Source organism: Paenibacillus timonensis (assembly GCF_022427145.1).
Classification (GTDB): Bacteria; Bacillota; Bacilli; order Paenibacillales; family Paenibacillaceae; genus Fontibacillus; species Fontibacillus timonensis.
This window is the reverse complement of the sequence record NZ_JAKSXN010000021.1, coordinates 1-57,671: the sequence shown is the minus strand read 5'-3', so window position 1 is coordinate 57,671 and position 57,671 is coordinate 1. Positions and strand designations below refer to the sequence as shown.

General features: G+C 52.5%; 48 protein-coding genes (1 of these 48 running past the window's edge). 42 read left to right on the top strand and 6 right to left on the bottom strand.

The annotated features are described in order from the left end of the window. The 22 genes from MJ257_RS10315 to tnpA form a co-directional block, all read left to right on the top strand. A protein-coding gene (locus MJ257_RS10315; RefSeq protein ID WP_240269174.1) for a glycosyltransferase crosses the window boundary here: on the top strand, window positions 1–665 show its 3' portion. 649 nt of this gene lie to the left of the window's left edge; the window shows 665 of its 1,314 coding nt (coding positions 650–1,314); its start codon lies beyond the left edge, outside the window; the stop codon is at window positions 663–665. Between the two features lie 17 nt (window positions 666–682). Beyond that, complete coding sequence (locus MJ257_RS10310; RefSeq protein WP_240269173.1) at window positions 683–1,948, top strand: glycosyltransferase; 1,266 nt, start codon at window positions 683–685, stop codon at window positions 1,946–1,948. Window positions 1,949–1,960: 12 nt separating this feature from the next. Next, window positions 1,961–3,100: a glycosyltransferase gene (locus tag MJ257_RS10305; protein WP_275693769.1), complete on the top strand. Its 1,140-nt coding sequence runs from the start codon at window positions 1,961–1,963 to the stop codon at window positions 3,098–3,100. Window positions 3,101–3,200: 100 nt separating this feature from the next. After that, entirely contained in the window at window positions 3,201–4,538 is a 1,338-nt protein-coding gene (locus tag MJ257_RS10300) for a UDP-glucose dehydrogenase family protein (RefSeq protein WP_240269171.1), read from the top strand. A 2-nt stretch (window positions 4,539–4,540) separates the two neighbouring features. Beyond that, window positions 4,541–5,110: a GNAT family N-acetyltransferase gene (locus MJ257_RS10295; RefSeq protein ID WP_240269170.1), complete on the top strand. Its 570-nt coding sequence runs from the start codon at window positions 4,541–4,543 to the stop codon at window positions 5,108–5,110. Window positions 5,111–5,190: 80 nt separating this feature from the next. Further along, window positions 5,191–7,110: an NAD-dependent epimerase/dehydratase family protein gene (locus MJ257_RS10290; protein WP_240269169.1), complete on the top strand. Its 1,920-nt coding sequence runs from the start codon at window positions 5,191–5,193 to the stop codon at window positions 7,108–7,110. Then, entirely contained in the window at window positions 7,107–7,784 is a 678-nt protein-coding gene (locus MJ257_RS10285; protein ID WP_240269168.1) for an HAD family hydrolase, read from the top strand. Before MJ257_RS10290 ends, MJ257_RS10285 begins: the two co-directional genes overlap by 4 nt. Window positions 7,785–7,806: 22 nt before the next feature. Beyond that, window positions 7,807–8,727, top strand: coding sequence for an aldo/keto reductase (locus MJ257_RS10280; RefSeq protein ID WP_240269167.1), 921 nt, complete (start codon window positions 7,807–7,809; stop codon window positions 8,725–8,727). After that, a complete protein-coding gene (locus MJ257_RS10275) occupies window positions 8,724–9,509 on the top strand; it encodes an SDR family oxidoreductase (protein WP_240269166.1) in 786 nt (261 codons plus the stop codon). The genes MJ257_RS10280 and MJ257_RS10275 overlap by 4 nt, the downstream gene beginning before the upstream one ends. Then, window positions 9,503–10,195, top strand: coding sequence for a cytidylyltransferase domain-containing protein (locus MJ257_RS10270; protein WP_240269165.1), 693 nt, complete (start codon window positions 9,503–9,505; stop codon window positions 10,193–10,195). Before MJ257_RS10275 ends, MJ257_RS10270 begins: the two co-directional genes overlap by 7 nt. A gap of 14 nt (window positions 10,196–10,209) precedes the next feature. Next, complete coding sequence (locus MJ257_RS10265) at window positions 10,210–11,181, top strand: class I SAM-dependent methyltransferase (RefSeq protein ID WP_240269164.1); 972 nt, start codon at window positions 10,210–10,212, stop codon at window positions 11,179–11,181. Between the two features lie 34 nt (window positions 11,182–11,215). Next, window positions 11,216–12,262 carry a pseudaminic acid synthase gene (gene pseI, locus MJ257_RS10260; protein WP_240269163.1) on the top strand — a complete coding sequence of 349 codons (1,047 nt, stop codon included), beginning with the start codon at window positions 11,216–11,218 and terminating at the stop codon, window positions 12,260–12,262. 37 nt (window positions 12,263–12,299) lie between these two features. Continuing rightward, window positions 12,300–13,247 carry a dTDP-glucose 4,6-dehydratase gene (locus tag MJ257_RS10255; RefSeq protein ID WP_240269162.1) on the top strand — a complete coding sequence of 316 codons (948 nt, stop codon included), beginning with the start codon at window positions 12,300–12,302 and terminating at the stop codon, window positions 13,245–13,247. Window positions 13,248–13,283: 36 nt separating this feature from the next. Next, on the top strand, window positions 13,284–14,483 hold the full coding sequence (gene pseC, locus MJ257_RS10250) for a UDP-4-amino-4,6-dideoxy-N-acetyl-beta-L-altrosamine transaminase (protein WP_240269161.1): 1,200 nt from the start codon (window positions 13,284–13,286) through the stop codon (window positions 14,481–14,483). A gap of 54 nt (window positions 14,484–14,537) precedes the next feature. Next, complete coding sequence (locus MJ257_RS10245) at window positions 14,538–15,710, top strand: glycosyltransferase family protein (RefSeq protein WP_240269160.1); 1,173 nt, start codon at window positions 14,538–14,540, stop codon at window positions 15,708–15,710. Between the two features lie 250 nt (window positions 15,711–15,960). Continuing rightward, entirely contained in the window at window positions 15,961–16,158 is a 198-nt protein-coding gene (locus tag MJ257_RS10240) for a cold-shock protein (RefSeq protein ID WP_007132290.1), read from the top strand. Between the two features lie 128 nt (window positions 16,159–16,286). Beyond that, the gene (locus tag MJ257_RS10235) at window positions 16,287–16,796 is read left to right on the top strand and encodes a VanZ family protein (RefSeq protein ID WP_240269159.1); all 510 of its coding nucleotides are present in this window, start codon (window positions 16,287–16,289) and stop codon (window positions 16,794–16,796) included. 128 nt (window positions 16,797–16,924) lie between these two features. Continuing rightward, window positions 16,925–17,476: a ribosome hibernation-promoting factor, HPF/YfiA family gene (gene hpf, locus MJ257_RS10230; RefSeq protein ID WP_240269158.1), complete on the top strand. Its 552-nt coding sequence runs from the start codon at window positions 16,925–16,927 to the stop codon at window positions 17,474–17,476. Between the two features lie 222 nt (window positions 17,477–17,698). Next, window positions 17,699–20,206 carry a preprotein translocase subunit SecA gene (secA, locus tag MJ257_RS10225; protein WP_240269157.1) on the top strand — a complete coding sequence of 836 codons (2,508 nt, stop codon included), beginning with the start codon at window positions 17,699–17,701 and terminating at the stop codon, window positions 20,204–20,206. A 275-nt stretch (window positions 20,207–20,481) separates the two neighbouring features. Next, window positions 20,482–21,592, top strand: a protein-coding gene (prfB, locus tag MJ257_RS10220; protein WP_240269196.1) for a peptide chain release factor 2 whose coding sequence is annotated in 2 segments (ribosomal slippage) — window positions 20,482–20,553 and window positions 20,555–21,592 — 1,110 coding nt in all. Because the reading frame shifts where the segments join, the coding sequence is not laid out codon by codon here. A 125-nt stretch (window positions 21,593–21,717) separates the two neighbouring features. Further along, window positions 21,718–22,611: a YitT family protein gene (locus tag MJ257_RS10215; protein WP_240269156.1), complete on the top strand. Its 894-nt coding sequence runs from the start codon at window positions 21,718–21,720 to the stop codon at window positions 22,609–22,611. Between the two features lie 323 nt (window positions 22,612–22,934). Next, entirely contained in the window at window positions 22,935–23,408 is a 474-nt protein-coding gene (gene tnpA, locus MJ257_RS10210; protein WP_240269155.1) for an IS200/IS605 family transposase, read from the top strand. A 140-nt stretch (window positions 23,409–23,548) separates the two neighbouring features. Here tnpA and MJ257_RS10205 read toward each other — a convergent pair whose 3' ends face one another. Continuing rightward, entirely contained in the window at window positions 23,549–24,250 is a 702-nt protein-coding gene (locus MJ257_RS10205) for a PIG-L deacetylase family protein (protein ID WP_240269154.1), read from the bottom strand. A 233-nt stretch (window positions 24,251–24,483) separates the two neighbouring features. Here MJ257_RS10205 and argC point away from each other — a divergent pair, with 233 nt between their 5' ends. From argC to MJ257_RS10140, 13 genes are all read left to right on the top strand, one after another. Then, complete coding sequence (argC, locus tag MJ257_RS10200; RefSeq protein WP_372489769.1) at window positions 24,484–25,536, top strand: N-acetyl-gamma-glutamyl-phosphate reductase; 1,053 nt, start codon at window positions 24,484–24,486, stop codon at window positions 25,534–25,536. A gap of 39 nt (window positions 25,537–25,575) precedes the next feature. Next, entirely contained in the window at window positions 25,576–26,811 is a 1,236-nt protein-coding gene (gene argJ, locus MJ257_RS10195; RefSeq protein WP_240269153.1) for a bifunctional glutamate N-acetyltransferase/amino-acid acetyltransferase ArgJ, read from the top strand. Between the two features lie 67 nt (window positions 26,812–26,878). After that, window positions 26,879–27,664 carry an acetylglutamate kinase gene (gene argB / locus MJ257_RS10190; protein WP_240269152.1) on the top strand — a complete coding sequence of 262 codons (786 nt, stop codon included), beginning with the start codon at window positions 26,879–26,881 and terminating at the stop codon, window positions 27,662–27,664. 57 nt (window positions 27,665–27,721) lie between these two features. After that, a complete protein-coding gene (argD, locus tag MJ257_RS10185) occupies window positions 27,722–28,984 on the top strand; it encodes an acetylornithine transaminase (RefSeq protein ID WP_372489771.1) in 1,263 nt (420 codons plus the stop codon). A gap of 4 nt (window positions 28,985–28,988) precedes the next feature. Further along, complete coding sequence (argF, locus tag MJ257_RS10180; RefSeq protein ID WP_240269151.1) at window positions 28,989–29,951, top strand: ornithine carbamoyltransferase; 963 nt, start codon at window positions 28,989–28,991, stop codon at window positions 29,949–29,951. A 23-nt stretch (window positions 29,952–29,974) separates the two neighbouring features. Next, a complete protein-coding gene (locus MJ257_RS10175; RefSeq protein WP_240269150.1) occupies window positions 29,975–31,213 on the top strand; it encodes an argininosuccinate synthase in 1,239 nt (412 codons plus the stop codon). Window positions 31,214–31,475: 262 nt separating this feature from the next. After that, window positions 31,476–32,891 carry an argininosuccinate lyase gene (gene argH / locus MJ257_RS10170; protein WP_240269149.1) on the top strand — a complete coding sequence of 472 codons (1,416 nt, stop codon included), beginning with the start codon at window positions 31,476–31,478 and terminating at the stop codon, window positions 32,889–32,891. Between the two features lie 284 nt (window positions 32,892–33,175). Further along, the gene (locus tag MJ257_RS10165; protein ID WP_240269148.1) at window positions 33,176–35,173 is read left to right on the top strand and encodes a methyl-accepting chemotaxis protein; all 1,998 of its coding nucleotides are present in this window, start codon (window positions 33,176–33,178) and stop codon (window positions 35,171–35,173) included. A gap of 234 nt (window positions 35,174–35,407) precedes the next feature. Then, window positions 35,408–36,058: a YhbD family protein gene (locus tag MJ257_RS10160; RefSeq protein ID WP_240269147.1), complete on the top strand. Its 651-nt coding sequence runs from the start codon at window positions 35,408–35,410 to the stop codon at window positions 36,056–36,058. Next, window positions 36,058–36,780, top strand: coding sequence for a bactofilin (locus MJ257_RS10155; RefSeq protein WP_240269146.1), 723 nt, complete (start codon window positions 36,058–36,060; stop codon window positions 36,778–36,780). Before MJ257_RS10160 ends, MJ257_RS10155 begins: the two co-directional genes overlap by 1 nt. Window positions 36,781–36,807: 27 nt before the next feature. Further along, a complete protein-coding gene (locus MJ257_RS10150) occupies window positions 36,808–37,557 on the top strand; it encodes a hypothetical protein (protein WP_240269145.1) in 750 nt (249 codons plus the stop codon). Further along, window positions 37,554–39,104: an MDR family MFS transporter gene (locus MJ257_RS10145; protein WP_240269144.1), complete on the top strand. Its 1,551-nt coding sequence runs from the start codon at window positions 37,554–37,556 to the stop codon at window positions 39,102–39,104. Before MJ257_RS10150 ends, MJ257_RS10145 begins: the two co-directional genes overlap by 4 nt. Before the next feature lie 105 nt (window positions 39,105–39,209). Continuing rightward, entirely contained in the window at window positions 39,210–40,478 is a 1,269-nt protein-coding gene (locus MJ257_RS10140; protein WP_240269143.1) for an MFS transporter, read from the top strand. A 156-nt stretch (window positions 40,479–40,634) separates the two neighbouring features. Here the strand turns inward: MJ257_RS10140 and MJ257_RS10135 are convergent, their stop codons facing one another. Further along, window positions 40,635–41,927, bottom strand: a complete 1,293-nt coding sequence (locus tag MJ257_RS10135; protein WP_240269142.1) for a CynX/NimT family MFS transporter — start codon at window positions 41,925–41,927, stop codon at window positions 40,635–40,637. Window positions 41,928–42,332: 405 nt separating this feature from the next. Between MJ257_RS10135 and MJ257_RS10130 the strand changes: the two genes are divergently transcribed. Continuing rightward, window positions 42,333–42,998: a putative endonuclease domain-containing protein gene (locus MJ257_RS10130; RefSeq protein WP_240269141.1), complete on the top strand. Its 666-nt coding sequence runs from the start codon at window positions 42,333–42,335 to the stop codon at window positions 42,996–42,998. A gap of 249 nt (window positions 42,999–43,247) precedes the next feature. Here the strand turns inward: MJ257_RS10130 and MJ257_RS10125 are convergent, their stop codons facing one another. Next, a complete protein-coding gene (locus MJ257_RS10125) occupies window positions 43,248–44,819 on the bottom strand; it encodes a VanW family protein (RefSeq protein WP_240269140.1) in 1,572 nt (523 codons plus the stop codon). Window positions 44,820–45,051: 232 nt separating this feature from the next. Here MJ257_RS10125 and ftsE point away from each other — a divergent pair, with 232 nt between their 5' ends. From ftsE to MJ257_RS10100, 5 genes are all read left to right on the top strand, one after another. Further along, window positions 45,052–45,738, top strand: coding sequence for a cell division ATP-binding protein FtsE (ftsE, locus tag MJ257_RS10120; RefSeq protein WP_240269139.1), 687 nt, complete (start codon window positions 45,052–45,054; stop codon window positions 45,736–45,738). Continuing rightward, on the top strand, window positions 45,728–46,642 hold the full coding sequence (gene ftsX, locus MJ257_RS10115) for a permease-like cell division protein FtsX (protein ID WP_240269138.1): 915 nt from the start codon (window positions 45,728–45,730) through the stop codon (window positions 46,640–46,642). Before ftsE ends, ftsX begins: the two co-directional genes overlap by 11 nt. A gap of 673 nt (window positions 46,643–47,315) precedes the next feature. Next, a complete protein-coding gene (locus tag MJ257_RS10110; protein ID WP_372489768.1) occupies window positions 47,316–48,533 on the top strand; it encodes a murein hydrolase activator EnvC family protein in 1,218 nt (405 codons plus the stop codon). Window positions 48,534–49,097: 564 nt separating this feature from the next. Continuing rightward, complete coding sequence (locus MJ257_RS10105; protein ID WP_240269136.1) at window positions 49,098–50,549, top strand: S41 family peptidase; 1,452 nt, start codon at window positions 49,098–49,100, stop codon at window positions 50,547–50,549. A gap of 130 nt (window positions 50,550–50,679) precedes the next feature. Further along, complete coding sequence (locus tag MJ257_RS10100; RefSeq protein ID WP_240269135.1) at window positions 50,680–52,035, top strand: PDZ domain-containing protein; 1,356 nt, start codon at window positions 50,680–50,682, stop codon at window positions 52,033–52,035. Between the two features lie 309 nt (window positions 52,036–52,344). Here the strand turns inward: MJ257_RS10100 and MJ257_RS10095 are convergent, their stop codons facing one another. The 3 genes from MJ257_RS10095 to MJ257_RS10085 form a co-directional block, all read right to left on the bottom strand. After that, the gene (locus MJ257_RS10095) at window positions 52,345–52,995 is read right to left on the bottom strand and encodes a transcriptional regulator (protein ID WP_240269134.1); all 651 of its coding nucleotides are present in this window, start codon (window positions 52,993–52,995) and stop codon (window positions 52,345–52,347) included. A 430-nt stretch (window positions 52,996–53,425) separates the two neighbouring features. Then, window positions 53,426–54,262 (bottom strand): OmpA/MotB family protein, encoded by an 837-nt coding sequence (locus MJ257_RS10090; RefSeq protein WP_240269193.1) that lies wholly within the window; start codon window positions 54,260–54,262, stop codon window positions 53,426–53,428. 41 nt (window positions 54,263–54,303) lie between these two features. After that, the gene (locus tag MJ257_RS10085; RefSeq protein WP_240269133.1) at window positions 54,304–55,137 is read right to left on the bottom strand and encodes a flagellar motor protein; all 834 of its coding nucleotides are present in this window, start codon (window positions 55,135–55,137) and stop codon (window positions 54,304–54,306) included. A 261-nt stretch (window positions 55,138–55,398) separates the two neighbouring features. On the opposite strand from MJ257_RS10085, the gene uvrB reads away from it, so the two are divergent. After that, a complete protein-coding gene (uvrB, locus tag MJ257_RS10080) occupies window positions 55,399–57,390 on the top strand; it encodes an excinuclease ABC subunit UvrB (protein ID WP_240269132.1) in 1,992 nt (663 codons plus the stop codon). Window positions 57,391–57,671 lie beyond the last annotated feature (281 nt).

The following is a 57,671-nucleotide window of genomic DNA, read 5'->3' as shown; positions in this document are numbered from 1 at the left end:
GTGGAAAGGAGCTCGCAATTAGACTTTACTGGTTTTCAAGGGATTTTTCAAAGCAGGTATATTCACCATTAAGCATTATATACCATGATTATGCTTTGAACGAGGAACACCTAAAAAAGAAAAATGAGAAACAAAAGAGATCATATGCGCGATTAGAGAAAAAATATCGAGAATGGTCCTCATTTAGAGACCAGTGGATTCCGTTTTGGGGGAGGGAAAATTTTTTAATTGAGTCCGAACAGTGGAAAGATAATTCAAACAACATACAAAACCAGTTTATGGAAATTCAAACTCGGGTAAAAGAGAGAAATGAGATGGATATAAAGAAGTACATGAGAGGGAAAATATTTCTTACAGATAGTAAAGCTTTTTTGAACTTAGCTATAAATCATCATTCTGAGATTAAGTATACTATTTTTGGAGCAGGATCTTATGGTAGTGTTGTTATGCATAAACTGCAAGACTATGGAATAAGAATAGATAGTTTTGTAGATAATAACCCTTCAATATGGGGAACGACAATTGAGGGATTACCGGTAATTCCTCCTCAAAAGATATCTTCAGATACCTTCCTTTTCGTAGCTTCAAATTGGCACTATGAAATAAAAAAACAACTATTGGAGATGGGCCTGAGAGAAGACGTAAATTTCAAGATTATCATTTAATTAAAGAGGGTTGCTAAATGGATACATTTTCAGGACTATACGATAAGTTAATGAAAATAAATTGGGATTATAAATCTTCTTTATACGAAAGCTATTATGATTATTCTGAAGTTGTAAATATTGAGAGGAACCCAAGTATTTCAATTATTATCATTTCATGGCGTAAACATCCAGATACTCTTGTGAATTTAAAGATATTAGAGCAACTCCGTTTAGAACAATCTTTGGAAATTATTTTTGTCGATAATGGTGGAACTCCTGGTGAATTTGAGAGTTTTAAGTCCTATGTAAATACTTATATTAGATTAAGTCAAAATACTGGGGCATACCTTGCTAGAAATATTGGTGCTGCTTTTGCAAATGCGCCTGTATTATTATTTTTAGAAGATGACGGAATACCGGATATTGATATAGTTCGGGCTCATCTAACGGTACATGAAAATTATGAAGCAATTTCTGTACGCGGGGTATACTTATGTAAAACAGATAACCCGCTTAATGAGCGCCAAACCGTGTACTATTGGGGCCAACGCTCTTTCCCTGCTTTTGCAAATTTAGAAGGTAATGCTTCATATAAAGCTGATTTATTTTATCAAGTTGGCGGTTGGGATGATAAGATCGTTTATGGGCACGGTGGGTTAGAGCTTGCAATACGGCTTCTAGATATCGAACCAGATAAAAGAAAACAAATCTACTCCCCGTTACCTGTAATTTATCACGATTTAGTTGATAATGAAGAACAGTTCTTGAAAAAACGGAAACAACATGTCATAGCCTTTGAATATTTAAAGAATAAACACCCCAATGTTGAACAGCATCGTGAGGAATGGCAAGCTTTGTTTTTAGAGGAAGGTGCTCTTTTACCCAAGGGGACAGAAGAACAAAGAAATGCTATGCTGCAGCTGCAAGCTCGTATAGCCAATAGAAATCAGGAAAAAGTAAATATGATGAACCGACTGTTTATTCCTTCTTACGATGACGATTTGTTAAAGCAAACAGTCAATGAGCTTATAGTTGGGAAGAAGTGTAAAGTATTCGGTGCAGGTTTTTTGGGAGAGCATATCATAAAAACATTGCGTAAACACGGTATTGAACCTGTATGTTTTTTGGACAATGATTCGAAGAAATGGGGGACTCGCTTTGTGGGGTTAGAAGTTCAATCCCCGGACTCTCTGACAACCAATGATTTTATTATTATTGCCTCCATCTATTCCTATGAAATAGCAGAGCAACTTCAGAATAAAGGGCTTCATAAGAATAGAGATTTTATCATTATGAAATAGTGAGGGATTCAGATGCCCCAAGTATCCGTAATAATGCCAGTTTTTAATTGTCAAGACTTTGTGACACAAGGCATTGAGAGTGTATTAAATCAGACGTATCAGGACTTTGAACTGATTATTGTAGATGATGGCAGTGCGGATGATACAAAAACGATAGTTAGCCGGATTGCAAACGAGCATCCGGCTAAAATTATTTTCCTTTCTCATGAGCATAACAAGGGAGCAGCCGCAGCCAGAAACACTGCAATTCGAAAATCGAAGGCTGAGATATTAATGTTTTGTGATGCAGATGATATTCAACACCCGCAAAGGCTCGAAACTACTCTACAAACGATGTTGGAAACGGGTGTCGACATGGTATTTCATGATTGCGAGATGATAGATTCAAATGGTGAATCGCTGCACAGAAGAAAGGGGTACCCCGACGATTTATCAAATGAGAATGGAGTGCTTCATCTTCTAAAGCGAAATCATTTTTGGACGAGTTTGGTTTTAATTCGTAAAAATCAAGATCTCATCTTAGACGAGTCACTTCCAAATGCAGAAGATTTTGAATTGTTTCTGAGACTTGTTTTAAAAGGTTATTCGTTCCAAATTATTAGAGATCCATTAACGAAATACCGTATTCATGTGAACAACATTTCGAATGACGGAGTCTTATCCAATCAATCTGTGAGAACCGTATTGAGTAGGTTGCCTCTTCCAGACATCTATCAAATGCTTAAAGATCGGCATGGAGATCTTCAAGCCAGCATTTCAGTTGCTGCAGCTTATTTATGGAGAGATGAGGTGCAAGAAGCGATACAACTGCTTGAAGGGAAACCTTTTTCAATTGATGGCTTTTTTGCTTTGGCAGTGAGCTACTATAAATTGGGGGAATATAAAAAAAGTTTGAATGTGTTTGAAAATATGAAAGACAAGGTTCAAAACGCAGCAGTTTTAAATAATATTGGTGTACTCCGGTATATTCTATATGGAAAAGGGGAAGACGCAGAGTGTTATTTGATGCAAGCACTAGAATTACAAAAGGGCTATATTGATGCTCAAAGAAATTTGTCTAATTTGGGCAGTGGCAACATCAAGATGCTGAAATTAACAGAAAGACCATTAAGGGACCAACTTGTCCATACCATCAACTACCAGGTGAATTGAGTATGGAAGAAAAAGGTAGTGAGCATAGGCGAAAATAACTAAACTTATTATATCTTTGACCGAAAAATACAATAGAATACTTCAACAAAGGGAGAAGCCTATGAAGATAACGGTGCTGGGTACCGGCTACGTTGGACTCGTCTCTGGAGTGTGTTATGCAGAGCTTGGTCATGATGTGACTTGTATTGATAATGATATAGACAAAATCGAGATGTTGCAAAATGGCAGAATTCCTATTTACGAACCTGGTCTTGACGTATTGGTGAAGAAGAACTTACAAAATGGTCGTCTTACTTTTTCCGACAGGTTCAATCATTACACTACCGATGGAGACATCGTAATTATAGCTGTTGGTACCCCATCTCTACCTAATGGAGAAGCGGATTTGCGATATATTGAGCAGGCGGTACGTGAAATAGCTCATAAGATTAAAGAATATACAATTGTGGTCATTAAAAGTACGGTTCCCGTGGGGACCAACCATAAAATGATGCAAATTATCAAAGGTATAACCTCCGCTGATTTCGATATTGCTTCTGTACCTGAGTTTCTTAGAGAAGGGACAGCCATAAAAGATACACTTCATCCTGATCGGATCGTGATAGGGGCTGAAAATAAACGGGCTGCTGATGTATTGGCTAAACTTCACGAACCGCTCGGAGCCCCGATTATTATCACTGATTTAAGAAGTGCAGAAATGATTAAGTACGCATCAAATGCTTTCTTGGCCACCAAGATCTCATTCATCAATGAAATTGCCAATATTTGCGAAAAGGTAGGGGCTAATGTTAAAGAAGTCGCCCAGGGAATGGGATTAGATCATCGAATTGGACAGGAGTTTTTAAAGGCAGGCATTGGTTATGGAGGATCCTGTTTTCCGAAGGACACCCGTGCATTAATTCAAATTGCAGGAAATGCCGATTATGACTTCAAGTTACTCAAATCCGTCGTCGAGGTAAATCAGATGCAACGTTATAGTGTAATCCATAAGTTGCATGACGCTTTAGGCGAACTTTCCGGGAGAAGAATTGCTCTATGGGGGTTATCCTTCAAACCAGGCACAGATGACGTTCGAGAGTCTCCGGCTATTGTCATTGCTAATGAATTACTAGAGCTTGGTGCTGAACTGCGAGTTTATGATCCTGTGGCTTCGGATAATTTCCGTAAGCATATTCAAGAGAATCATCATATTACCTACTTTAATAATGAGTGGGATGCTGTAGCAGATAGTGATGCCCTATGTTTATTAACCGATTGGGAGCAGTTTAAACAGATCAAATTATCAAGGCTAAGGGAAGTAATGAATTCTCCTATACTTATAGATGGAAGGAATCTATATAATATCGAGGAAGCTGTTGCTGCCGGATTGGTTTATTATCCAGTAGGTCAACAACCAGTACATCGAAATCTAGTAAACGAAGGTGTCAAGGTGGTTTGATCATGAAATACTTACAATTACAGCAAGATTGCTACAGTCTGCTCGAATACGAAATTCGTTCCCTCCGCGAACACGAGATGCAAGCTATCAAGCAGTGGCGGAATGAACAGATGGCGGTGCTGCGGCAATCTCGGATCTTGACCGATGAGGATCAGCGCAGTTATTATCACGAAATCGTGCTCCCGTCCTATAACGTAGAACACCCAAAATTGATGCTCTTCAGTTATTATTATGATGGCAGGCACATTGGCTATGGCGGTTTAACCAATCTAGATTGGGTGAATCGACGGGCGGAAATTTCGTATTTGGTGGAAACGGAGCGGAGCAGCGAGGAAGATGTGGCGCAGTACACCAGCGATTTTTCAACCTTTCTTAACCTGATGAAGCATATCGCGTTCGAGGAGTTAGATCTCCATCGTTTGTTTACGGAAACCTTTGACATTCGTCCTCTCCACATTCAGATATTGGAGTCGAGTGGCTTCCAGTTCGAAGGGCGTATGAAGGAACATGTCAGAATAGATGATCGCTACGTAGATTCGTTACTACACGGTTGTTTGACACCTGTGAGATGAGTAACGAAAATGACCAATATTGAAGAAAATGAGGATTTAGTGACAGGAAGTTAACTACGGTGCATAAAAGGAGCTTTACGATGCTAAAAGGAAAAAAAGTGTTTGTTAGCGGTGGTGCCGGTGTAATCGGAACGGAATTGGTTCATAAGCTCGTCAATGCGGGAGCCGATGTATTCATCGGCGATTTGAAACCAAGACCTCCGCATTTGCCGGCTTCGGTTCGTTATCGCCAAGGAGATTTGAACGAAATCTCGAAAGAGGAGTTGGCGGAGTTCTCCCCGGAATATTTTTTTCATTTAGCGGCTACCTTTGAGCGCTCGGAGGAAACGTATGAGTTTTGGGAAGAAAATTATCGCCACAACCTTAAGCTAAGCCATCACCTGATGGACTTGTTGAAGGATATCAGCTCTTTGCAAAGGGTTGTTTTTGCATCCAGTTACTTAATTTATAACCCGGATCAGTATCAATTCGAACAGCCGGCGAAGGAAGCTACTCCACTTACGGAAAGCTCACCCATTCACCCGCGCAATTTGTGCGGAGCGGCCAAACTGATGCATGAAATTGAGCTGAGATTCCTGCAACATTTTGCCGGGGAGCGGCTAAAGACAGTCTCCGCTCGGATTTACCGTGTCTATGGGAAGAACTCCCGCGATATCGTCTCCCGTTGGATCCGTGCTCTGCTGAATCAGGAGACGATTCAAGTCTATCGTAAGGAAGGCATGTTTGATTACATTTATGCCGGGGATGTGGCTGAAGGACTGTTGCGCCTCGCCCTAAGCGACGCTACCGGGATTGTGAATCTAGGTAATGGGCGTTCGCGACGGGTAGAAGATGTGCTAAATATTTTGAAGCGTCATTTTCCGGATATGCAACATGTTGAGATGGACAGCGATATTCCCTTCGAGGCCTCGGAAGCCGATATGTCTTCCTTTAAGGCTTGGACAGGATGGCATCCGAACCGGCAGTTGGAAGACACGATTCCTGAACTCATCAGCCATTATAAAGCGCTCATGTCTTCCAGCTCTGTAGGACCGGAACAAGCCGATCGCAGGAACGCCGTTCTGGTTACAAGCGTGGCTCGGAAGGTTCCGCTGCTTAAGTGTGTTTCCAGCGGTATTACCAAACTGGGGAAACCTCTGCAACTCATTGGCGGAGATGTGAATGAGCAGGCTATCGGACGTTATTTTGTAGATCGCTTTTGGACCATGCCTTATCTGAAAAATCTATCTACGGAACAGTTGCTTAAAGAGTGCCAACAACAAGGCATTCGTTATATTATTCCTACCCGGGACGGTGAACTGTTTTATTTCGCCGAGGCGAAGCAAGATCTGGCACGTCACGGCGTGCATGTGATGGTATCTGATTCGGAAGCTGTTCAGATTTGCTTAGATAAAAAACTGTTCTATCAAAAGGGAGCCGAGTGGGGGTTCCCAGTTATCGCCACCGACGAGCAAATTGAAAAACTACAGTCGGCAAATTCGACGTATGTCGTCAAAGAACGGTTTGGGGCGGGTTCGCAATCGATCGGAATTCAGCTTTCCTTGGATGACGCTATGAAGCATGCCCAAGGTTTAGAACAGCCCATCTTTCAACCTTATGTTTCCGGCTTTGAAGTTAGTGTCGATGTTTATGTGCAACAAAACGGGAAGTGCAAGGGAGTTGTAGCACGCAAGCGAGAGCTTGTCATCGACGGTGAATCGCAGATCACTACCACTTTCCGGCATGAGGAGCTGGAACAAATGTGTGCAGCGTTCGCCGAAAAGCTAGGTTTGTACGGACATGCGGTATTCCAAGCGATTATTGACGAGCAAGGCGAAATTCATTTTATTGAATGTAACAGCCGGTTTGGAGGAGCTTCCAGACTCAGCGTGGCTGCCGGTTTAGATACGTTTTACTGGTTCTTGCTTGAGTCGGAAGGAGCCAATGTAGACGAATATCCGTTTATTCGCAGTAAACATGAAAAACGGTTGGTGCGTTATGCGGAGGATCTGATTCAGTGAAAGTAAAGGCACTTGTTTTTGACCTGGACGATACGCTTTACGAAGAACTCACCTATGTGAACAGCGGATTTCGCGCTGTGGCGGATTATGTAGAACAACAGTTTCAATATCCGGCTGAGCAAGCGATGACAATCATGCTTCGTGAACTTGAACAGAACGGACGCGGGCGAGTTTTTGATGTCCTGCTTGATTACTTAGGGAAACGAACAGAAAAGGCCGTCAAAACATGTCTGGGAGTATACCGGAGCCATGCGCCGCGAATTGAACTATATGAGGATGCACGCAGACTATTGGACAAGGCAGGGAACAGCTTCCCCATTTACATCGTGACTGACGGAAATAAACTTGTTCAGCTACGCAAGCTGCAAGCTTTAGGGCTTTATGATCACCCGAATATACGGAAGTGTTACATTACAAGGCGGTATGGCATCGCTAATGAGAAGCCATCCCCTCTTTGTTTTATGCATATTTGTCGGCGGGAGAAATTGCAGCCAAATGAGATTGTTTACGTAGGCGACAATCCCAACAAGGACTTTGTTGGAATTAAGCCATTAGGTTTCCGAACAGTCAGAATCATGCGCGGGAACTTCGCTGCTATCAACCTTCCTGACAATTACGAAGCGGAATGTCGAATCCATCACTTTGATGAGTTATGGACCATGCTGCACAGGTAGAATAGAAGGGAAGTCTTAAAATATGAAATTGGCGCTCGGCACAGCACAACTAGGAATGAACTACGGTATTGCCAACAAAACGGGCCAACCTTCCCCTAGTTCAGCAAGGCGCATCCTTGAACTGGCGAACCAAAGCGGTGTAGAAATGCTCGATACGGCCTCCGGCTATGGGGAAAGCGAAACGATTATCGGCCAGTATATAAGAACATTTAGGGAAGCAGGACAAAATCAGCCGTTTCAGATCGTGACAAAAATACCGGATCCTTTCGAAGGAGAGGTTCAGTCCGCTGCTGATGCGAGAACGAGGATGAGAGAGCAAGTCCTGCTGTCCATGGAACGATTAAGCCTTTCTCGTCTAGATTACTGTTTGCTTCATTCCTCTAAAAGCATGTTTTCGCATGATGGACTCGCAGTGGAGTGGTTAAGGGAGTTCAAGCAAAATGGGCTGATTGGCAAAGTGGGGATTTCGGTATATACGCCTGAGGATGTGGAGCGTTATTTGGAACTAGATGGGTTAGACGTCATTCAGGTTCCGCTAAACATCATGGATACCCGACTGCTTCGAAGTGGCTTGCTAACGGAACTAGGTGCCCGGAAGATTGAGATCCATGTCAGAAGTGTTTTTTTGCAGGGGTTGCTGCTGATGTCGCCTGATGAGATTCCAGCTTATTTGCAGAAGGCAGTACCTTATATCAAACAACTGCATGCTTTAGCATCCGAGCTTCAACTTACATATGCCGAATTATGTTTGGTCTATGTTCGGGATCTGAAGGAAGTTGGGAGGATCGTTGTTGGTTGTGAAACCGAAAATCAGCTTCGTGAACATATCGAAGCGATGCGTCTGCCCAAGCTTCCGCAGGGAGTAAGAGATGACATTCAGCGCATGTTCAGCCAGATTTCTGACGATATCCTAAATCCGAGCAGTTGGAGGAAACCAAAGTGAGCGATCTATTCGATTTGAGCGGCCAAGCCATACTGGTGACAGGCGGTACCAGTTATCTGGGGACGGCGATGTGTCATGCTTTGGCCGAATATGGTGCCAATGTTGTGATCGCCAGCCGAAATCTTGATAAATGCACTTCCTTGGCCGAAACGCTAACACAAACTTACTCCGGCAAGCATTCTGCCATACAACTAGACGTATTGGGTGGCCAATCGGTAACAGCTGGAGTAGAGCGGGCGATTCAGCAGTATGGCCGTATTGACGCCTTAATCAATAATGCGAATGTAAGCTCGCCGGGCTTCGTCGAGAGTTTCACGGAGGAACAGTGGGAAAAGGGGATCGACGGAACCATCAACGCTGTGTTCCGTTGTACAAGAGCAGTTCTTCCTTATATGCTGGAAAAGAGGAAGGGTACCATTCTCAATATCGCTTCCATGTACGGTGTCGTCTCGCCTAATCCTGAAATCTACGGGACTTCCGGCCAGAACAACCCGGCCAATTATGGCGCAGGTAAAGCGGCGATCATCCAATTTACCCGATACCTAGCTTGCCACTATGGCCGAAAAGGGATCCGGGCGAATTCGATTTCTCCAGGCCCTTTTCCAAATGATCAAACACAGCTGAACAAGGAGTTTATCGCTCAATTAAGTAACAAAACTGCACTGGGGAGAATCGGCCTTCCCGATGAGCTCAAAGGGGCAGTCCTTCTTCTTGTATCTTCTGCCGGCTCTTATATTACAGGACAAAATCTCGCTGTGGACGGCGGGTGGACGGCATGGTAAAAGTTGCAGCTATCATTCAAGCCCGATTGTCATCGCAACGATTGCCGGGGAAAGTGCTAAAAGATCTTCATGGGAAAACTTTGCTTGAACGGGTCATCGGACAAGCCCAAAAGTCATCGAGCGTGGATGAAATCTGGTTGGCCACGTCTGCTGAACCCGAGGATGACTTGCTGGAGATTGCTGGACGTAGATTAGGAGTTTCTGTTTACCGGGGCCCGTTAGACAACGTCCTTCAACGATTTTACGAGACAGCTGAACAGTCAAACGCAGACATCCTTGTAAGAATTACTGCGGACAATCCTTTAGTTGAACCGAGTTTTGTGGATCAAGGGATAGCTGCATTACGAACCCATGTGTTGGATTACGTCGGCATGGAACACGTTCCGTACGGGACGGGAATTGAAGTGTTTACCCGCCAAGCCTTGATACAAGCAGCTCAGGATGCCATATCGGATTACGAGCGGGAACACGTGACACCGTATATCCTGAATCACCCTGAGAAATTCAACATGATCAAACTCCAGCCCGAGCTTAAGCATTTGCGCCGTGAAGACGTACGTCTAACAATCGATACGATGGAAGATTACGTGAAAATGTACAAGCTGTTTTACCACTTGGAAAATCAGAAGATTGAGGTTACGCTGGAACAGGCAATTCAATATATTGACTTAAGAAGTAATAAGTAAGGATGTCGAGAAGCTTGGAAGAAAAGACTTATAAGGAAGGGGCATCCTCGTTGAATAATAAAGTTCACGATTATGATCAGTGCTGGGAAAAGGGGACGATACGAGTTATCAATTGCCGTAGCTGTGGATTCAAACATTTGGATCCTATTCCTACAGATCAGGAGATCGCAGAATTCTATCAAAGAGACTACTATAAGAAGACGTTCCCCTTTAATTATGATCAAGTAAATGATGAGTACATTAATGCTAAAACTGAGAGCATTTCTAATAACCAAAAATATTCCGATATATTACAAAAGGTCAATGAACTGATTCGACCTCTACACAATCAAACTTCAAAGCGTATGCTAGATATCGGCTGTGGAAATGATCTTCTTTCCAAGTTTTTTCAAATCAAAGGCTGGGAATCGTATGCAGTGGAGCCAAGCTTCTCCGCTTCACAAATGCTTCAAAAGTTTGGAGTCCCTGTATATAACTCTTTTATAGATGAGAAGCTTTCACTACCGATCAAAGACGTTTCTTTCGTGAATCTGCAGCATGTTTTAGAGCATGTTCGCACTCCTAACGAGGTGTTGAAGAAGATTGGTTCTTCGATGCACTCTGGGGCGATACTCCGAGTTTTAGTGCCCAATGACTTCAGTGAAATTCAACTAGCATACAAGGAGTTTTATAATGAGGAGATGCACTGGATCCAGTATCCTGATCATATCAACTATTTTACCTTTTCAGATTTAAGTGAACTCTTGTCACGTACCGGGTTTCGGGTGGTATACAAGACAGCCACTTTTCCAGTAGATTTCCTTTTATTACACGGAATAAACTATTATAGAGATGAGGAAGACCGGAAAAAGGTCCAACCTTTTATTAGTAACTTCCAGAACTCTTTCATCAAGACGGGGCGTAAAGAACTGCTCGACCAGTTCCATGAATCCCTGGCTGAACTAGGGTTCGGCCGTTCAATTGTTATATTTGCTCAAAAAGAGTAGTTTTCATGACTTCAGCAGAAATGAGGACGTATCAATGGATTTTCAAATTGCTCATCGCTGGATTGGCAAAAATCACAAGCCGTTTATTATCGCAGAAATGTCGGGAAACCACAATCAATCCCTGGATCGTGCATTGGCCATTGTTGAGGCTGCAGCCAAAGCGGGAGCCGATGCCTTGAAGCTGCAGACATATACCGCAGATACAATGACACTGGACATACACGATGGTGAATTTTTTATCGAGGATCCTAATAGCTTGTGGAAAGGCAGCTCTCTATACAATTTGTATCAGGAGGCGTATACGCCTTGGGAGTGGCATGAGCCAATCTTTAAGCGTTGTAAGGAGCTTGGACTAATTGCCTTCAGTACTCCCTTCGACGAAACCGCCGTTGATTTCCTTGAATCGCTCGATGTCCCGGCTTACAAGATTGCTTCATTCGAAAACACAGACATCCAATTGATTCGTAAAGCGGCAGCAACGGGGAAACCGTTAATTATTTCGACGGGGATGGCCTCGATCGCTGAGCTGGATGAAACTGTGCGAGCGGCCCGAGAAGCGGGGGCTAAGAACATCGTATTGCTAAAATGTACAAGCACTTATCCGGCTTCACCGGAGAATACCAATATCGTAACGATTCCTCATATGGAGCAGTTGTTCCAATGTCAGGTTGGAATTTCCGACCATACAATGGGAGTTGGTGTTTCTGTGGCGAGCGTCGCATTAGGAGCGACGGTAATTGAGAAGCATTTTACCCTGCGGCGTGCAGATGGCGGCGTGGATTCCGCTTTTTCGCTGGAACCTGAAGAGTTGTCGGCGCTTGTGGTCGAGACAGAACGCGCCTGGCAGTCACTAGGTAAAGTGTCGTATGGTCCTACAGATCGGGAAAAAGAGTCTATGAAACATCGGCGCTCTTTATATATTTCACAGGATATGAAGCAGGGCGATGTATTTACCCGTGAAAATATAAAAGCCATCCGTCCCGGGTTAGGTCTTCCGACCAAATATCTAGACCAACTGCTTGGCCGAAAGATTCGCAAAGATGCGTCAAAGGGAACTCCTATCACTTGGGAATTGTTTTAATATAATAGAAGATATTTATAGAAGGAGCTGCATTCCCTTGAAGATTTTACTTACCGGCGGGGCCGGATTTATCGGCCGATGGGTTGCCAAGAAGCTGTTAGAAGATGGGCATCAATTATGGATTTTGGACGATCTGTCAAACGGACGGGAGGCCAATCTCCAAGAGTTTCAGGGCCATCCGGGGTTTAAACAGTTTATAAAGGGAACGATTCTGGACGAGCCTCTTTTAGAGGAGCTGTTCGCTGCCCATCGTTTCGACATCTGTTATCATCTTGGCGCTTCAATTAATGTTCAAGACTCTATCGACGATCCACTAACTACGTTTAATAATGATACGGTCGGGACTTTTTATATCTTAGAGCAGTGTCGCAGATACAATACAAAAGTGGTGTTTATGAGCACCTGCATGGTCTATGACCGCTGCACGGATGAGACTGGAATCACGGAACTGCATCCGACAAAACCTGCTTCCCCTTATGCCGGAGCCAAAGTGGCAGCGGAAAATATGGTCCTATCCTACTACTATGCCTACGGGTTGCCTACTGTGGTCATTCGCCCGTTTAATACCTATGGTCCATTTCAGAAGACTGGCGGTGAGGGCGGAGTCGTTGCGATTTTCCTTAAAAATGATTTGGATGGAAAAGAGCTCCGCATTTATGGAGAGGGCACCCAAACTCGCGACTTGCTCTATGTTGAAGATTGCGCCAACTTTGTTGTGTCTGCCGGTTATTCCGATGCCGTTAACGGCGAGATTGTAAACGCAGGATTGGGGCGAGATATTGCCATCAACGATTTGGCATTGCTGATTACGAGAGACCCTTCACGGATCCGGCATGTAGAGCATATTCATCCGCAGAGTGAAATTCAGAAGCTGTTGTGCAATTCGGAGAAAGCGAAACGATTGCTAGGTTGGGAGCCGCGTGTAACATTGGAGGAAGGTATCGCCCGAACTTGTGAATGGATTCAGGCCGGGGGCTTGGAATAGGTGAAGCAACCATGAAGGAAGAAGGGAACTTTAGAAATGACTAAGGAACATGAATCCGACCGCCCGGTTCGTGAAACGCTGCTGCCTTACGGTCAACAATGGCTGGATGAGCAAGATATTGAAGCTGTCGTGAAGGTGTTGCGGGGGGCGTTCATCACCCAAGGGCCGGCGATCGAACAGTTTGAACGCAAAGTCGCTGATGCTGTAGGTGCCAAATATGCCGTGGCTTTTGCGAATGGTACAGCTGCACTTCATGGAGCTTGCTTCGCGGCAGAGATCGGTCAAGGCGATGAAGTGATAACGACACCGATCACTTTTCTGGCCAGCAGCAACTGCGTCCTTTACCAAGGGGGAACGCCGGTTTTTGCGGATATCGACATGGATACCTACAATGTCGCTCCTTCAGAGATTGAGTCGAAAATCACCGAAAGAACCAAAGCGATCATCGCGGTGGACTTTACAGGACAGCCTGTGGAAGTGGACCGAATCTCGATGCTGGCGCGGGATCGAAACCTCGTTTTGATCCAAGATGCAGCGCATTCGCTGGGAGCTTCCTATGCTGGGCAGAAAATAGGCTCTTGGGCCGATATGACGATGTTCAGCTTTCACCCGGTTAAGCATGTTACAACCGGTGAAGGCGGGGTCATTACGACGAACGATGAGCGTTACTACGAGCGGTTGCTGTTGTTCCGCAATCATGGGATGACGCGAAATCCGAATCGTCTCATCCAAAATGACGGGCCATGGTATTACGAAATGCAGGAGCTTGGCTACAATTACAGAATGACTGATATGCAAGCGGCACTGGGAGCGAGCCAAATGGACAAGCTTCACGATTTTGTCGCGAGAAGACGGGAGATCGCTTCAGTGTACAATGAGTGTTTCTCCACGTTGCCTGGTTTGGTCGTTCCGAAGCAGCATCCGATGGCCGAATCATCCTGGCACCTTTACGTCATTCGTTGGTTGCCTGAATATTTTACTGCAAGCCGGAAAGAGATCTTTGAAGCACTTCGCGCGGAGAATATCGGTGTCAACGTTCACTATATCCCGGTATATTTGCAGCCGTACTATCAATCATTGGGTTACCGTCCCGGCTTGTGCCCTAATGCAGAAAGTTATTACCATACCGCCATTACCTTGCCGCTATTTCCGAAAATGACAAATGAGGATATATCCGATGTACAGACTGCTGTCAAAAAAGTGTATGACAAGTACTTGAAAAAGGCTAGTACATAAAAAATTCTTGTAAAGATTTCGCATCTATAGATTGCAGAAAAGAGGAGACTACTTATGGAACAGCCGATCATTGTTATCTTCAAAGGCCAAAGTCAATATGATGTAATGCGATACTTTGCTGATTACATCGCTGCTGCATTTGAACAGTACGGCTATCCTGTCAAAATCATTGATTTTTTAGAGAATGATGCAGTGAACCATTTAAATGCGACAATACAAAAACAGGAAATCTTTTTTTTCTTCTCTTTTAACGGCATTGGCATTGATATCGCAGTGCAAGGAAAATCACTATATGATCAGCTTCAAGTGCCTCTTGTGACCTTTTTTGTGGATGACCCTATTTATCATATAGATAGGATTAACCATAAAGCCGAAAATGTGATTTTTTCCTTTGTTGATCGAAATCACATGGATTTTACAACAACTCAATTATCTAAAAAAAATACTAAAGTTTTCATACCTCATGCCACAAATATGGATGAACGACAGCAGGTCTTACCTATCCGCGATAGGAAAGTGGATATTTTTTTACCGGGTTCATACGCCGACCCCGAAGTGTATCGGAGTCAATGGAAACAATGTGGTCCAGTTATTTCTAGTTTGATGGATGATATTATGGAGTATGCATACAGTTATTGGGGGATACCACTGCACCAAGCTTTTCAAAAAATATTAAGCGATAAAGGCATGGAGTATAGTAATTACGGAGCTCGACTATTTTACTTTTTGCAATTAATTGATAAGTATCTAAGACAACGTCGAAGAAGAGATCTTGTTTTGTCACTCAAAGATTTCAATTTACATTTATGCGGTAACGGATGGGGGCGCATCAAGAACTTGCCAGAGGCAATTAGAATCGACGCGAATATACCTTATCCAGCAGTAATCGACAAAATGGAGCAATCCAAATTGGTCGTGACGGTACTTCCGTTATTCTTTAATGGATCACATGAAAGAGTGTTTGATGCCGCAAGAATGGGGGCTGTACCAGTTACGGATTCAAACCAATACTTGAGTGAAAATTTCACGAACGGAAAAGATATTATTTTCTTTGAGGGCAATAAGCCTGATATTTCGGAGATTATGGCGAATGCACTTCTGAACGAGGATAAACTAAATTTGATAGCTACTGAAAGCCGATCCAAAATTCTAAAAGAACATCTGTGGGTTCACAGAGCGGCTAAAGTACTTGAAACTGTTATTGTCCATAGAAATCTAAGAAATTAATGCATCTTAGAAGGCGCTGTTTATAAGTGTTTTCTAAATTTGATTCATGATTACTGATTGAGGTTAGATGATATTTCATGGGTTGCATATAATGTTGATGATCACTAATCTCCAAATTTCTACAAATTCCTTACAATAAAACCTTTTCCTTGGTAATTGACACTGGATAAGTTCGGGTGGTATAGTCAGACATGTGGGGCTTGGTTACAAGGATCACACTCTTATTTGATAACGAAGGGAATGTTAGTGCATGCAAGGTAAAGTAAAATGGTTCAACGCAGAAAAAGGCTACGGTTTCATCGAAACTGAAGAAGGCGGCGACGTATTCGTACACTTCTCCGCGATCCAATCCGAAGGCTTCAAAACGCTGGAAGAAGGCCAATCCGTCGAGTTCGAAATCGTTGAAGGCGCTCGTGGTCCACAAGCCGCTAACGTAATCAAACTGTAATCATCCCGGCACAGCCGACCTACATATGAACGGTACGATGGTTAACAATTGAAGATTCGCTAGCAACCCCCGGGGAAACCCGGGGTTTTCTTATGTTATCACTTAATAAACAATCGAGGTGACCTCCTATGCACAACCTTCGGCCTTGGCTTCGCTGGCTGCCGGCGATCGCGATGATGGCGATCCTGTTCGGGTTCTCTTCGCAATCGTATCAGGAGCAGTCTCTGGTACCGGATATCGAAAAAAATACCTCGGACCAATCGATCACCGACTGGTTCGGCGGGATCCGGTTCAGCTACGGCGGGCATGAGATCAGCGTGGAGAGCGTGGGCGGGGCGAGCTTTATCGAGTTCTTCATCCGTAAGGCGGCGCATTTCGGAAGTTATGCCTTGTTGGCGGCTTTCCTCGTATACGCTTTAGGTGGACGAGGACGATCCAACCGTCGGCGTCTCCTCTTCGCGATCCTGGGCGCGTTCCTCTATGCTTGCTCGGACGAGGTGCACCAGAGCCTTACCCCGGGGCGGACGGCCTTGGTACAGGACGTGGTGCTGGATACGATCGGAGCAACCTGCGGCGCGGCGTTCACGATTTTGTTGAATCGCTGGCGAGGAGGCGGGAAACAACGTCGTCCCATATAGGACGGGAGATTTGCCGGACTCGAAGCCTCTTTTTATCGGTGACGGCATGTTTTACGGCCCTTTAACACTTTTTACTTTGCCTTTACGCCATGGTATAATGAAGGTGCAAAGCAAAGGAGGAGTGCCCTATGAATTTTAGTATTCGAGGACAGCAGATTGAAGTGACTGAGGCCTTGCGTGACTACGTAGACAAGAAACTCAGCCGGCTTGACAAGTACTTTGATGCACCCCCCACCTCAGACGGTACTGTCACGTTAAGTGTGGTACGAGGTTTGCACGCGGTCGAGGTAACGATTCCTCTGATCGGCGTTGTGCTTCGCGCGGAAGACCGCAGCGACGACATGTACGCATCCATTGATGCGGTTGTGGACAAGCTTGAGCGTCAAATCCGCAAGCACAAAACGAAAATCAACCGTAAGCTGCGCCAGAAAGGCGCGAAGAACAGCCTCTTTGTAGAGGGCGCAACCGCAGGCTCCGTGGCGCTGGATGAAAGCGATGAAGAGCTGGAAGTGGTCCGCACGAAACGCTTCACCTTGAAGCCGATGGACGTAGAGGAAGCGATTTTGCAAATGAATATGGTAGGACACAACTTCTTCGTTTTCTCGAACATCGACACCAAGGAAGTCAACGTCGTCTACAAACGCAATGACGGCAAATACGGTTTGATCGAGCAGGACTAACTCCCAACGGATCGTGCATTTATGACGATTGGTTGAACCAGATGGTAATTCCTGTGATCCTAACGCAAAGGAAACGAGCCTTATCCGCCCGCGGATAGGGCTCTTTATTCGTATACAAAGGCGCTTTACCGCAGTGCAGACGTGACGGGGCGTGTTGCGGCGTGCCTTACAAACTGTTACAATTTAGGCAAATCATCTGTTTATGCGTGAAAGGGGTAAATCATGCTGGGATTAGTAAAGAAGATTTTTGGCGACACGAACGAACGTGATGTCAAACGTCTGATGAAGACGGTAGATCATATTAATTCATTGGAGCCGCAATTTGAGGCACTTTCGGACGAGCAGTTGCAGGCGAAAACCGCCGAGTTCCGGGAACGGATCGAAAAAGGCGAAACGCTGGACGAACTGCTTCCGGAAGCTTTTGCCACGGTACGGGAAGCTTCCAAGCGTACGCTGGGCATGCGTCACTTCGACGTGCAATTGGTCGGCGGCATGGCGCTTCACGAAGGTAGAATCGCGGAGATGAAAACCGGTGAAGGGAAAACGCTGGTCGGAACCCTGCCGGTTTATTTGAATGCGCTTCTGGGGAAAGGCGTGCACGTCGTTACCGTCAACGACTATTTGGCACAACGCGACAGCCAGCAGATGGGGCAGATTTACAACTTCCTCGGCATGACGGTTGGGGTGAACCTGAACGGCATGGAGCATGAGCAGAAACAGGAAGCGTATGCTTGCGATATTACGTACGGAACGAACAACGAATTCGGGTTCGATTACCTGCGCGACAATATGGTGCTTTATAAAGAACAGATGGTACAGCGGCCGCTGTATTTTTGTATCATTGACGAAGTGGACTCCATTCTCATCGATGAAGCGCGGACCCCGCTCATTATTTCCGGTCAAGCTCAGAAATCGACCGAGCTGTATTATGCAGCGGACCGGTTTGTGAAGACGCTGACGCCGGAAGAAGACTATACGGTAGACATTAAAGTCAAGGCCGTTTCGCTGACCGAAAAAGGGGTCGCCAAAGCGGAGCGCCTCTTCGGCATTGATAACTTGTACGATCATAAACACGTTACGCTGAACCACCACGTGGTGCAGGCGCTCAAAGCGAACGTCATCATGCGCCGCGACGTGGATTACGTCGTGACCGAGGACGAAGTGCTGATCGTCGACGAATTCACAGGCCGGATCATGCAAGGCCGCCGTTACAGCGATGGACTGCACCAGGCGATCGAAGCCAAAGAAGGCATCGAGGTTCAGAACGAAAGCATGACGCTGGCGACGATCACGTTCCAGAATTACTTCCGGATGTACCGCAAGCTGGCCGGGATGACCGGTACGGCGAAGACGGAGGAAGAGGAGTTCAAGAAAATCTACGGCCTCGAAGTGCTGCAGGTGCCGACCAACCGTCCGAACCAGCGCCAGGATATGCCGGACGTCGTTTATAAGAGCGTCGACGGCAAGTTCAAGGCGGTTGTGGATGAAATCGTTGAACGTCATAAGAAAAATCAACCGGTGCTCGTCGGCACGATCTCGATCGAGAACTCCGAACGCGTATCCGAGATGCTGAAGCGTAAAGGCGTACCGCATAAGGTGCTGAACGCGAAATACCATGCGGAGGAAGCGGAAATCATCTCCCGCGCCGGGGAACCAGGCTCCGTGACGATCGCCACTAACATGGCGGGCCGCGGTACCGACATTTTGCTTGGCGAAGGCGTGGCCGATTTAGGCGGCCTGCATATCATAGGTACCGAGCGCCATGAATCGCGCCGGATCGATAACCAGCTGCGCGGCCGTGCCGGTCGTCAGGGCGACCCGGGCTCCACGCAGTTCTACCTGTCGCTGGGCGACGAGTTGATGAAGCGGTTCGGTGCGGATAACGTGCTGAACATGATGGATCGCCTCGGCTTCGAGGAAGACCAGCCGATCGAGAGCAAGATGATCACCCGTGCCATCGAGTCCGCACAAAAACGCGTCGAAGGCAACAACTTCGACGTGCGCAAAGTCGTCCTGCAATATGACGACGTGATGAACCAACAGCGCGAGATCATCTACAAACAACGCCGCGAGCTGCTGGAATCGGAGAATATTAAGCAGATCATTCTCGATATGATCAAACCGGTCATCGAACGGGTCGTTGAAGCCCATACCGCCGACGAGCTGCCGGAGAACTGGGAGCTGCAGGAGGTTGCTGATTACATCAACAGCAAGCTGCTGGACGAAGACGCCGTATCCAAAGACGACCTGTGGGGCAAAGAGCCAAGCGAGATGGTCGAATATATTTTCGAACGCGTCCTGACGAAATACGATGCGCGCGAAGAAGCAATCGGTCCGGAAATGGTCCGCGAGTTCGAGAAGGTCATCGCCCTTCGCTCCGTAGACAGCAAGTGGATGGACCATATCGACGCGATGGATCAGCTGCGTCAAGGGATTCATCTGCGGGCTTACGGCGGTACCGATCCGCTGCGCGAATATCAATTCGAAGGCTACGAGATGTTTAACGCGATGATCGCCAGCATCCAGGAAGAGGTTGCGACCTACATCATGAAGGCACAGGTCGAATCGAACCAGGAACGTCAAGCGGTTGTGGACGAGGACAAAATCTCCACCAGCGGCGAGCCGGCCGAGAAACGCCCGGTGAAGCGCGGCGATACCGTCGGACGCAACGACCTGTGTCCTTGCGGAAGCGGGAAGAAATATAAACACTGCCACGGCCAAAACGCTTAAAGGTCATGTCATCTTTTGATCACGAAGTAAATTCAAGAAGGGGATTCGACATCGAATCTTGAATTCAGCCGGGCCTTCCGTTGCTCACGTAGCCTCCAGCTACGCTGCGCTACTCAGTCCCTAGCTTCATCCAACCTTCTCGGTGCTCAAAACCTGACAAGTTAGCAAGTCATGGAATGAAGGAAGCAAGATTCAACGGGTGGCCTGGGAATCCCCGGGCCGCCCGTTTTTGCCCGTGGGGCAGCAAATAAGGAGAAAGAAAGGTGATTCAACGTATGATCGATGCGAACGTGAAACAAGACATGCGCGAAATCGCGAAGAAATTAACCAACCTTAGGGGGTCTCTTTGACTTAGATCTGAAGCAAGAGATGATCGCCAACTATGAGGAAAAAATGGCGGCGCCGGATTTCTGGGACGACAACGAGAAAGCCCAGGGGATCATCGCCGAGATGAACGCGGTGAAGTCCTCCGTGGACCAGTACACGGCACTGCAGAACGAATATGACGAGCTGGAAATGATGGCCGAGCTCGCCGAGGAGGAAGGCGACGAGTCCTTGGCCGGAGAGGTTGCCGATTCCGTCGCCTCGCTTGTGAAGAAGCTGGAGGAGTTCGAGCTTCAGCTGCTGCTCAACCAGCCGTACGACAAAATGAACGCGATTCTCGAACTGCATCCCGGCGCCGGCGGCACCGAGTCCCAGGACTGGGGCCAAATGCTGCTGCGGATGTACACCCGCTGGGCGGAGAAGCGCGGCTTCAAGGTCGAGACGCTGGACTATCTCCCGGGCGACGAAGCCGGGATCAAGAGCGTCACGCTATTGATCAAGGGCTACAACGCCTACGGCTACCTGAAGGCGGAGAAAGGCGTGCACCGGTTGGTGCGGATCTCGCCGTTCGACGCTTCCGGACGCCGGCATACGTCCTTCGTCTCCTGCGACGTCGTGCCGGAAATCAGCGATGACGTGGAGATCGAAGTCCGTACCGAGGATTTGAAAATCGATACGTACCGCGCCAGCGGTGCCGGCGGTCAGCACATCAATACGACCGATTCGGCGGTGCGGATCACCCACATCCCGACCGGGATCGTGGTGACGTGCCAGAACGAACGCTCGCAGATCAAGAACCGCGAACGGGCGATGACGATGCTCCGCTCCAAGCTGTATGAGCGCAAGATCGAGGAGCAGCAACGCGAGCTGGACGAAATCCGCGGAGAGCAATCGGATATCGCCTGGGGCAGCCAGATCCGCTCGTACGTGTTCCACCCGTACAGCATGGTGAAGGATCACCGGACTTCCGTGGAGACGGGCAACGTCGGCGCGGTGATGGACGGGGATCTGGACGCCTTTATCGACGGGTATCTGCGCAGCCAGATTAAGACGGAGAGCTGATCGGCGGGAGCGCCTGGCGCATCCCGCCTGACCGAGCCTTTGTTCATATAACCCACCTTGGCCACGCTTGGTACGGGTGGGTTTTTCTTTTTTACATATTGAAATGCAAATAAGGAGGGGCAGGAATGCCGCCGAAGGTCCGCAAACGCAGATTCCAAGATTATATCCCGGTCACCGGGCCGGTTCGCCACACCCTGGACACGGTCATGATTATTATAGGTTCGTTGATCACCGCTTTGGCGTTCAACTTGTTTCTGGTTCCCAGCAATATCGCTTCGGGCGGAGTGTCGGGGATCTCGATTATCGTCCAGTCGCTAATCGGGATCGAGCCGGCTTACACCCAATGGGCCCTAAATATTCCGCTGTTTATCGCAGGTTACCTGCTGCTTGGACGCGATTATTCCATCCGTTCGCTGCTCGGCACCGTGGTGCTGCCGTTCTTCGTCTTCTTGACGCGGGACATGCCCGTCCCAACGACGGACCCGCTGTTGGCTTCCTTATATGGAGGCATCGGCGTAGGGGTTGGGTTGGGCATCGTGTTTCGGGGCCGGGGCTCAACCGGGGGATTGTCCAACTTGGCGCAAATTATCCAGAAATACAGCGGCCTGAGCCTCTCCGTCTGTGTGGTCATGATGGACGGGATCGTGATTGCATTGGCAGGGTTTTTGCTGTCCCCGGAAAAAGCGCTGTACGCCTTGATCGGCTTATACATCACCGGCAAGATCATCGATGCCATCGAGCTTGGCTTCAATTATACGAAGGTGGCTTACATTATTGCCGAGCGGACGGAGGAGATCTCGCAGGCGGTGCTCCATCACCTGGATCGGGGGCTGACCAAGCTGGACGGCCGCGGCGGTTACACCGGCGATGCGCGGACCGTGCTGATGGTCGTCGTAGGGCAAAGCGAAGTGACGCGGCTGAAGACGTTGGTGCAAACGCTGGATCCGAACGCTTTTGTGATCATTACGAATGCGCATGAAGTATTAGGCGAAGGGTTCAAGAGAGTGCAGGGCGAGTAGTAGATGTGTTGGTGTGTCAGGGGACCCGAACGGAAGATATAACAAGTCATGCGGGTCGGTTACTCCCGGAACTGAGCGAACGGGATAATCGTGGTAAAAGCGTCCGCACAGCAAGCCCTGAGGCCTCATCTAAGGCCATACGAAATAAAAACGTCCGAAGAAATTCGGACGTTTTTTGTTACGGCTTTAGCCAGTTGAGCTCGCGAAGCGTGCGAAACAAAAAACCACCCGCTATGCGGGTGGAGGGATCTAGGGTTTGACCAACAAGACCATTCCAATAAAATTGAGATGTTCAGGCTCAATAATGAAAGGAATGGTCTTAGATGGCAAACAAGAGCTATAGTCTAGCTCACACGAAGTGGATGTGCAAATACCACATTGTGTTCACCCCGAAGTATAGACGGAAAGAGATCTACAATCAAGTGAGGAAAGACTTGATCGAGATCTTCAAGCGTTTATGTAAATACAAGGGAGTGGAGATCATTGAAGGTCACATGATGCCAGATCATGTACATATGCTGGTGGCAATACCTCCAAAAATCTCAGTATCATCATTCATGGGATATCTAAAGGGAAAGAGTTCCCTCATGATATTTGAGAAGCATGCCAGCCTGAAGTATAAATATGGCAATCGAAAATTTTGGGCAGAGGGGTACTACGTAAGCACGGTGGGCTTGAATGAAGCCACCGTCGCTAAATATATACGTGAGCAGGAAGCACATGACCAAGCCATTGATAAACTGAGTGTGAAAGAGTATGAAGATCCATTCAGCAGAAACGGTGGCAAGAAGAAGTAAACCAGTTTAACTGGTAAGTGAAGGTGACAAATTACACTGAGCCTGAACAATTTAGTTGTCAGGCTAGCGTCTTTAGGCGCAGTTTGGCAACAAGGGGTTATACCCCAAGAGCAAACCACCCGTTGGACGGGTGGTTATGATTAGAGCAAGCCGTCGTAAATGGTTTGCTCGTTTTTGCGCGGATATCGCTCGCCCCGTTCCCAGACCAACTCGAACGACTCGAACTGGTGGCCGGGCGGCACCTTCGGCCCCAAAACGCCGAACACCCGCTCCACGCTCCAAATTTGCGATTCATGGGCGGCTAGCGCCTGGCGTTTGGCTTCCCAGCGATCGCCGGCTGCCACGCGCAGCACGCTGGAATGATCCGAAGCATACGATCCGAATTGGTTATAATACAACTTCTGTACGGAAGGCGCTTGGCCGCCAAACACCACCTCGTTCACGGCATGATGGATCACGATATGGTCCGGATGTCCGGATAGGCCGTCCTCCGGGAACGTGACCACCACTTCAGCCTGATGGCGCTGCAAAAAGTCGGCGATTTTCTCCCGAAGCAATACCGGGTTCGCTTCCTTCAGCTTGCCGTCCGGCAATCCCAGCTGCTCCACGACGGAGATGCCCAGGATCTCGGCGGCTTTGTCCAATTCCTTGTCTCTGCGGGCGGCCAGCTGCTCGCGCGTCATCTCTCCCAAATGGCCGGTTTTGCCGGCGTCTCCCCGCGTGGCCGTCAACAGGACGGCGCGGCCCCCTTCATCGGCGATTTGCCGGATCAGATAAGAACAGCCAAACGTCTCATCATCGGGATGAGCGTATACGAATGCGATCGTTTTTCCGGTCGACATGTTGCATCTCCTCCTTTATCTGCGGTAGAAATGGACTCCTTCTAACTATACTCGATTCGGGGCCAGCAATAAAAGCCGGCTTTGGGAAGCCTGACATGCAAGGGGAAATTTTTTGCGAGAGTTATTGTATTTATATAAGTTCGGCCGTATAATAATACATATTTACAACGGAATATTGCATATTGTTGATTTCATAGGCTTATACATCGGGAGAGGAAAGCGAGGTAAGCATCGTGAACGGGGAGAAGATTAAAGTAGCCATCGTCGGTTCCACGGGATATGGGGGCGTGGAGCTGATTCGTTTTTTATGGGGACATCCGCAGGCCGAGATCGTTTCGGTCATTTCCGTCTCCAGCGCCGGAGAGCCTTTGACGGACGGATTCCCGCATTTGTCGGAGATTATCGTTCAGCCGCTGGACGGCTTGAATCCAGAGGACCTCGCGGCAAAGGTTGACGTCGTGTTCACGGCAACCCCGTCCGGGGTAAGCGCGAAGCTGGTGCCGCAGCTGCTCGAAGCCGGGCTCAAGGTCATCGACTTGTCCGGCGATTTTCGGATTAAAGACGGCCGTGAATACGAAGCTTGGTATAAGCATGAGGCTCCGGCGGCAGAGTGGCTTGAGCAGGCCGTGTACGGCTTAGCCGAAATCTACGGCGACGAAGTCAAAGGCAAGGAGCTCGTCTCCAACCCGGGCTGCTATCCGACCGCTACCCTGCTCGGCCTGATCCCGGCACTGAGCGCAGGCTGGATCGATCCGGCCAGCATCATCATCGACGCCAAGTCGGGCGTGTCCGGCGCGGGCCGGGGCATGAACCTGACGAACCATTACGCGGAAATCAATGAAAATATGAAAGTGTATAAAGTCAACAAGCATCAGCATATCCCCGAGATCGAGCAAACCCTGGGTCAAATCGCCGGCGAACCGGTGACGGTGACGTTTACGACGCACCTGGCACCGATGACACGGGGGATTATGTGCACGATGTACGCCCAACTTAAGGGCGCATATACGGAGGAAGATTTGGTCCAACTGTACCGCCAATATTACGAGGGGCGTCCGTTCGTCCGCATCCGGGATAACGGTAAATGGCCAGCCACCAAGGAAGTGTTCGGCTCCAACTACTGCGACATCGGTTTTGCGGCGGATACGAGGACGGGCCGGCTGACGATCGTGTCCGTCATTGATAACTTGGTCAAAGGCGCAGCCGGGCAAGCGATTCAGAACCTGAATCTGATGATGGGCTGGGAGGAGACGACCGGTTTGAAGCTGACGCCGGTTTACCCATAGGGTTTTATCTACTTACTTAGGTTGTGAAAGGAGCACGTCATGGGAGTGGTTACTTTATTTCGTACAGCGCCGGAGGGGAGCATTACTTCACCTAAGGGATTTCGGGCCGGCGGGCTGCATTGCGGTCTGAAAAAGACGACGCGCAACGATCTCGGCGCGATCCTCTGCGAGGTACCGGCGGTGGCCGCGGCCGTTTATACGACGAACGTATTCCAGGCCGCGCCGCTGAAAGTGACGCGCGAGAGCGTCGCGTCCAGCGGACGGCGGCTGCGGGCCGTCGTCGTGAACAGCGGCAACGCCAACGCGTGCACCGGCGCGCAAGGCGAAGCCGACGCGTACGCGATGCGCGCCGCGGCGGCGGAGGCGTTGGGGCTCGGCGAAGACGAAGTCGCCGTAGCCTCCACCGGCGTCATCGGCGAACTGCTGCCGATGGACCGCGTCCACGCCGGCATCGCAGGATTGCCGGCGGCTTTAGCGGCGAACGGCGAGGGGGCCGAGCAGTTCTGCCAGGCGATCCTGACCACGGACCTCGTGAAGAAAGAGGTATGCGTGAAGCTCGACGTCGACGGCCGCGAGGTGACGATTGCCGGGGCCGCCAAAGGCTCGGGCATGATCCATCCGAACATGGCCACGATGCTGGCGTTCGTCACGACCGACGCTGCCGTCGAGCCGCAGGCGCTGCAAGGCCTGCTCGGGCAAACGACCGACGTGACGTTTAACATGATCACCGTCGATGGCGATACGAGCACGAACGACATGCTGCTGGCGATGGCCAGCGGGTTGGCCGGCAACCGGGAGCTGTCGCCCGGGCACGCCGATTGGGATGCGTTCGCCGCGGCGTTCCGCCACGTGTGCGAGACGCTGGCCAAGGCGATCGCCCGCGACGGCGAAGGCGCAACGCGCCTTGTGGAAGTGACGGTCCGCGGCGCGGTGACCGACAACTCCGCCCGCGCGATCGCCAAGACCATCGTTGGCTCGAGCCTCGTCAAATCGGCGGTGTTTGGCGCCGACGCCAACTGGGGCCGCATCATCGCCGCGGTCGGCCGTGCCGGCGAGCCGGTCAACCCGGAAACGGTAGACATCAAGCTGGGCGATATCGTCGTGTTGGAAGGCTCGCGTCCGATTCGTTTCGATGAGGAAGAGGCGCTCGCCTATCTGAAAGGCGACACCGTGGCGATCTCCGTCGATTTGCATAACGGCAAAGGCGAAGCAACCGCCTGGGGATGCGATCTGACCTATGACTATGTCCGCATTAACGCTGCGTATCGAACCTAAAGACTTTATAAGATAAATCATTAACCAGATGAGATAAACTCCGACTCCGGAAAGGAGACCATAAGCAATGTTTGTGATGAAATGTGGCGGCAGCACGCTCGCGGAGCTGCCGGATTCTTTTTTTGCCGACCTGGTGCAGTTGCAGAAGGACGGGGTAAAACCGGTCATCGTGCACGGCGGCGGCCCGGCCATTTCGGATAATTTGGGCAAGCTGGGAATCGAGAGCAAGTTCGTCGGCGGGTTGCGCTATACGACGGAGGAGGTGCTGGACGTTGTGGAAATGGTGCTGGCGGGCAGCATCAACAAGATGATCGTGCGCCGCATCAACCAAAACGGCGGGAAAGCGTTAGGGTTGTCCGGCGTGGACGGCGGCCTGTTGCAGGCGAAGCCGGTTGTCAACAGCCAAGAGGTGGGGCTGGTTGGCGATGTAACGGACGTCAACGCGGATCTGATCGGCGGGGTGCTGGACCTCGGGTACATCCCGGTGATCGCTCCCGTCGGCATCGACGCGAACGGCGGGCAGCGTTATAACATCAACGCGGACACGGCCGCCGGTGCCGTCGCTTCCGCGCTGGGCGTTTCGCGAATGATCGTTGTGACCGATGTGCCGGGGATATTGAAAATGACCGGGACCGAAAAAAAAGTGCTGGATTCCATTACCGTGCAGCAAATTGAGGATATGATTTCGACCGGAGAAATCTACGGCGGCATGATTCCGAAGGTGCGCGCCGCAGTGGCTTGCATCAGCGGCAGCGTGAAGGAAGCCGTCATCGTAGGCGGCAGTGAGCCGGGCGTGCTCGGCAAGGTGTTGTCCGGCGAACGCATCGGCACTCGAATCGTACGGATGGCGTAGCGAATCGATTCGTACAGGGTTATATTAGTAATGAAGAAGATGGGAGTGGAAGAAACGATGGCGCAAAGCGATCTGAAAGAAGCAACAACGGTTCCGGCGACCGGAGCCGGCGCCGCTGCAGCCGCAGCGGAAGGGAACAGCCCAAGTGCGATATTCCCAAGCTATTCCCGATACCCGATTCAGTTGGTCAAAGGGAAGGGCAGCTGGTTATGGGACGACAAAGGCAACCGTTACCTCGATTTCATGAGCGGCCTCGCGGTTGTCAATCTGGGGCATGCTCCGGAGAAGGTGGCGGCCACGGTGAAGGCCCAATTGGATGAGCTATGGCATGTGAGCAACCTGTTCCACATTCCTCAGCAGGAAGCCGCGGCCCGGAAGCTGACGGAGATCAGCTGCGCGGACGTCGTTTTCTTCTGCAACAGCGGCGCCGAAGCGAACGAAGCGGCGATCAAGCTGGCGCGGCGCTACCACCAGAAGATCAAAGGGACGAACCGCTACGAGATCATTACGTTCGAGCAGTCCTTTCACGGCCGGACGCTGGCCACGCTGACCGCCACCGGCCAGCAGAAGGTGAAGGAGGGCTATCTGCCGCTCCCCGAGGGTTTCAAGACCGTGCCTCTGCATGACATCCCCGCGCTGAAAGCGGCGATCGGCCCGCAAACGGCGGCGGTCATGCTGGAGATGGTGCAAGCCGAAGGCGGCGTCTATCCGGTAGAGCCGGCGTTCGTGCAGGAGCTGGCCGAGCTGTGCAAGGCGCAGGGGCTGCTGTTGATCATCGACGAGGTGCAAACCGGCATGGGGCGCACGGGCAAATGGTTTGCGCATCAGCATTACGGTATCGAGCCGGATATTTTCACATCCGCCAAAGGAATTGCCAGCGGCTTGCCGGCTGGCGCGATGCTGGCCAAGGAATATTTGCGCGAAGCTTTTTCTCCGGGCAGCCACGCTTCTACGTTCGGCGGCAACCCGGTCGTGACGTCGGCGATCATCGCGACGCTCGAGACGATGCAGGAGGAGCGCATTCCGGAGCATGCCGCGGAGATGGGCGATTACTTAGTAAGCCTCCTGAAGGAGACGTTCAAAGAAGAGCCGTTCGTCAAAGAAGTACGCGGCAAAGGCCTATTGATCGGCATCGAATGCGCCGGCCCGGTTGGCGACATTGTTTTACTCGGCCAGAAACACGGACTGCTGTTCGTCACCGCCGGTCCTGTGGTGATCCGCCTGCTGCCGAACCTCAAGGTGTCGAAGGAGGAGATCGACCAGGCCGTGGCGATTTTGGCCAAGGTCGTCGCCGCCCATACTTCCAAGGAGGGAAACTGAACCCATGACTTTGCTGGAACCATCGAAACGCAGCAGCATGAACTTAAGCGGCCGCGATTTTATTGAACTGACTGACTATACGACGGAAGAAATTCATTATTTGATCGATTTGGCCATTGAGCTGAAGCGCAAGCAGAAGAACGGCGAGGAATACCAGCCTCTGAAGGGGAAAACCGTCGGCCTGATTTTCGAAAAATCGTCGACGCGGACGCGGGTGTCTTTTGAAGTGGGGACGTACCAGCTCGGGGGCCACGCGCTTTTTCTCAGCAAAAACGACATCCAGCTCGGACGCGGCGAAACGATCGCCGATACGGCGGGGGTCATGTCGCGCTATCTCGACGGCATCATGATCCGGACCTTCGGACACGATAAAGTGGTCGATTTGGCCCGGTATGCGACCGTGCCGGTCATCAACGGATTAAGCGATTTGGCCCATCCGTGCCAGGTGCTGGCCGACTACCAGACGCTATTCGAGCATAAAGGCACGCTTAAGGGCCTCAAGCTGGCTTACATCGGCGACGGTAACAATATGGCGCACTCGCTGATGATCGGCGGGGCGAAGCTCGGCGTGCACGTGTCGGTCGCCAGCCCGGAAGGGTATGAGCCGGACCCGCAAATCGTGGCGGACGCGCAGGAAATCGCCAAAGCGACGGGCGCGGTCATCGAGGTGGTTCGCGATCCGAAGGCGGCGGTTCAAAACGCTGACGCGATTTACACCGACGTGTGGGCGAGCATGGGCTTCGAGGCCGAGCAGAAGGCCCGCGAAGCGGCCTTTCGCGATTACCAGGTCGACGAGCAGTTGGCGCGGCACGCGAAGCCGAATTATGTCTTTATGCACTGCCTGCCGGCCCACCGGGGCGAGGAAGTGAGCGAAGGCGTGATCGACGGGGAGCATTCGATTATTTTTGATCAGGCAGAGAACCGGCTGCACGCGCAAAAAGCGCTGATGGCCGCATTGATGGGATAATTACTCGGGGAGGACTAGCAATCATGGCAAAGGAAAAAATCGTACTGGCGTACTCCGGGGGCTTGGATACGTCGGTGATCCTGAAGTGGTTAAAGGAAACGTACGATGCGGAAATCATCGCGTTTACGGCCGACATCGGCCAGAAGGAGGAGCTGGACGGGCTCGAAGCGAAGGCGCTCGCGACCGGGGCTTCCAAAGTATACATCGACGACTTGCGCGACGAATTCGCCAAGGACTTCATTTACCCGATGTTCCAGTCGGGGGCTTTGTATGAAGGGCAATATCTGCTGGGCACCAGCATTGCCCGTCCGCTGATCGCCAAGCGGATGGTGGAGATCGCCCGCGCGGAAGGCGCGACGGCCATCGCCCACGGCGCGACCGGCAAAGGCAACGACCAGGTGCGCTTCGAGCTGGCAGCGGCGGCGTTGGCGCCGGAGATCCGCGTGATCGCCCCTTGGCGGCTCAGCGAGTTCCGCGACCGGTTCCCGGGACGGGCGGAGATGATCGCGTATGCGGAAGCCAACGGCATTCCGGTTACGGCCTCGGCGGCGAAGCCGTATTCGATGGACCGCAACCTGCTGCATATCAGCTATGAAAGCGGCGTGCTGGAGGATCCGTGGTTCGACGCGTCCGCGCCGGAGAACAAAGACATGTTCCTCCTCAGCGCTTCGCCGGAGGATGCGCCGGATCAGCCGGAGTACCTGGAGCTGGAGTTCGAGCAGGGGAACTGCGTGGCGCTGAACGGCGAACGGTTGAATCCGCTCGCGGTGATGGAGAAGCTGAACGAGCTGGGCGGCAAACACGGCATCGGCCGCGTCGACATGGTCGAAAATCGTTTCGTCGGCATGAAGAGCCGCGGAGTTTACGAGACGCCGGGCGGGACGATCCTGTTCACGGCCCACCGCAAAATGGAGTCGCTGACGATGGACCGCGAGGTCATGAACCTGCGCGACAGCCTGATCACCCGTTACAGCACGCTCGTGTACAACGGCTTTTGGTTTGCTCCGGAACGCCTCGCGCTGCAAGCGCTGGTGACGGAAAGCCAGAAGAACGTAACGGGCACGGTGCGCGTGAAGCTGTACAAAGGCAACATCATCGCCGCCGGCGTGAAAAGCCCGGTCAGCCTGTACAACCCGGACATCGCCACGATGGAGGCCGATCCGACGCAGGCGTACGACCAAGGCGACGCCACAGGCTTCATCCATCTGAACGCGCTGCGGTTGAAAGTCGGCACGGGTGTGGCACAGAATAGCGGCAAGTAAGCGAAAGCGGGTTTCGAATTTCGAGTTTCTAAATCTATTCGAAAAATCGAATACAATTCGCCGATTTCCGGCGATTCGACTCCAATATGTATGAAATTTCATATAGAATGGTGCATTTTGTGGGGCTTAAGCGGGAATCTGTATGATTTTTCGAATAGAATCTGCAAATATAGACGTTTACGAGGAAATGTACTCGAAAAATCGAATATATTTCTTCGGGTTGATGCCTAACAAGCAAGTTTTGAGTTAAGGAGTGGGTCAGGTGAGCAAGCTGTGGGGTGGCCGCTTTACGAAGCAGACCAACCGTTTAGTCGAGGAATATACCGCCTCCATCGGGTTTGACAAAGCGCTGGCGGAGGAGGATGTGCAGGGAAGCCTGGCGCATGTCACCATGTTGGGCAAATGCGGCATCTTGCCGGAAGAGGACGTCGAGAAGATCAAGGAAGGCTTGCATCAGGTCCTGCTTAAAATCCGCCGCGGCGAGTTGGAATATTCCGTGTCGGACGAAGACATCCATATGAACATCGAGAAGCAGCTGATCGACGAGGTCGGTTCGGTCGGCGGGAAGCTGCACACCGGGCGCAGCCGCAACGACCAGGTGGCCACGGACATGCACCTCTACTTGCGCAAGCGGGTGGTGGAATTCGTCGGCTTGCTGCAGGAACTGCAAGAGGCGCTATTGGGACAAGCCAAAGCGAATTTGGACACGATCGTGCCGGGGTACACCCATCTGCAGCGGGCGCAGCCGATCCTGTTCGCCCATCATCTGCTGGCGTACGTGTCCATGTTCCAGCGCGACATCGAGCGCCTGCAGGACAGCTACAAGCGGATCAATGTGCTGCCGCTGGGCGCCGGAGCGCTGGCCGGGACAACGTTCCCGATCGATCGCCATTTCGTGGCCGAGCAGCTGCATTTTGACGGCGTGTATGAGAACAGTTTGGATGCGGTCAGCGACCGTGACTTTATCGTTGAGTTTTTGGCCGACGCCTCCATTCTGATGATGCATCTCTCTCGCCTCAGCGAGGAGCTGGTCTTGTGGAGCAGCACGGAGTTCCGCTTCATCGAGCTGGACGACGCGTTCTGCACCGGCAGCAGCATCATGCCGCAGAAGAAAAACCCCGACGTACCGGAGCTGGTCCGCGGCAAGACGGGCCGCGTTTACGGCAACCTGATGGGTCTCCTGACCGTGCTGAAGTCGCTGCCGCTGGCGTACAACAAGGACATGCAGGAAGACAAGGAAGGCATGTTCGATACGGTTGCCACACTGCAGGGCGCATTGCAGCTCTTTGCGCCGATGATCGCTACGATGAAGGTGAACAAGGAGCGGATGCGCGAGGCGGTCAACCAGGACTTCTCCAACGCGACCGACATCGCCGACTTCCTGGCGAACAAAGGCCTGCCGTTCCGCCAGGCGCATGAGGTTATCGGCAAAACCGTACTGTACTGCATCCAGAACGGCAAGTACTTGCTGGATCTGTCGCTGGAGGAATTCAAGCAGTTTTCGCCTTTGTTTGACGACAGTATTTACGACGTGCTGCAGCCGGAGAGTGTCGTGAATGCCCGGAACGTCTACGGCGGGACGGCAACCGCGCAGGTGGCGGCGGCGATCGAACGCGCGGAGAACAAGCTGGAAGCAAGCCGCGAGTGGACCCAAGCGTACGCTGAAAAAAGCAAATAACCGGCAAGCCCCGGCCGGGGTATCGCTGCCAGGAGAAACAGCCTTCGTCATTTCGACGAACGGCTGTTTTTTTATCCAATGGAAGTTACAATTTCATAATATTTTCAGAAAATACTTAAAAAAAGGTCGTAAAATGTCGAAATATAGTTATATCATTCCTTGATATTTTTTGAAAATCGGCATTTTCGAGAATGTACATGAAAGAACGGCAGTTCCGCTGCGTAGCTGTATTGCGGACAGGTTAAGCAACGATACTCGTAATGCACACAAAAGGGGAGAGAATGATGAAAACTTTTTTTGCCCGCCTAAGACGCCTGCTGGAGATTCGCACGCTGCGCAACCGGATGCTTTTGATCTTTGCCGTCATGCTGATCATTCCGAGCATGCTCATCGGTTACTTCAGCTTTCAAAGCGCTGGCGGACAACTGCACGCCAAAATGGATGAAAGCACGGAATCGAGCATTAACTTACTCAACGAAACATTAAACAAGATCGTAGAGGCGGAGGTTCGCAACGTCGAACAATTGGTGATGCAGATCGATTCGGCGCAGGTGGATGCCAAATCGCCGGAAGTGAGGAACCTGATCGAGCTATTTATGGAGAAGCACCCCGAATTAGAGATTTTGACCGTCGGCAATGAGAACGGGGCCTGGATGAAAGCCCCCGATCCGGGACAGCAGGATTACGATCCCCGGACTAGGGATTGGTACAAGGCTGCGCTCGAGCAGCCGGACCAAACGGTGATTATCGATCCATTCAAATCGAGCACAACCGGCCACTATAACTTATTCATTAGCCGTGCGCTAAAGGACGGCGGAGGGGCCATCACGGTATCCCTCGATATGGCTAATCTGAATGAAATCGTTCAGGAAGTGCGCCTGGGGAGCACCGGATATGTCTATCTGATTGACCGGACCAACAAATTCGTCGCCCACCCGACTATTGAAGCCGGAGAGGAAGCGAAAGGGGATTTTCTTCCCAAAATGCAGGCGGAAGATTCGGGATTCCTGCAATACGAGAACCCGGAAACGGGGATTGAGCAGAGCGCTTACTTTACGACGAACAAGCTGACGGGCTTTAAGGTCGTTGGCGTGTTGAACATCAAGGAATTCCGCGACGCTTCCATGCCGATTTTCTGGACGGCCCTGATCGTATTGGGCGTTACCTTGTTAGTTGCCGGCGTCCTGCTGTTTTTCGTGATCCGCAGCATCACGCATCCGATCGAGCAATTGAACCGTTCGGCCAAACGGGTCAGCGAAGGGTACTTGAATGAAGACGTGGCCACGAAACGCAAGGATGAGATCGGTCAGCTGGCCGCGAACTATAACGGGATGCTGGCATCCCTGCGGCATATGGTGCAGGAAATGGCGGAAACGGCGAGCCAGCTGGCCGCCTCCAGCGAGGAGCTGACCGCGGGAACGGAACAGAATGCCAAGGCCGTGGAATACGTCGCCGAGCTCGTCCAAGATGCCTCCGACCATGCGGAGAAGCAAGCCTCCGCTTCAGCGGAAAGCGCCAAAACGATGGATGAAATGTCCCATGGCATCCGGAAGATCGCTGAAGCCTCCGGCACTATCGTCGAGTCCTCCATGCAGACGGTGGCGGATGTCCGGGAGGGAAGCGAGAAAGTAAACCTCGTTGGGATGCAGATGGAGGAGATCCGCCGTTCCACGTTGGAATCGGTGGAGCTCATGCAGCAAATGAACGAGCTCAGCGGGCAGGTTGCCGGGATGAGCAGCGCGATCACGGAGATCGCCAATCAAACCAACCTGCTGGCCCTGAATGCGGCGATCGAAGCGGCACGTGCCGGTGAAGAGGGACGCGGCTTCGCGGTTGTCGCCGGAGAAGTGCGCAAACTCGCGGAGCAGTCGGGAGGCACGGCGGAAATGATCCGTCAGCATATCGGGCAAATGACCGAATTGACGGGTAAAGCATTCGAGATGATGAATCAGAAGGTCAATGCCAATGTCGAGCGAGGGATGTCCGTTACCGAGGAAGCGCAAACGGCCTTCCAAGCGATCGAACGATCGACGCAGCAGATTTCGGAACAAATCCACGAGGTGTCTGCCATTACCGAGCAAATGTCGGCGAGTGCCGATGAAATTGCCGGCTCCGTCGAACAGATCGCGTCGACCTCAGCCAGCAGCATGGAGAGCTTCCAAGGGGTGACGGCCGCGACCGAAGAGCAACTGGCGTCCATGGAGGAGATCTCCTCGGCCTCGGAAGGATTAGCGCGAATGGCAGCGGATATGCATGCACAGATCGACCGGTTTAAGCTATAAGAGAAATTGAACAAGTCAGAGCCCCTTGAGCCGGAATCATTGGCGGAGGGGGCTTTTTCGTTGCCTCAATTCCTCCCTGGGCCGGGCGCATAAATCCGCCCCGAGACGGATGGAGGCGGCGGGGAAGTCGATTAAGATGAATAGCAGCAACGGTCTTGCTCTGGATCCGCTCACGCCCGCTTTACAACGTAACAATGTTATGTTACGCTTTTGAAGCGAGAAAGGAGCATGACAATGAGTGAGGAATTGATCTCCAAGAAGGAATTGCTTGACCTAACGGGCATTTCGTATGGGCAGTTATACCGCTGGAAGCGCAAAAACCTGATCCCGGAGCAATGGTTCATCCGCAAGTCGTCTTTTACGGGGCAGGAAACGTTTTTTCCCAGGGAGAAGATCCTGCAGCGTATCGATCGGATTCTGGGCATGAAGGACGATTTATCGCTGGATGCATTGGCGGACGTCTTCTCGCCCAACCCGGGGGATATGCGTTTGACCGCAGGCGAACTGTTAGAGCGAAACATTGTTACGTCAACGTCTTTGAACTTATATATCGAGACAACGGGAGCGGGGACGACGGAGGGAAGGCTGCAATTTGGCTTCGATCGGATTTTGACCGTTTACGTGCTCGACAAGCTGCTGCAAAGCGGGGATATATCGTTGGAGGAAGGGCGGTTACTCGTTCAGGCCCTGGAGGAATATTTACCGGGCTTGGCCGGTCAGGAATGCGGCGTGCATCTCACCCGTAAAATGGGGGTGGCCGCTTTTATCCTGGTACCGGGGGATGTCGAAATCTATGTGGACCGCAGCGTCAGGACGGTGGCACGTCTATCGCTGGCGCGCTGCACGGAAGAACTGAAACTTTTGGTGAGCGGGAGTGAAGGGTAATGGCGGAACGGAGCACGAAGGATTTGAAAATCAACGGCGTGGGTCAGGCGTCGGGCGGCGCATATCGAAAAATACAGACAGAAGGCATCGCCACGCTGAACGGAGATATTGCCTGTGAGGCGCTGGGGGCTAACGGAACGCTGAAAATCAAGGGGACCATCGACGCGGGCGAGTTCCGCCTGAATGGCACCGGTTCATCGGATGGGGCGCTGCAGGGGGGAAGGTTCGAGCTGGACGGGATGTTTAAAGTCAGTGGAAACGTACGGTTCTCCTCGCTCCACGTCCGGGGGATTCTTAAGTCCGGAGGTTCCGTCACCGGGGAGATAGCCAAGGTGGATGGCGCCTTGAAGCTGGAAGGAAGCGCCGAGTTTGAGGAAGCGGAGATTTACGGTCAGCTTCGGGTTGGCGGCATGCTGAATGCCGGAAAGTTGACGATCGACCTGGAGGGACCCAGCCATGCCAAGGAAATCGGAGGAGAGCATATCGTCGTCCGGCAGCGCAAAGCCAAACGGCTGCTAGACTACCTGTCCCCGATCCGGGTTTCCCGGTTAACGGCAGGCGTGATCGAAGGGGACGACGTTCTGCTGGAAAGCACGAAAGCAGACGTGGTGCGGGGCAAATCGGTCGTGATCGGACCGGGCTGCGAAATTGGCCGCGTGGAATACAAGGAGCGTTATGAGGTTTCGCCGCAGGCTTCGGTCGGGCGCGCGGAGCAGAAATAAACCGACTTATCGAATGGAGGGATTGGGATGGCCGCACAAATCACGGACGACCGCAGCGCGGATTTGAAAATCGTCGGTAACGGGACGTCAAACGGCGGGTCTTATAATAAGGTGAAAATCGTCGGTGAGGGCGAAATCAACGGGGACGTGGATTGCCGCACCCTGACCTGTACGGGAACGCTGGAGGTCGACGGCGGTTTACGAACCGGGATCATGAAGGCCACGGGCACCATTGCGGTGACCGGCTCCCTGAGCGGCCAGGAGCTGAACTTGACCGGCAATCTGAGCGTACGGGGCGGCCTGCAAGCCGGCAAAGCCCGGCTCAACGGGGAGATCCGCATCGACGGCGGCATCTTCGGGGAGGACATCGGCCTGTACGGAAGGTGCGAATGGTCAGGCGAATGCCAAACCGAGCGTTTGCGTGTCAAAGGGTCGGTGCAAACCCAAAGTACGATTAACGCGGAGCGGGTGGAGCTCGCGATGTTCGGCCGCAGCCAAGCCGGCGAAATCGTCGGCGGGCAAATCCGCATCGCCCCGCATCCGACATGGAAATGGGTATCGCTGTTTAATTCCTGGGGCACGCCGGGGTTACAGGCGAACCTCATCGAAGGCGACGTCATTCGCTTGGAAAATACCGTAGCCGATGTCGTGCGCGGCGGGGACGTTTCGATTGGTCCCGGCTGCCGGATCCGGCTCGTGGAATATACAAAACATTATCATCAGGACCCGCACGCGGAAGTGGGGGAACACCTGAATGTCTGGAGGAACGAGGAATGAGCGTGCAACAAAACAGCCGTCTGGGCTTCGTGGTCGCCGGCCTGCTGCTCGGCATCTTAATGGCCGCGATGGACAACACGATCGTGTCCACGGCTATGGCTACTATCGTATCCGAGCTGGGCGGCCTGGATAAATACGTCTGGGTGACCTCGGCCTATATGGTCGCCGAAATGGCGGCGATGCCGATCTTCGGCAAGCTGTCCGACATGTACGGACGCAAACGGTTTTTTGTCTTCGGCATCGCTATGTTTTTGCTGGGGTCCGTGCTTTGCGGCACGGCCGACACCATCGTGCAGCTCAGCATCTACCGCGCGATTCAGGGGATCGGGGGCGGCGCGCTGATGCCGATCGCTTTTGCCATCGTGTTTGACGTGTTCCCGGTGGAAAAACGCGGCGCCATGGGCGGTTTGTTCGGCGCGGTATTTGGAATCTCCAGCCTTGCCGGCCCGTTGCTCGGCGCTTTTATCACCGACCATCTGAACTGGCGCTGGAATTTCTACATCAATATCCCGCTTGGTCTCCTCGCGTTGTTCTTGATCTTGGCCTTTTACCGGGAATCGGCCGTCCATGCCAAACAGCGCATCGATTGGTGGGGGGCATTGACCTTGATCGGTTCGGTCGTCGCCCTAATGTTTGCGCTGGAGCTGGGCGGACAGCTATACGCTTGGGACTCCGGGGAAATACTTGGACTGTTCGCGGCCTTTGCGGTGTTGTTCACCACATTCCTGCTGGTCGAACGTAAAGCGGAGGAGCCGATCATTTCCTTCGGGATGTTCCGCAAGCGTCTGTTTGCCAGCAGCAACCTGGCCGGGTTGTTTTACGGCGCCGCGTTTATCTCCGCGTCGATCTATATTCCTTTGTTCGTGCAAGGGGTAACGGGCGGAACGGCGACCAATTCCGGCTTGATTCTCCTGCCGATGACGCTGAGCTCCGTGGTTGCTTCTCAAGTCGGGGGCTTCCTCGTGCAGCGTACCAGCTTCCGTAACGTGATGGTGTTGTCGGCCGTCATCTTTATGGCAGGGATCGCTTTGCTGGCGACGATTACGCCGGACACGACCAAAACCCTTCTATCGATCTATATGGCAATCGCGGGATTCGGCGTCGGGTTCTCCTTCTCCGTGCTGGGGATGTCGGCGATTCAGGACTTCGGTCCTTCGCAGCGGGGCGCCGCCAGCTCGACGATGTCGTTCATTCGCTCGCTCGGGATGACGGTGGGGATTACCGTGTTCGGGATCGTGCAGCGGAACCTGTTTGCGAACCGGTTAAGCGAATCGCTGTCCGGCATGGGAGGCGGGGCGGAAGGACTGCCATCCATGGACGATCCGCGAACGCTGCTCGCCTCCGAAGCGCGCAAGGCGATTCCGGCTCCGGTTCTGGAACAGATCGTGGGCGGCCTCTCGAAGTCGATCACGACGATGTTTTGGTGGACGCTCGTGCCGGCTGCGCTGGCCTTGATCACGGTGTGCTTTATGGGGAACGCCAAAATGATGGGACACGGTCCGGGGGCCGTCAACCTTCAGGAAGGCAAACCGGCGGCCACTAAGTGATTTTTTCCGGGGAGAAGGTAATAAAAGAAACATTTGACATCGCTCCATGAAATATGGATAATCTATAGTTCATCCTAGCAAGTTATGAGGTAATGAGGTGTTGATATGAATAGGAATGATTCACAGGCTTTGCCCGCTTCCGGGAGCTTGTTCCGGAACCGGTTCTACCAGACGATCCTGATCTCCAATCTGTTCTTGCAGATCGGGATTTGGGTCCGCAACTTTGCGATTCTGATGTTCGTAACGGACCAAACCAACAACGATCCGCTGGCTATCTCGCTGATTTCGGTCGTGGAGTTTGCGCCGATCTTCGTGTTCTCCTTCATCGGCGGGGCATTCGCCGACCGGTGGAAGCCGAAGCGGACGATGATTTGGTGCGACTTCCTTTCCGCCGTTTCGGTGTTCGCCGTGCTGCTGACTTTGTTGTACGGTTCGTGGGAAGCGGTCTATTTCGCGACCTTTATCTCGGCGATTCTGTCGCAGTTCTCGCAACCATCGGTTATGAAGCTGTTCAAGCAACATGTTCATCCGGAGAAGGTACAGCAGGGGATGGCGTTGTTCCAATCGCTGGTGGCCATCTTTATGGTCATCGGTCCGTCCTTGGGGATTTTCTCGTACCACCAATTTGGGATCTATGTGTCGATCGGCGTCATGGGCGTGGCTTTCCTGATCTCCGCCGTCGTGCTGTTCCGGCTTCCGGCGGATGAGGAGCAAGAGACGAAACAGGAGCATGCCGGCAATATCCGCAAGGAATTGGCCGACGGCTTCCGTTATGTTTGGCATAGCCCGGTGTTGAAGGTGCTGGGCGCCACGTTTGCGATCGCCGGCTTCTCCGTCGGGATCATTCAGACGCTGGGTTTGTTCGTCGTGACCGAACGGTTAGGTCAGCCTAAAGAATTCCTGCAATTTTTGCTGGCGGTGAACGGTGTAGCGATGTTGATTGGCGGCGGTGCAATTATGGGCTTGGCCAAAAAAGTTCCCCCCCAAGTCCTGCTTGCCTTCGGGATGGCGATTAGCGCCGTCTGTATCGTGGGCATGGGGTTGTCAACCAGCGTACCGCTGACCTTGGTTCTGCAGTTCCTGAACGGATTAACGTTCCCTTGCATTCAGATCGGGATCAATACGATGATCTTGCAATGGACGGAGCAATCCTATGTGGGCCGCGTCAACGGCGTACTCAGCCCGATGTTCATGGGCATGATGGTCATCATGATGTCGTTGTCCGGCGTGCTGAAAACGATCTTCCCGCTCGTCGGCATTTACGCCGTATCCGGCATCATCATGCTGCTGGGCGCGATGATTCTGGTTCCGATCTTCAAGCATAAGCCGACGCTGCAGCAACAGCCGCAGCTGGGCGAACAGCCAACAAGCTAAGGTTTTATCGTTAAAAAAGCTGTCCCGCGGGTTCTGTGAAGGATCCTTGGGGCAGCTTTTTTGCGTAAGAGTGCTTGGCGTTGAGGTGCGGGTATGGAATGTTGCAGAAGGTGCAACATTTCGGAGCTGCGGCGGAGCATCGGTCCGTCACCGAGTCTACCGCGCGTCGACAAATCCTTTGCGGCCAGCGGCGTAGCCGAACAGGGCGGTTAATACAGAGACCCCGGTGATCACGGCGAGCGGGGTGTCCCAACTGCCGCTGAGGTCGTGGAGATAGCCGAACAGTGTCGGCCCGAACGCGGCGAGCACGTAACCGACCGATTGCGCCATGCCGGACAGGGCGTTGGCCTGTTCCGTCGTTCGCGAGCGCAGCGAGAAGAAGACGATCGCTAAGCCGAAGGTCGAACCGGAGCCGACCCCGAGCAAGAGGATGAAGAGGGCGGCCAACGAGACCGGTCCGGCCCAGATGCCGCCGAAGCCGATGACGCATAAGGCAGCGGTGGCGGCGGTCAGCCATTTCTGGCTGTCGGACCGCGCCGCGAGCAGCGGCATCAGGAACGAGCCGGCCATGCTGATCAGCTGCATGAGCGACAGCATCCAGCCGGCCTGTTCCGCGCTCATCCCGCGTTCCTGCAGGATGTCCGGCAGCCACGAAATGCTAATGTAAAACAGGATCGATTGGAAGCCCATAAAGATCGTCACCAGCCAAGCGACGCGGGAGCGCCAAATGCCGCGGGACGGGCGATTCGCCTCGCCTTGGCCGGGTTGGCGGCCGGTTGGGGCGGCGGGTGCCGCCGCCGTTAGGCTGCTAGAGCGGTTAGTGGCGGTCGCGTCCAGGTCTTTGCTGCCGGAGTCGGCGGTACACCGCGAAAGCAGCGGCAGCCAGACGAGGGTGCCGATGGCCGTCAACACTGCCCAGATGGTCAATGCGCCGCGCCACCCCAGCGGCCCTTGAGACAGCGGAACGCTGATCCCGGAGGAGATCGCGGCCCAGAACGTCAGGCAGGTGGTGAACAGGCTGGTCATCAGCCCGACTTGCTGCGGAAAGTCGCGTTTGATCAGCCCGGGCAGCAGCACATTGCAGACGGCGATGCCGATGCCGATCAGCGCGGTGCCGGCAAAGAGGGCGGCTACCGACGGCAGCGCGCGGACGAGGATGCCTCCTGTCATCAGGAGCATGCTGCAGAACAACGTCCGCTCCATGCCGAGCCTTGTGGACAAGCCTGGCGCAGCCAACGCGAACACTGCGAAGGCGATCAGCGGCAGCGTCGTCAGCATGCCCGACATCGTGTGCGACAGGCCTGTAGACGCCTCGATTTCGCCGATGATGGCGCCTACCCCGGTGATGGGCGACCGCAAGGCGGCGGCGGTCAGGAGAACCGCGGTGACCAACAGCCAGACGGAGGCGCCGCGGGTAGTGTTCAAGGCAGGGGCGATCGATTTATTCATGGGTGAGGAAGCCTCCTTATCATTGGACGATTCAATCCGGTAACCATGGCCGATTAGCCGAAATTAGCCGAAGCTTGTTACCATAGTTTGGAGATCCGGCGGATTATTTTATGCAGTGAATTTATAGCATACATTGCAGTGAGCGATGATCTCTCAGACGCAGTCCAGTATACTTCAAGTTTACATCGTGCGGCAACTTCGGGCGAGGCGTAGGGATCGGCTGGAATGTACCGGTTGTTAACCCTTGAGTGGGGGTAGGACAATTTCCCAGGCTTATGGTAGAATCATAAATAAATGAATATACGGGCCGTGAAGCACACGCCTTTTGTTGTCGGATGAAGAATGTCTAGTCCGTCAATGAAGGGCGTTTTATTTTTTCTAGTTCCAGTGGAGGAGGTTGATGGAATGGGGTTTCGAGAAACACATACGAAGTGGCTTAGTGATCATTTGGAACGTCGGCAAGGGGAGAGGGAACGAAGACTGAAGGAAGGGCACGGACACGCGGAGAAGGCCTTTGTCGAAAAAGTATGGTGGCCCGCCTTCGGACATTTTCGGGAGCTTCACCCCGAATATGAGGTGACCGATTTTAAAGACGGATTCCGCTATCTCGACTTTGCTTATCTTCGCTCCGGATTGCGGTTAGCGATCGAAATCGACGGATACGGCCCGCATCTGCGCAAAATCAGCCGCGATCGTTTCTCGGATCAATGTCGGCGGCAAAACGACTTGATCCTGGACGGCTGGAAGGTGCTGCGCTTTACCTATGATGACGTCAACGACAATCCGCGCTACTGCCAACAAACGTTGCAGCAGTTTATGGGGAGGTGGTTGGGAGAGGGGGAAAACATCGATGCGGTACATTTCATCGAAAGGGAAATTCTTCGCTTGTTTCTACGTGCCGACAAACCGATCACGCCTTCTGATGTTTCTCGTAGTTTAGGGATGAAGAATCAGACCGCCAGAAAGTGGCTCCACCACCTGGCGGACAAACAGTGGATTCAACCAGCGAGCGGGTCAGAACGTGTTCGAACCTACCTATTGGATGAACGAGGGAGGAAGATCGTCGGCTAATTAGGACAATAGAGTGATTTTTTGTCTCTATTTGAGTTGGAAAGACAATTTCCGGGGAAATAAAGTGATAAAATGTCGCTATTACCTTATCTAGCCCAAGATTTTGCTGAAAATCAGTGGAATAGCGTTATTTATTAATGCTATTTGGTGCAAATTTCGCGAGAACGACAAAATAGGGTGATATTTTACCGTTATCACGGGCGCGCGACAAGTGGATTAGGGGAGCAGCGCCACCCCCCCCCCCGAATCTCACCGAAAATTCGGACCCGTTACGCCATCCTCCAAAATTTGTTTGGGTGGACGCTCCGACGGCGCGCCCTCCGGGTGTCCGATCCTATTGCTATTGTTGGAGCTACCGCCACCTGATCCGTCGGCACCATTGCCTCCGCCACTCCCGCCACTAGCCGCGCCGCCCTTGGTATCGCGCACGGCGATCACCGTCGGTTGCGCCGGATACGTGTCCTTGGAAATCAGCGCGCGCTCGACCGTTCGGCCATCCACCTTCTTGATGCGATACGTTTCGACGACATACCCCTGCTTCCCGCGCACCAGCACCTGACGGCTCCCGGCAGGGAGCGAGACGTTCGCTACATATTTGTTTGGCGGAGGGAGGATCTCCGCCGTTCGGGATTCAAGCGAGTAGCTGACATTTTCCGGCATATCACCGAACAGTTTCACGGTGAGCTGGCGGTTTTTCACCTCGGCGCGGATGAGAAGATGGTGGCCGGAGGTGTTTTTGAAGCGAAAATTAATGTAGCCCTTGGCGAACGTGGCATCTTGTCCCTTGGGCAAGTAACTGACCGGCAGCGAGTGATTGCGACGCTCCACGATCGACAGCCCGGCACGGACCGCCGCATTGTAGAGCGTGCTCGACACCTGGCAAATGCCGCCGCCAACTCCGGGCACCAGCTTGCCCCCAAAAATAACGGGCGCCTCCTGGAAGCCAAACGTCTTCTCCGCATATTCGATCGCTTCGCTGTAATCGAAAATCTCCCCGGGAGCCAGCACCCTCCCGTCGATGCTGCGCGCCGCCGAGTCGACGTTATGCACACGCCCGGTTCCGCTCGTCCGCAGGCTCGTGGAAAATTGTACGATTTTGCGGCGGATGCCTTCTTTTTTGAGGAGATCCACGGTGATCTTGGGTTGTACAGTCTTCAGCGGCACGGTAAACCGCAAGGTTGGAAGCTGCTTCGATAACGGCAACGACAACGCCGCCGGTGTCGGGATCGGTTCATGCCATGAATTTTTCTCCAGCCGGCGCACTTCCTCTCCTAGCTGCTTCGGCACCGTCTCCAACAAGCGATCCCAGTCGATCCGCTGCACTGCAGTGCCCGGCAAGTAGCGAATCTGATCGTCGGCCGTAATCGTCCGCACGGCGTTGACCGGGGAGCCAAACAGGGATTTTTCCCATTCAGGAGTGAATACCGCCTGCAGCTTTCGTGGATCAAAGGTGATAGTGAGCATCCACTGTTTATCAAAATTCCTCCTAGCCTGCACCCGTTCCCATAATGTCCCTTCCCCCAGTCGACGTACCTCCTCCCGAAAATGCTCCGCATCAAACGTGACCCCGGCTTCTGTCCAGGTCATGGTTTTCACGTTGCCGTCCACCGTAAACACCACTTGCTTCCGGTTTAACGCGGCGATCTCCTGGTCGAGCAGTTGCAAGGCTTCGTCGCGGTGGCGCCGGCCCAGCTCCAATCCGGCCACGAGTGTACCCGGAGGCAAGGTGTCCTGCGAGACATATAAAGCTAATGCTCCCCAAAACGCCGTGCCGAGGAGCCCGACACAGAGGAGGAACGCTGCCAAATGTTTCTTTTTCATCGCCGTCTCCTTTATTGTGAAGACCTTATTTTTAATAGAAGAGAACCTTGTACAATCATATGTATGATCAAACTGCCGGAAACTTTCGGGTACTCAAGAGGTAACATCTTTGTTACAATAAAAATCGGACTTGAAGGAAATTACTCAGGTTTTAAAGGATTTGGCAGGAACGTGTCGAATGTAAAATAGGGCCATCTATAGAACCGGAATCATAGATTTAGGACGTGATCAAGTGATAGAAATGCAGGATGTCTGGAAGACGTATCCGAATGGAACCCACGCCCTCAGAGGCGTTTCGGTCAAAATCGACCGTAATGAATTCGTGTATTTGGTTGGTCCCTCCGGCGCAGGGAAATCAACGTTCATGAAACTAATTTACCGGGAGGAAGTGCCCACGAAAGGGCAGATTTCCGTCAACGGTTTTAACATTGGCAAACTCAAACCTCGCAAAATCCCCTATGTGCGCCGAAATATCGGGGTTATTTTCCAGGATTTTCGGCTGCTTCCGAAGCTGACGGCTTACGAGAACGTTGCCTTTGCTTTGGAGGTTATCGAAGCCCCCAAGAAGATCATCAAGAAACGCGTGACTGAAGTGCTCGACCTCGTCGGGCTGAAAAATAAAGCCAATCGCGATCCTTCCCAACTTTCCGGCGGTGAGCAGCAACGGGTGGCGATCGCCCGGGCGATCGTCAATAATCCGTCCGTCATCATTGCCGACGAACCCACGGGGAACCTCGATCCCGAGACCTCCTGGGGGATCATGCAGCTGCTGGATGAGATCAATTTCCGCGGCACCACCATCGTTATGGCTACCCACAACAAAGAGATCGTTAATACCATGCGCAAACGCGTCATCGCCATCGAACACGGCAACATCGTGCGAGACCAGCTGAGAGGGGAATACGGTTATGACTATTAGCACCTTCGTGCGGCATTTGCGGGAAGGCGCGAAAAGCGTGTTCCGCAACGGCTGGATGTCGGTAGCGTCCGTGACCTCGATCATCGTCTCGCTGCTGATCTTAGGCGTGTTCACCTTGCTTGTGCTGAACGTCAATTCGTTTGCCGATGAGGCGGACAGCCAGGTACAGATCAAGGCTTATTTGAACTCGGATGTGACCGAAGCCGTACGCGACCAGATTTATAACGAAATCGGATCGATGGAAGAGGTCAGCAAAGTCACGTTGATCCCCAAGGCCGAAGGCTTGAAGGATTTCCGGGAGAAGCTGGGCGAGGAAGGCAAGGACCTGCTGGAGGGATACGACGAGACCACAAACCCGATTCCCGACACGTTCGAGGTTCAGGTGATCGAGCCGACGACCGCGCCTTACGTGGCCAGCAAGATTACCGCGCTGAACGAGAAATACCAAGAGAAGCCGATCTATAAGGTCAATTACGGACAAGGCACGGTGGAAAAATTGTTCAAAATCACCCGGGCGATCCGCAATATCGGATTCGCTTTTGTGGCCGGCCTGGGTCTGATGGCGATGTTCCTCATATCCAATACAATCCGGGTGACGATCTTGGCCCGTCGCCGCGAGATCGGCATCATGAAGCTGGTCGGCGCGACGAACACCTTCATTCGCTGGCCGTTTTTCGTGGAAGGCGCGCTGATTGGCTTCATCGGTTCCGTCATTACCGTAGGCGTGTTGTTCTTCAGTTACAACCAGCTGGTGTCCTCGGTGAAAGCCGACGTTACGCTGGCCCTTCAGTTGGTTCCGTTAAGCGAGGTCGGCATGGAATTGGGCGGATTGCTCATCGGCTTGGGCCTTTTGATCGGGGTTTGGGGAAGCACGATGTCGATCCGGAAGTTTTTGAAGGTGTAGCAGAGCGTAGCTGGAAGCTACGTGAGCAACGGAGCGACCGGGTGAATTCAAGATTCGACGTCGAGATACTCCTTAGAAATAGCATCGCGATCAAAAGCCGAGCTAAGGAAAATTTGATGAGGTTAAAAATCCGGCTTTTCAGCGCCAAGAAGGTTGGATGAAGCTAGGGAGGGAGTAGCAGAGCGTAGCTGGAAGCTACGTGAGCAACGGAGCGACTGGGTGAATTCAAGATTCGACGTCGAGATACTCCTTAGAAATAGCATCGCGATCAAAAGCCGAGCTTAGGAAAATTTGATGAGGTTAAAAATCCGGCTTTTCAGCGCCAAGAAGGTTGGATGAAGCTAGGGAGGGAGTAGCGGAGCGTAGCTGGAAGCTACGTGAGCAACGGAGCGACTGGCTGAATTCAAGATTCGACGTCGAGATACTCCTTAGAAATAGCATCGCGATCAAAAGCCGAGCTTGAGAAAAATTAATGAGGTTAAAAATTCGGCTTTTCAGCGCCAAGAAGGTTGGATGAAGCTAGGGAGTGAGTAGCGGAGCGTAGCTGGAAGCTACGTGAGCAACGGAGCGACTGGCTGAATTCAAGATTCGACGTCGAGATACTCCTTAGAAATAGCATCGCGATCAAAAGCCGTATTTTTAACTACCTTATATGAAGGATGGGGAAACGAAGTTGAAGAAATGGGTAACCACGATCACCATTGTCGCAATAGCCGCTTTGATCTTCCAACCTACCGAAGGCTTCGCCAAAACGAAAACCATCAGCCAGATCGACAAAGAGCTGAAGCAGCTTCAGGAGCAGGCCAAGCAGGCCAAACGGCAACAGGAGAAAGCCGCTAACCAGAAGCAGGAAGCACAGCATTACGTCAATAAGAACACCAATTACCTTAAACAATTGATGGGACAGATTGAGGTTGTTAGCAACGAGTTGACCCAGATTTCGATCAATATCGATAAAACCGAGCAGGACTTGCGCACGACCGCGGAAAAATTGGACGAGACCCAGGCACGGATCGAGGAGCGCTCCCATTTGCTTGATACCCGTGTCCGGTTGATGTATACGGATGGCGTCGTATCCTATTTGGACGTATTGCTTTCCTCCACCAGCTTTACCGACTTCCTGGAGCGGGCGGACTCCTTGCAGGCGATCGCCAACCAGGACCATGTCCTATTGGATGAGCATAAACGGGACAAGGAACTGATCGTGCAGCAGCAACAACAGCTGGAGCAGGATTATGCGAAAGTGAAGCAGCTGTATGCGGATGCTGAGGCTCGCAAAAGCGACTTGGAAGCCAAAGAGAACGAGAAACAGCAGCTGATCGCAAAATATAACGACGACATCGAGCAATCCGAGGACATCAGCGAGGAACAGGAAGCGCTCCTGATCGAGCTGGCAACGAAACGGGCGGCGTTGGAGCAAGAGAAGAACAAGCTGAAAGCCGCTCAAGTTTACAAGTATAAAAAGAGTTCCAACGGATCGGGCGGATTCAAAGGAAACGGCGGTTCGTTCGGGTTGCCGGTGGACGGCGCACGAGTCTCCTCCGGTTACGGTACGCGGATCCATCCGATTACCGGCGTGAAGAAGAAGCATACCGGGGTGGATTTTGCGGCCCCTCAAGGCACGGACATCCATGCAGCGGAAGACGGCGTGGTCATCGTCGCGGAATGGTGGAGCGGTTACGGCAATACGGTGATCATCGACCACGGCGACAACGTATGGACGCTCTACGGTCATATCCGCAACGGCGGGATTAAGGTGGAAAAAGGCCAGCAAGTCAAAAAAGGCGAAAAAATCGCCGAAGTGGGAAGCACCGGCAACTCAACGGGCCCGCACTGCCATTTCGAGGTCCGGATTAACGGGAACCCGGTAGACCCGATGCCGTATTTGTAATAAAATAGCTATAGTGTTCGAGCGAAAACGGATACCGCCCTTTGGGGCCGGGTCCGTTTTCCCCGTTTGAGGTTGTTCGCACCGAGAAGGTTGGGTGAAGCTAGAGACGGAGCAACGGAGCGTAGTCGTAGGCTACGTGAGCAGCTGAAATGTTTCCGTAGGAAACATGCTTCGGAAGCATCCGCTTTGGCTCGGCTGAATTCAAGATTCGACGTCGATTACGCTGCTTGAAAGTGCTTCGTACTAAGAAGCCGATTTTAAAACAACCTAGTTCGGATGAAAGTTTTCAAATGGGGTTTTTAGTACCGAGAAGGTTGGATGAAGCTAGAGACGGAGTAGCGGAGCGTAGTCGTAGGCTACGTGAGCAACGGAAGGCTCGGCTGAATTCAAGATTCGACGTCGATTAAGCTGCTTGAAAGTGCTTCGTACTAAGAAGCCGATTTGAAAACAACCTTTAATTGTAAATATTTCTCATGGGCGGGACATATACTATGGGACGTTCAAATTCGGACGGGCCGGGCAACATTCCCGGGCACGTTCATCATTCAGAGGCGGTGATCTAGGATGTATAAAGGTCGTACGGTAACCCTGCTCGTTATCGCAGCCATGCTGGTCAGCAGCTTGCTGACGTTAACGCTGACGGGGGAATGGAGCTTTGCCGGTACGGGACCGCTGCGCAGCGGAAATTTTGCCGACACGGCCGGCACCGGCTCAAAGCAAGACATCAAAAAAATCGAGACGGCGCTGCAGCTCGTCCAGAAAAACTACGTCGAAGACGTGGATACGAACAAATTGATTGATGGCGCGATTGATGGAATGATGAATGCGTTGGAGGATCCGTTTTCCTCCTATATGGCGCCCGATACGGCGCAGCAATTTTCGGAGCAGATCGAGGGTTCTTTTACCGGAATCGGGGCGGAAGTGTCCATGGAGAACGGCAATGTGGTCGTTGTCTCTCCGATCAAGGGCTCTCCTGCCGAAAAAGCCGGCATTCAGCCAAAGGATATCCTGTTGTCGGTGAACGGTGAATCGTTTGAAGGCCTAAGCCTAAACGAGGCGGTAGCCAAAATCCGCGGTCCTAAAGGCACGACGGCAAAAGTCAAAGTGAAACGGGCCGGATCCGCCAGCACGCTGGAATTTGAAATTGTCCGTGCGGACATCGCGCTGGAAACCGTGTATGCCGAGATGAAGGAAGGTAAAGTTGGGGTCATCGAGGTGACCGAGTTTTCCTTAAATACGGCCGATCGTTTCAAAAAAGAACTGGATGCCTTGGAGAAACAAGGCATGAAAGGTCTGGTCATCGACGTGCGCAACAATCCGGGCGGGGTGCTGGACGTGGTCGAGACGATGGCAGAGATGTTCGTGCCGAAGGGCAAAGCCATTGTTCAGATCGAAGATAAGTACAAACGCCGGCAGCAGTCGGTTTCCAAAGGAACCGGCAAATCCTATCCGATCGTCGTGGTCACGAATAAGGGCAGCGCGAGCGCCTCGGAGATCTTAGCCGGAGCTTTGCAGGAGTCTGCGGGGGCGAAGCTGGTAGGCGAAGCTACGTACGGCAAAGGCACGGTACAAACAAGCTTCAGCCAGGAGATGGGCGACGGCAGCCTGCTGAAAATCACCATTGCCAAATGGCTGACGCCAAACGGCGAATGGATTCATAAGAAGGGGATCAAGCCGGACATTGCGGTGTCCCAGCCGGACTATTTTACGGTAGCCCCGATCAATAAGGAAAAAACCTACAAGTACGATATGCTCGGCGAGGATATCAAAAGCGCCCAAACGATGCTGGACGGACTCGGATACGATCCGGGCCGGAAGGACGGTTACTTCGATAAAAATACCGAGAAGGCGCTGAAGAAGTTCCAGGTCGACCAGAAGCTTACGGCGAATGGCGTACTGGACGCGAAAACCGCCGAGGCCTTGGAGAACAGCGTGATCCAACACATCCGCGATCCGAAAAACGACGCGCAGTTAAATCGCGCGCTGGAGATCGTACGGAAGGAAATCGCCTCGTAGATGTCGAAACCCTTAGAGGGCTGAAATCCGGCCCTCTTTTTTTCTGATTGGCGGAAGTCTATAAGCTAACCATTCATCATTTTCATAGAGCAAGGTTTAACTTACACCGATAAAGGAGCGTGAGTACCTCTTGGATCTCATTCTGGAAGGATTGTGGAGTCTGGCGGAAGCAGGGGCGCAGCTATTGTTGCAGCCGTTCTACTATTTTTCGATCATCGTCGTCCTGCTGATTTATCGCAGGCAGGTGGTGCTGGAGCGCCGCCTGTTTCATGTTCGCCTGCACAGCTGGGGCTTGCAGACCTGGCGTACCGCTCTTGGCGGCTTGCTGGCGGGGCTGACGGTTTCCGTCGTCTTCGTATTCCTTGGAATGAATCTGACGATGGAGGGGATTCTCTGCCTTTGGGCGGTTACGTTGGTGCTGATGCTGTTCCGCATCCGCTATTTATGCTTGGCTTATGCCGTGGGCTTGCTTGGCGTGATCCAGTTCGGGTTGAACTTGTTCCCGGAATTTGCGGGCAGCGGCTTGCTGAGCGACATCGTGCGCATCGTCCGAGAATTGGACATTCCGGCGCTGCTCTGCCTGGTCGGGTTGCTGCATGTGGCCGAAGGCCTGCTGGTACGGTGGCAGGGGGCTTCTTTTGCCGGTCCGTTGTTTTTTGAAGGCAAACGGGGCAGGCTGATCGGCGGGTACCAAATGCAGGGCTTGTGGCCGGTACCGTTGTTCCTGCTTGTACCGGCGCAGACTGCCGGCGGGGTGTTGCCTTGGACGCCTTTGTTCGGCGGGGACGCATGGCAGGGCGGCTTCAGCCTGATGGCGCTGCCGATCGTGCTCGGGTTCTCGGAGATGACGATGGGGCTGCTGCCGAAGGAGAAAGCCCGGATCTCGTCGGGCCGGCTACTGGGCTACGGCGCGGTCATCACCGTGCTGGCATTGCTGACGGCCTGGTGGAGTCCACTCCTGCCGGTGGCCGCGCTCGCGGCGTTCGTGCTGCACGAAGCGCTGATCTGGCTGAGCCGCTACGAGGAGCAGCAGCGCAGCCCGCTGTTTGTCCATCCGCAGGGGGGACTGAAGGTGCTGGCCGTGCTGCCGGGCAGCCCGGCGGAAGAGCTCGGCATCCGGGCCGGCGAGTCGATCGTGAAGGTCAACGGGGTGCCGGTGCCCACCAAGGAGGATCTGCATGCGGCGCTGCGGATCAACCCGGCTTTTTGCAAGCTGGAGGTGCTGAATCTCGCGGGCGAGAGCAAATTCCTCCAGCGCGCCATCTACGCCGGCGATCACCACCAGCTCGGCGCGATCCTCGCGCCGGATGAGCTGGCGCCGGCGGCGGTAAGGCTGCAGCCGCTGTCGCTGCTGCAGCTGCTGCGCCCGCGCGTGAGCGCCCGCGCGGCGCGCGGCGCTCGGGGCGCCACGCCCGCGCCGCAGCGCGATGCGCGGGCGGGCGGCGGTGCGCCGGCGGCGGCCGACGGGCCGGCCGCCGAGGCGTAGGCCGCGCGCGCGGGCCGGGGGCACCGGCCGGGCGCAGCGCGGACAACAAAGCCCGCCTGGGAGGTATTCCATCTCCCAGGCGGGCTTTTGCTTGGCTAACGGACCCAGATGCCGCTATTTACTTGGGATACGCAGCTATGAGGATTTAACGGACTCAGATGCTCTTATTTGACTAGATTCCGGACGAACCCTCCCAGATTACCTGTAATAAGGCCTCCTCAGTCCGTTAGAACAGGATATCGTGTGGGAAATAGCAAATAAGGTCCCTGGGGTCCGTTAAAGTTTCTAAGTTAGAAGTACGAATGCCCCTCAACGCACAAGACGATAAGTCCGATAACGGCTCTTTCCGCTGGCAACAGATAATTCTTGCTTATGAGCTAACCCATGCAATATACGTCTGGCGTGACGGTCCGTAATCCGCAAATGCTTCGACAGCTCAAGTGGACTAAAAGGCCGCAGCAGCCGCGTCGCATAACGTACCGTTTCCGCCTCTAGCCAATTTAAGTCAGGATGTACCGCAGTGGTCATGAATTTACCGATAAAAGACAACACCAGTTGCTGACATTGCTTCGGCTCCTCTACGATAGACAAGTAAGCGATAGGGAGTATCGTCCAACCATCTAACGCCAATAAACTCTGACGCCAACATAAGTCCTTGAAACGTCGAACGTCCAAATCCCTTGCATGGGGCCCGTATCCTTGAATTTCAATACCTCCTTTAGCCGATTCGGATCCCGGGAGATAAGCGAGATCCAAATATCGGTAACCATTGTTGAAGTCCCGTACTTCCCATTCCGGATATAAGTGATCGAATTGTCCAACGGCAGGGAACCAGACGAATCGCATAAATTCCATCGTGCCATGTCCCAATCCCTTTTTGAGGAGCTCCAATCGTCTAGGGTTCTTCTCCTCCTCCATTTGACGTGCCATCCACGCATCAAAAGCTTGATCAAAATTCATCTCAGCCCAACCCTCCTTCATTTGCGAAAACAAAAACGCCGCCCCGATACCATTCCACCCACAAAGGGGCGAAGGATCAAGACGGCGTGTGCTTCACGGCCTATTTGAGCATAGTTTATCGTGTTTATCACATTCTGGCAATGGGGTTCTCGCGGGTTTCAACTCATTGAGGATCGCTAACGGACCGAGTTGTCCTTATTTTATCCGTAGTTACCAGTCATCAATTTTAACGGACTCCAGAGGCGTTATATGCTGCAAATTCGATCGTTGGCGCCGATTGGCTAGCCAATAAGGCCTCTCCGGTCCGTTAACCGGGGAAATAGGCCGGGAATTAGCAAATAGCGTCTTTGTGGTCCGTTAGAGTTAGGCACACCGGAAAAAGGGCCCGGACATCGGCGCGGACACTCAAGCGACCTCTCGCCCCCCCCCCCTACTGCTGCAACTGCCGCAATACCGTGATCTCCACCCGGCGGTTCTTTTGGCGGCCTTCGGTTGTGTCGTTGTCGGCGGCGGGGCGGGTGTCGGCGTAACCGGCGTATTGGAAATGCTGCGGATCCAGCTTCTCCTTGTCGACGAAAAACCGCAACACCGACAGCGCTCTCGCCCCCGACAGCTCCCAGTTGTCCTTGAACTCCGAGGCGTACACGATCGGCAGGCTGTCGGTATGGCCTTCAATGCTGATCACCGTATCGAGCTGACGGAACAAGCTGGCCAGCTTGGCTAGCGTCTTGGCCGAGTCGCTTTTCAGGTCGGCTTTCCCGGTATCGAACAGAAACCGGTCGCTTAACGTGATCGAGATGCCTTTGGGCAAGTCGGCCACGCGGATTTGATCCTCAAGCGAATTGTCCTTGATGTAACCCTCAATCAGCTTCATCAAGTTGGCGAGCTCCTCCTCCTGCTTGCGAAAAGCGAGCTCTCGCTCCGTCAACGGCGCTTGTCCGGTGCTGTCGGCTTGGCCTGTCGTTCCTTGACCTTCGCCTTGCTTGCTGCCGCGATCGGCCGAAGCCGGCGGATTCTTGTGGCTGTAACGGCTCTCCGTCCCCGTAATGCCGCTGCCCAGCTCCAGAATGGAATCCCCGCCTTTGAACGTCTGCTGCAGGGAAGAGGTCACCACTTCATATTTTTCCACGTCCAGCCGGCTCATGGCATACATCATCACGAAAAAAATCAACAACAACGTAATCAAATCCGCATAGGTGATCATCCAGCGGTCCTTCGTATCGTTTCGCTCCGTACGTCTCCCGCGTCTGCGGGATTCCCGGGGCATACGGTCCAGTTCAGCGTTCTTGCCCGGTTTGCTGGACGGTCTCATAACTCATTCTCCTCGGAGCCGCGAATGCGGGAGCCGCTTCCGAACCCGGCCGGGTTCTCCGGCTCGATCTCCGGCAGAAGCCGCGTGGTTTCCGCGGTAAAAGACTCCAGCTTACGCCGCACGAGCAACGGATGGTCCCCGTTCTGGATCGACAAAATCCCCTCGAGCATCATATCCATCCGGTCAATCTCGTCATCGCAGCGCGATTTGATCTTGGAGGCGATCGGAAGAAAGATCAGGTTGGCGCTAGCCACCCCGTACAACGTCGCCGTAAAAGCAAGCGCGATCGAAGGACCGAGCGCCGTCGGTTCGGATAAGCTGCCGAGCACGTGGATGAGCCCCATCACCGTGCCGATAATCCCCATCGTCGGGGCGTACCCGCCGGCCGATTCGAAGATTTTGGCGTAGCCGTCATATTTTTTCGCGACCGCATCGATTTCCAGCTCCATGATCTGCCGCACCATCGCGCGTTCCGTACCGTCCACCACCAGTTGAATCCCCTCACGCAAAAAAGGATCCTGGTGTTCGGCGGCCTTTTTCTCCAAAGCCAATACGCCTTCGCGGCGGGAAATCGACGACATGCCCACGATATCCTCGATCACGTCGTCCTGCGCCTGGGATTTGGTCATGAACGCCAATGCCAGCGCCTTCGGCACCGTACGAAGCTTGGCAACGGGAAAGCTGATCAACACCGCGGCAAAAGTACCGCCAAACACGATTAAAGCGGCGGTAATCTGCAGTAAACCGCCCAACTGACCGCCTTCCAGCATAAATCCGCCAACCAGGGCAGCTAGTCCAACAATGATGCCTATCAGCGTTGCAATATCCATGGATTGTGTACAACTCCTATTCTCGATTACCGTTTGCATCTATAAGATGAAAAAGGTATAATACATGGGAACACCCATTCCTATTTTGATAAATTTAGGAAGGTCCTTAAGGGGTAAGCTTGGTTTATTCATCGGAATCATGACGATCCTAGTTTATATCAGGGAACCGAACAAGTTGAGGCAACCATCTCATGCATAGATAGAACGAATACCGGAGACGCCTCTAGTATTCCATTTTAGACGATAGGGTGATGTTGGACAATGAGTGAAATCGTGTTTAGCGACAATAAATTCGAGCTGATTTCCGAATATACGCCACAAGGAGACCAGCCGGAGGCGGTGCGACAACTGGTAGAGGGCGTGCTAGCCGGAAAAAAACACCAGACGTTGCTCGGGGCTACAGGAACGGGCAAAACGTTTACGATCGCGCATACGATAGCGAAGCTTGGACGGCCCACCCTCGTCATCGCGCATAACAAGACGCTGGCGGCGCAGCTGGCCAGCGAATTTCGCGAGTTTTTCCCCAATAACTCGGTTGACTACTTCGTTAGTTACTACGACTACTACCAGCCGGAAGCTTACATTCCTTCCTCCGACACCTACATCGAGAAAGATTCCAGCATTAATGAAGAAATCGATAAACTGCGGCACTCTGCGACGAGCGCGCTGTTCGAGCGGCGGGACGTCATCATCGTGGCGAGCGTGTCGTGCATTTACGGCCTCGGTTCGCCGATGGAGTACCGCAATTTGGTGCTGTCGCTGCGGGTAGGGATGGAGAAGCCGCGCAATCAGATTTTGAGTCGGCTGGTGGATATCCAATATCAACGGAACGATTTGAATTTCGTGCGCGGCACGTTTCGGGTCCGCGGCGATGTGTTGGAGATCTTCCCGGCTTCGCGTGGCGAGCAGGCGATTCGGGTGGAGTTTTTCGGCGACGAGATCGAGCGGATTACGGAGATCGACGTGCTGACCGGCGAATTGATCGGCGAACGCGAGCATGTGGCGATTTTTCCGGCGTCTCACTTCGTCACCCAGGAAGAAACGATGAAGATCGCCATCACGAACATCGAACGCGAACTGGAAGAGCGGCTGGCGGAATTCCGCGCGCAAGGCAAGCTGCTGGAAGCCCAACGGCTGGAGCAGCGGACGCGGTACGACATCGAAATGATGAAAGAGGTCGGCTTCTGCTCCGGGATCGAGAACTACTCGGGACCGTTAACCTTCCGTGAGCGCGGGGCGACGCCGTATACGTTGATGGATTATTTTCCGGATGATATGTTGATCGTCATCGACGAATCCCACGTCACGCTGCCGCAGATCCGGGCGATGTACAACGGTGACCAGGCACGTAAGAACGTGCTGGTAGATCACGGGTTCCGCCTGCCGTCGGCGCTGGATAACCGTCCGCTGCGGTTTGAAGAGTTTGAGGAGAAAGCGACGCAGTTGATTTATGTTTCGGCGACGCCGGGGCCTTACGAGATGGAGCACTGCAACACGATGGTGCAGCAGATCATTCGTCCGACGGGCCTGCTGGACCCGATTATCGAGGTGCGACCGACGAAAGGGCAGATTGACGATCTGATCGGGGAAATCCGCGACCGCATCGCCAAAGACGAACGCGTGCTGGTGACGACGCTGACCAAGAAGATGGCGGAAGACTTGACCGATTACCTCAAGGAGGTTGGAATCAAAGTCAGGTATCTTCACTCCGATATCAAAACGCTGGAGCGGATGAGCATTTTGCGGGACCTGCGGCTAGGTACGTTCCATGTGCTGATCGGGATTAACCTGCTGCGGGAAGGCCTGGATTTGCCGGAGGTGTCGCTGGTGGCGATTTTGGACGCCGATAAGGAAGGGTTCCTCCGTTCGGAACGCTCGCTGATCCAGACGATCGGGCGGGCCGCGCGGAATGCGGACGGCCGAGTGCTGATGTACGGCGATTCGATCACGGAGTCAATGGACCGGGCGATCAAGGAAACCGAGCGTCGGCGCAGTATCCAGATCGCGTACAACGAAAAGCACGGCATCACGCCGCAGACGATCCGCAAGAAGGTGCGCGACGTGATCGAGGCCACCAAGGTGGCGGAGAGCAAAGCCGATTACCTGGCCGATGCGAAAGGCAAGATGTCCAAACGCGACCGCGAAGCGATGATCGGCCGTCTCGAGGCCGAGATGAAGGAAGCGGCGAAGAATCTGCAATTCGAACGCGCTGCTGAGCTGCGCGACGCGATCCTGGAGCTGAGGGCGGAGTAACGCCTTTGTTTGCTGGAAGCAGCTCCTGGCTTCTTCCGACGATGTTGGCTTGCCGGGGCGCTGACCCAAATTGGCTAATGTGTAACGGAACTGAGAGACCTTATTTGCTCTGGAGAGCACGGTTCCTCCTTCTAACGGAACGAGGAGACGCTATTTGCTCGAAAGAGACCATAAACGGATGAGTTTATGCCAAATAAGGTCTCTGGTTTCCGTTAAACCGGGAAATTTCCGGGAAATGAGCGAATAACGTCTCTGTGTTCCGTTAGAGCACCTGCGAATAA

Excerpts from the sequence above, each read along its gene's own strand:
- MJ257_RS10310 (WP_240269173.1), top strand. The coding sequence starts at position 683 with ATGGATACATTTTCAGGACTATACGATAAGTTAATGAAAATAAATTGG.
- MJ257_RS10305 (WP_275693769.1), top strand. The coding sequence starts at position 1,961 with ATGCCCCAAGTATCCGTAATAATGCCAGTTTTTAATTGTCAAGACTTT.
- MJ257_RS10300 (WP_240269171.1), top strand. The coding sequence starts at position 3,201 with ATGAAGATAACGGTGCTGGGTACCGGCTACGTTGGACTCGTCTCTGGA.
- MJ257_RS10295 (WP_240269170.1), top strand. The coding sequence starts at position 4,541 with ATGAAATACTTACAATTACAGCAAGATTGCTACAGTCTGCTCGAATAC.
- MJ257_RS10290 (WP_240269169.1), top strand. The coding sequence starts at position 5,191 with ATGCTAAAAGGAAAAAAAGTGTTTGTTAGCGGTGGTGCCGGTGTAATC.
- MJ257_RS10280 (WP_240269167.1), top strand. The coding sequence starts at position 7,807 with ATGAAATTGGCGCTCGGCACAGCACAACTAGGAATGAACTACGGTATT.
- MJ257_RS10270 (WP_240269165.1), top strand. The coding sequence starts at position 9,503 with ATGGTAAAAGTTGCAGCTATCATTCAAGCCCGATTGTCATCGCAACGA.
- pseI (WP_240269163.1), top strand. The coding sequence starts at position 11,216 with ATGGATTTTCAAATTGCTCATCGCTGGATTGGCAAAAATCACAAGCCG.
- pseC (WP_240269161.1), top strand. The coding sequence starts at position 13,284 with ATGACTAAGGAACATGAATCCGACCGCCCGGTTCGTGAAACGCTGCTG.
- MJ257_RS10245 (WP_240269160.1), top strand. The coding sequence starts at position 14,538 with ATGGAACAGCCGATCATTGTTATCTTCAAAGGCCAAAGTCAATATGAT.
- MJ257_RS10240 (WP_007132290.1), top strand. The coding sequence starts at position 15,961 with ATGCAAGGTAAAGTAAAATGGTTCAACGCAGAAAAAGGCTACGGTTTC.
- MJ257_RS10235 (WP_240269159.1), top strand. The coding sequence starts at position 16,287 with ATGCACAACCTTCGGCCTTGGCTTCGCTGGCTGCCGGCGATCGCGATG.
- hpf (WP_240269158.1), top strand. The coding sequence starts at position 16,925 with ATGAATTTTAGTATTCGAGGACAGCAGATTGAAGTGACTGAGGCCTTG.
- secA (WP_240269157.1), top strand. The coding sequence starts at position 17,699 with ATGCTGGGATTAGTAAAGAAGATTTTTGGCGACACGAACGAACGTGAT.
- MJ257_RS10215 (WP_240269156.1), top strand. The coding sequence starts at position 21,718 with ATGCCGCCGAAGGTCCGCAAACGCAGATTCCAAGATTATATCCCGGTC.
- tnpA (WP_240269155.1), top strand. The coding sequence starts at position 22,935 with ATGGCAAACAAGAGCTATAGTCTAGCTCACACGAAGTGGATGTGCAAA.
- MJ257_RS10205 (WP_240269154.1), bottom strand. The coding sequence starts at position 24,250 with ATGTCGACCGGAAAAACGATCGCATTCGTATACGCTCATCCCGATGAT.
- argJ (WP_240269153.1), top strand. The coding sequence starts at position 25,576 with ATGGGAGTGGTTACTTTATTTCGTACAGCGCCGGAGGGGAGCATTACT.
- argB (WP_240269152.1), top strand. The coding sequence starts at position 26,879 with ATGTTTGTGATGAAATGTGGCGGCAGCACGCTCGCGGAGCTGCCGGAT.
- argD (WP_372489771.1), top strand. The coding sequence starts at position 27,722 with ATGGCGCAAAGCGATCTGAAAGAAGCAACAACGGTTCCGGCGACCGGA.
- argF (WP_240269151.1), top strand. The coding sequence starts at position 28,989 with ATGACTTTGCTGGAACCATCGAAACGCAGCAGCATGAACTTAAGCGGC.
- MJ257_RS10175 (WP_240269150.1), top strand. The coding sequence starts at position 29,975 with ATGGCAAAGGAAAAAATCGTACTGGCGTACTCCGGGGGCTTGGATACG.
- MJ257_RS10165 (WP_240269148.1), top strand. The coding sequence starts at position 33,176 with ATGAAAACTTTTTTTGCCCGCCTAAGACGCCTGCTGGAGATTCGCACG.
- MJ257_RS10160 (WP_240269147.1), top strand. The coding sequence starts at position 35,408 with ATGAGTGAGGAATTGATCTCCAAGAAGGAATTGCTTGACCTAACGGGC.
- MJ257_RS10155 (WP_240269146.1), top strand. The coding sequence starts at position 36,058 with ATGGCGGAACGGAGCACGAAGGATTTGAAAATCAACGGCGTGGGTCAG.
- MJ257_RS10150 (WP_240269145.1), top strand. The coding sequence starts at position 36,808 with ATGGCCGCACAAATCACGGACGACCGCAGCGCGGATTTGAAAATCGTC.
- MJ257_RS10145 (WP_240269144.1), top strand. The coding sequence starts at position 37,554 with ATGAGCGTGCAACAAAACAGCCGTCTGGGCTTCGTGGTCGCCGGCCTG.
- MJ257_RS10140 (WP_240269143.1), top strand. The coding sequence starts at position 39,210 with ATGAATAGGAATGATTCACAGGCTTTGCCCGCTTCCGGGAGCTTGTTC.
- MJ257_RS10135 (WP_240269142.1), bottom strand. The coding sequence starts at position 41,927 with ATGAATAAATCGATCGCCCCTGCCTTGAACACTACCCGCGGCGCCTCC.
- MJ257_RS10130 (WP_240269141.1), top strand. The coding sequence starts at position 42,333 with ATGGGGTTTCGAGAAACACATACGAAGTGGCTTAGTGATCATTTGGAA.
- MJ257_RS10125 (WP_240269140.1), bottom strand. The coding sequence starts at position 44,819 with ATGAAAAAGAAACATTTGGCAGCGTTCCTCCTCTGTGTCGGGCTCCTC.
- ftsX (WP_240269138.1), top strand. The coding sequence starts at position 45,728 with ATGACTATTAGCACCTTCGTGCGGCATTTGCGGGAAGGCGCGAAAAGC.
- MJ257_RS10105 (WP_240269136.1), top strand. The coding sequence starts at position 49,098 with ATGTATAAAGGTCGTACGGTAACCCTGCTCGTTATCGCAGCCATGCTG.
- MJ257_RS10095 (WP_240269134.1), bottom strand. The coding sequence starts at position 52,995 with ATGAATTTTGATCAAGCTTTTGATGCGTGGATGGCACGTCAAATGGAG.
- MJ257_RS10090 (WP_240269193.1), bottom strand. The coding sequence starts at position 54,262 with ATGCCCCGGGAATCCCGCAGACGCGGGAGACGTACGGAGCGAAACGAT.
- MJ257_RS10085 (WP_240269133.1), bottom strand. The coding sequence starts at position 55,137 with ATGGATATTGCAACGCTGATAGGCATCATTGTTGGACTAGCTGCCCTG.
- uvrB (WP_240269132.1), top strand. The coding sequence starts at position 55,399 with ATGAGTGAAATCGTGTTTAGCGACAATAAATTCGAGCTGATTTCCGAA.